We start from the raw sequence: 55,912 nt of genomic DNA on the forward strand, positions 1-55,912 counted from the left end.
CGGTGGACGGGCGGGGTGGCGGTGCTCACCCGGGCAGTGTGTCAGGCGGGCAGGTTACGGCCCCGGCCCCCCTGCCGGCGGCCCTGCGGCAGCCGGACCACCGCGCCCGTGTCGTGCAGGGCGGTCGCGAGGCTGCCCGCTCGTCCGCCGGCACCGCGTTGGAGCGCCGCGAGCAGCGTCCCGGCGGGTAGCGGGCGGGCGAAGAGGTGACCCTGACCGGCGGTGCAGCCCAGTTCCCAGAGTGCCCGGCGCTGTGCTTCCTGTTCGATTCCTTCGGCCACCACCGCGAGGTCGAGGCTGCGGCCGAGGTCCAGGGTGGAGCGGATGATCGCCGCAGCCTCGGTGGAGGACTCCATGGCGGTGACGAAGCTCCGATCGATCTTCAGCTCGTGCAGGGGGATCCGGGAGAGCAGCGAGAGCGAGGAGTAGCCGGTCCCGAAGTCGTCCAGGGCGAGCCGGACGCCGGAGTCGCGCAACCGGGTGAGTACCTGGTCGACCACGTCGAGCTGGCTGAGGGTGAGGGTCTCGGTCAGTTCCAGGACGAGCCGGTCGGCTGGCAGGTCGTGAGCGCGCAGGCGGGTCAGCACCGACCCGGCGAATCGGGCGTCGAGCAGGCTCCGGGGTGAGACGTTGACCGCCACCGGCACGTCGAAGCCGGCGTCGCGCCAGGTGACGGCGGCGATCAGCGCCTCGTCGAGGATCGCCTCGGCGAACGCCGGCAGCAGTCCGGAGCGCTCCACCGCCTCCAGGAAGCGCAACGGGTCGATCATGCCGTGGACGGGGTGGCGCCACCGTGCCAGTGTTTCGGCGGCGATGACCTCACCGGTGCCGAGGTCGACGATCGGCTGGAAGTTGACGGTGAACTCGTGGTCGGCGACGGCGCGGGGCAGTTCGCCGCCGAGGGCGAGGCGCCCGAGGTCGGCGGTGTCGCGGGCCGGTGCGTAGCTGGCGATCCGCTGCCCGGCCCGTTTGGCCTGGTACATCGCGACATCCGCGCGGCGCAGCAGTTCCACCATGCCACCGGTGGCGGGGGCGACGGCGATGCCGCCGCTGGCCTCGACGCTGATCCGCATGCCTTCCACGTCGAACGGCTCGTGCAGCGCCGTCAACAGCGTCTCGGCCCGGTGCGCGGCCACCGCAGGAGCGGGCAGGGCCCGCAGGAGTACCGCGAACTCGTCGCCACCGAGCCGGGCCACCAGGTCGTCGCCCCGGGCGGCGGTGCGCAGCCGCTCGGCGACCGCGGTCAGCATCTGGTCGCCAGCTGCGTGACCGAGGGTGTCGTTGACCTCTTTGAAGTGATTAAGGTCGATCAACACCAGGGCGGTCACCCCGTCGGCGTGCCGCTGGTGCAGTTGCTCGTTTCCCGCGTCGAGCAGGTGGCGCCGGTTCGCCAGACCGGTCAGCGCGTCGTGGGTGGCATCGTGCGCGTGTGCCTGCGCGACCCGGGCGAGTTCGGCGTACGCCTGGGCGTTGCGGATGGCGGTGCACAGCGCCGAGGCGAAGGTGTACAGGGTGTAGTGCTCACGCTCGGAGAGTTTCACCGGCCCGCGGAAGCGCAGCCGCAGCACGCCCACGTCCACCGCCTTGTCGTGCCCTTCGAGGCGGACGGGAACCACCGCGCCCTCCACGGTGGTGGACTCGTCGGCGGGCCCGTCGTAGCTGACTCCCTCGGCGCCGCCGCGGACGACCCGGTCGGCGTCGCGCAGTTCGACCTCCACCTCGTCGGCAGAGAAGAGCTCGGCCGCCCGGGTGACCGCGTTGGTGAGCACGTCGCCCAGTTCGACGACGTTGAGTGCGTCGGTGGTCTGCGCCAGCCGCTGCCATACCTGTTGCTCCGTGCGGGAGCGGATCCGTGCCGAGTAGAGCAGGTGGAGGCTGAGCATCAACGGGGGCACCGCGAGGAGCAGTCGGATGTCGATGTTGATGAGCAGCACCGTGCTGACGATGACGACGAGGCGGGCAAGGGCGGCGCTGATGCGAAGACCCCAGTCCTCGCGGAACAGGGTGCGTAACGAGGTCCTGGTCGCCATCGAGATGACCGGGAGGGTGACGAGTTCGTCGAGCAGCACCGCGGCGAAATAGGCGGTAGCCACGGGAATGCCCGTCTCAACCAAGTCTGAGTTGGCGCTCGGCCACTCGAACGCGTGGAGCACCAGGCCGGCGGCGGTGGCAACCAGCATGTTCTTGCCGATGCCGAACGCCCGCTTGATCGGCGAGCTGCCGGTCAGGGTGGCGGAGATCGCGATCCCGATGCCGGTGGCGAGGACGACCACGGGGACGGGTGCGACAGCGAGCCCGATCACGATGGCTGTCTCGGTCCAGGCTATGTCGTGGTTCGTGGAGCGGATGCGAACCCGGACCTTGACGATGAAGCCGACTGCGACGAGGGAGATCAGGGTTGCCCAGGTGACGGTCGCGGTCGTAGGACCGTAACTGGGCAGGTGCGCGACGGAGACCGCACCGACGAAGCCGGCCAGTACGACGACGAGACCGACGAGCAGCATGAGCCGCTGATCGGTCCCGGTCCGTCGGGCCTGCAGAGCCAAGCAAGATCCCCATTCGTCACCAGGGGGTTGCGCTCCGCAAGCGTACTCCCGCTACTTCTGCTCGGACAGGAGGATCAATTCCATTCGTGCGAGTTCATCTCGACCCCCAATTGAATCTGACGCCATCACCTTGCTGCCAGACCCTAGGGACACTTACGGGCGTTTAGCCACTATTCATGTCCTAATGCGCAGAATGGGCCAATATGGAAGAGTTGTATCACTTTCCGTCCTGTCTCCTTGACGCACTGTTCAAATGCGGCGGAGTTTCGCTGCCCGGTCTCCGAAATGTGGTCGACCAAGTGTGGCCAGGGTTCTCGGTTCAGTTCATCGCCGCTTCGGTTGAGCTTGCCGTGCAACCTACCGGCAGGTGGCCGCCAAGCTGCGTACAGTGATCCTTTAATGCAGTCAGAGGCCGGTGCAGATTCGAGTCCTCGACGGTCTAGCGGTGCACCGCAGCGTAGGGTGCCGTACTCCGGGACGCCGAAACAGCCGACCGTTCTCGCCATACCCGCCTGCGACGCGGGTTCGCTTATATCAGTCGACCAACTCCGCGACGAACTGTGGCTACGGCCCGATGCACTCGGCCGCGCCCAATGTCCGTACTGTTCCGAGCACGATGGAGGGCGTAGTCGTACCCGAGGGATAGGCTCGCGATTGTGACCGAACCGGCCCAGCTCACCCACGTCGACACCGCTGGTGCGGCCCGCATGGTCGACGTCTCCGCCAAACAGATCACCGGCCGGGTGGCGGTGGCCGCCGGGCGGCTGCTGACCACCCCCGAGGTCATCGACCTGCTGCGCCGCGACGGTCTGCCCAAGGGCGACGCGCTAGCGGTGGGCCGGCTGGCCGGGATCATGGGCGCCAAGCGCACCCCCGATCTGATCCCGCTTTGTCATCCCATCGCGCTGCACGGCGTGACAGTCGACCTGGTGCCGACCGTCGACACGATCGAGATCACCGTGACCGCCCGTACCGCTGACCGCACCGGCGTGGAGATGGAGGCGCTCACCGCTGTCGCGGTCGCCGGGCTGGCCCTGGTCGACATGGTCAAGGCGGTGGATCCGGCGGCGAGTGTCGACGCGGTTCGGGTGCTGCGCAAGGAGGGCGGGAAAACCGGTCTGTGGGAGCGTCCGGAGGACCGCCCGTGATCCGCGCCCGGGTGGTGGTGGCCTCCAACCGGGCTGCCGCTGGCGTCTACGCCGACACCAGCGGCCCGCTACTCGTCGACGGTCTGCGTGAGTTGGGCTGCACGGTGGACGATCCGATGGTGGTGCCCGACGGCGACCCGGTCGGCGCGGCCGTGTGGGCGGCCGTGGCGGAGGGCGTCGACGTGGTCCTGACCAGCGGTGGCACCGGGATCACTCCCACCGACCGGACCCCGGACGTGACCCGTGCCCTGCTCGACTACGAGATTCCCGGCATCGCCGAGGCGATCCGCGCGCACAGCCGTGCCAAGGTGCCGACTGCCGCGCTCTCCCGCGGCGTAGCGGGGGTGGCCGGTCGCACACTGGTGGTGAACCTGCCCGGCTCGACAGGCGGGGCCCGCGACGGTCTCGCCGTGCTGGGGCCGATTCTCGGGCACACCGTGGACCAGTTGCGCGGCGGCGACCACCAGGCAACCCGCTAGGCTCGGCCGGTGAGAACGGAAACCGCTTCCCCCGATAAGGTCACCGCGCCACCGCCGGCCGACTGGGCGCAGGCACGCACTAGGGTCCACGCGGTCGGCCTGACCGCCGCGCTTCCCGCCGTCGAGTGTCCCCTCGCCGAAGCCGATGGGTACACCCTCGCCGAAGCGCTCACGCCCAGGACCGACCTGCCGGCCTTCCCGACGTCGAGCGTGGACGGCTGGGCGGTGCGTGGTGCCGGCCCGTGGCGGTTGACCGGCCGGGTGCTGGCCGGTGGGCCCGCGGCCCCGTTGACCGAGGACGGGACGACGGTCGAGATCGCCACCGGCGCGATGGTGCCGGCGGGCACCTCGGCGGTGCTGCGGGTGGAGGAGTCCACGCGTACCGCCGACGGGCTGGTCGACGGCGTGCCGCGAGCCACGCCGGAGTGGCGGCGGCCCGGCGAGGAGGCCACCGCCGGTGAGGAACTGCTCCCGGTCGGCACTCCGGTCGACCCGGCGGTGATCGGTCTGGCCGCCTCCTGCGGCCACGACAACCTGCGGGTACGCCGGCAGCCCCGAGCGGCCCTGCTGGTCTTCGGCGACGAACTGCTCACCGAGGGGCCGCCCGGCGCCGGCCGGGTCCGGGATGCGTTGGGTCCGGCGGTGCCGGGCTGGCTGCGCCGGTACGGCTGCCAGGTGGGCACTGCCGACGTGGTCGGCCCGGTAGCCGACACGCTGACCGCCCATGTGGCCGCGCTGCGTGCCGCACTGGAGCGCGCCGACCTGGTCTGCACCACGGGCGGCACGATGAACGGTCCCGTCGATCACCTGCATCCCGCGCTGGCCGAGTTGGGCGCGGACTACGTGGTCAACACGGTCGCGGTGCGTCCGGGCTTCCCGATGCTGCTGGCCCAACTGGTCGGCGCCGACGGGCGGGCCCGGTTCGTCGCCGGGCTACCCGGAAATCCACAGTCCGCCATCGTCGCGCTGGTCTCGCTCGTCGCCCCGCTGCTGGCCGGTCTCACCGGCCGACCGATGCCGGCGCTGCCGCACGTCACCCTCGCCGAACCGGTCGCCGGCCGCGGTGCCCACACCCATCTGGCGCTGGTCCGGCTCGACCGGGTCGCTGGGACGGCCCGTCCGGTCCGGCACGTCGGCTCGGCGATGCTGCGTGGGCTCTCGACCGCGGACGGGTTCGCGGTGATCCGCCCGGGCACCACCGGTGCCGCCGGAGATCGGGTGCCGGTTGTACCGCTACCACTGCTGCCAGGGGAGCGCGCATGGTGACCGTTATCAGCACCGTCAGCGAAGTGCCGTTGGACATCGCCACGCATGAGGCGGCGGTCGCCGACCGACGGGCGGGCGCAGTGGTCTCGTTCGCCGGGGTGGTCCGCGACCACGACCACGGCCGCCCGGTGACCAACCTTGAGTACGAGGGCCACCCGAGCGCCGAGAAGCTACTGAGGGAGGTCGCCGACGAGATCGCCGACGATCCCGACGTGTACGCGGTGGCCGTGTCGCACCGGGTCGGACCGTTGGCCATTGGGGACATCGCCTTGGCCGCGGCGGTCAGCACCGCACACCGGGCCACCGCGTTCGCTGCCTGCGCCCGCCTGGTGGACGAGGTCAAGGCCCGGTTGCCGATCTGGAAGCGGCAGGTCTTCGCCGACGGCACCGACGAGTGGGTCAACTGCCCCTGACGGTGAGTCCACCTCGCCGCCGCACTTGCGGGCCAGCACCGCAGTGGCGAGGCTTGGACCTGGCCCCGGTGCCGGGAGATGCCGCCCTACCGCCGGCCGTAGAGCATCGCGGTGCGCGCCATCCGGTCGGTGTGGAAGGCGGGTTCCGCGCCGGGCCGCCAGGGCAGCGCGGCGACCAGCACGATCAGGGCCAGCGCCAGCGAGTTCTCCATCAGTGCGCCGAACAGGCCGTCCTCGTAGTGGGAGACCTCCGGCAACTGGTGCTCGAACGGCCAGATCGGCGAAACCAGGAAGAGCAGGTAGAGCCCGATCGCGGCGACGCCGTGCCGGAGTCCGGTCAGCGTCGGGTACCAGATCGGCGAGCGCAGGGTGGACAGTCCCGGCGGGCCGCCGTACGGACCCGTCGCCGGGCGCGGTACCGGTCTTCGGCTGGCGTCGCGGCGGCGTGCGGCGGCGTCGGCCAGCACGATGATCGCCGGGATCACCCAGACGAGGTGGTGAGTCCAGGAGATCGGACTGATCACGTTGGCAGTCAGGCCCACCAGCGTGAACGCGGTCAGTTCGTCGCCGTCGGCGTGGGCGTTCGAGGCCCGGGACAGGCCGAGCGCCAGCATCAACACGGAGAAGGCGAGCCAGAGCAGCCCAGGGGTCTCGATCGAGTCGTAGAGCCGGGCCAGCAGGCCGGCCAGGGACTGGTTGGGCGTCATGTCGGCGGCGCCCACCCGTTCGGTCTGCCACAGCACGCTGCCGAAGTACGCGCGGGACTCGGTGCCGACGACGCCGAAGCTGCCGATCGTCACGGCGACGGCGGTGCCGACGGCCGTCGCGGCCACTCGCCACTGACGGGTGATCATCAGGTAGAAGATGAACAGGGCCGGGGTCAGCTTCACGGCGGTGGCCAGGCCGATGCCCACGCCGGCCCACGTGCCACTGTAGACGAACCGCAGCAGCGCCCCGTCGGTCTCGGCCTGATGGGTTCCGCGGCGGGACCGCCAGCGCAGCGCGATCAGGTCGGCAATGATCAGGGCGAACAGCAGCAGGTTGACCTGTCCGTAGCCGAGCGTCTCCCGAGTGGGCTCGATGGCGACGGCGAGCGGCGTGGCGATGGCCACCGTGTACCAGAGCGGCCAACAGAGCCGGTCGACGATCGGGCGCAGCAGCGCCGCCAGTACGACGGCCAGTGCGGCGATGCTGACCGCGGCGTTCAGCAGGCCGGCCAGGGCCACCGGCAGTTGTGCCATCGGGAGCATGGCCAGCCCGGCGAAGGGTGGGTAGGTGAAGCCCAGGGTGGTGCCGGGCGCGACGAACTCGTACAGCTCGTGACCGCTCGCCCACCAGACCACCGCGCCGTGGTAGATCTTCATGTCGAAGAAGTTGTACGGACGCCCGAACTCGCCGATGGCGAGCCATGCGGCATAGGCGACGGCGGCCACGATGCCCGCCCGTACGACTGTCCTACGATCGATCCCACGCGTTGCGCGACGGACTGTAGCGAGGCGGTCCAGCCCTCTACCGACGTTCGTCGGCATGGCGTGGCCACCCCCGTACCAATGTCGTCCTACCCGTCCAGGTCCAGTACGGAGCCTAGAACGACGCATCCCGTCAGTGCCTCCCACGTTATGCGACCGTGTCCGATCCCACACATTCTCTTGATATTTCAACCGCGTTAACGCCTGGTGGGTGGTTCAGGTGATTCGTGGCCTTAGTCGGGCGTGAGGGCGGACAGCGGCAGCTCAGCCGGGTAGGCGTCGAGCGGCTGACGCGGACCGGACGGCGATCCTGGCCTCACGCCGGGCGGTCCGGACGGCGCGGCGCACCGAACGTCGCGAGTGGCCGATCCGGTGTCCGGCGCGCCAGCGTAGCCCCGGCCTACCCTCCGTGTCCGCCGCAGCGAGTATCAACCCACCGAAGAGACCGAGGTTCTTCAGGAAGTGGACCTGGTTGCTGTTCTTCGCCGTCGCGTCGTCGGTGCTCCAGAAGGGGTGTCCGGCGAGCGTCACCGGGATCAGCGTGCCTGCCAGCACCAGGGCCGCCGGCCGGGTGTGTCGGCCGGTGGCGAGCATCAGTCCGGCGCCGAACTGCACCGCCGCGTTGGCCCGGATCAGGGTCGCGGTGTCCGTGGGGATACCCGGGTGGGCCCCTTGCAGCAGCGGCGCCACCCGGTCGGTGATCGGTTTAGCCGTAGGCACCAGGCGTTCAGGACTGACGAAGTTGCGGGCGCCGCTGACCACGAAGATGCCGCTCAGCATGGCGCGGGCGAGGGATCGTACGGGCGTCATGGACCAGTCATACCCTGTTCCGGGCATCGCCACGCCCGGCAACGGCACATCTCGATCGATTGGGTGACTGCGCCACTGTGCCCAGTTCCCGAGACCGTCGTGGGTGGACCGGCCACAGGCGGTAATCTCGCCGCGTGACGACGCTGCGGCTACGCCCGGAGGAACCGGCCGACACCGGCGCGGTCCGGCGGGTGCTGGCCGCGGCCTTCGCACGGCCGGACGTGGCCGTCCCACCGGAGGTGCGGCTCGTCGACGAGCTACGCGGCAGCGACGCCTGGATTCCGAAGTTGGCGATGGTCGCCGAGTACGGCGGTGAGGTGGTCAGCTACGCCCTGCTCAGCCGGGTCGTGGTGAGTTCGGCGGGAGCGAGCCTGCCGGCGCTGGTGCTCGGACCGGTGGCGGTGGCACCCCACCGGCAGCGGATCGGGCTGGGCGCCTCGGTGGTGCAGGCGGCCCTGGAAGCGGCGACGGAGTTGGGCGAGCGGCTGGTGGTGGTGCTCGGCGATCCGGCCTACTACCGGCGTTTCGGCTTCACCCGCGCCGACCAGTTGGGCCTGACCAGCCCGTGGTCGGGGCTGGGCGAGCCGTGGCAGGCGCTCGTCCTGCCGTCGACGGTCAGTGGCGAGCCGGCTGCTCCCCAGGGCGAGGTGGTCTTCCCGCCGCCGTGGTCGAAGGTCTGACGCCTTCCGACCGACCGGCAGCGATGTGGCGGCCGACGACGCGGTTGGCTAGCATCTAACAACTTTCGGCTACCCCGCACCCCCCCCCGCACTCCGGAGGCTCCGACCCGATGACCCGTGTCCTGCTGCGCTCTGCCAAGGACCCCTTCACGCCGGTCAGCCCGGAGCTCTCCCTCGCGCTGTACAAGCAGGGCATATTCGGGCGGAACGTGGGAAATCTGGTCTTCACCGAGTCGGTGCACAAGCTGATCAGCGTGCCGGGGACGGAGGTGGTGTCCAACTCGTTCCTCAGCGAGCGTCCCGGCGTGGACCAGGCGTACGTGGACCGGATCAACGAGCAGTTCGACATGTTCGTGGTGCCCCTGGCAAATGCCTTCCGGCTGAGATTCCTGGACAATCTTGAGCGTCTCACGTGGGTGATTGAGCGGCTGCGGATCCCGGTCGTGGTGATCGGCGTCGGCGTCGCGGGCGGCACCGGGAGCCTCGACAACCCATTCCCACCACCCACGGACGAGCTGCGTGCGGCGGTGGGTCGGTTCGTACGCGCGGTTCTCGAAAAGTCGGCGACAATCGGCGTGCGCGGCGAATTCAGCCGCGCGTACCTCGCCGAGCTGGGCTTTGGTGACGACGTGGTCGACGTCGTGGGTTGTCCGTCGCTGTTCCGCGACGGCCCGGACCTGCAGGTCGCCAAACGGGTGGCCGAGCTCACGCCGGAGAGCCGCTTCACGGTCAACATCTCGCCTTACGTGCGGCTGATGGACGAGGTCGGGACCCGCCACGCCAAGCGCTACCCGAACATGGTCTACGTTCCGCAGGGCGACGAGGTACTCGAGCTGCTGCTGTGGGGGACCCACCCGCACAACGTCCGGCCGGGACTGCCGCACCACACCGGCCACCAGCTCTACCGGGAGGACCGCATCCGGTTCTTCGTCGATACCTGGACCTGGATGCGCTACCTCGCCGAGCGAGACTTCTCCTTCGGCACCCGGATCCACGGCAACATCGTGGCGCTGGCCGCCGGCACGCCCGCCTACGTCCTGGCACACGACAGCCGGACGTTGGAACTGGCCCAGTACCACGACATCCCGCACAGCCTGGTCCCCGACCTGAGCCCGGAGGTCGACGCCGCCGATCTCTACGCCCAGGCCGACTACACCGCCTTTAACGCCGGGCAGGCGCAGCGCTGGGACCGCTTCGCCGGCTTCCTTGAGCGCAACGGCATCGAGCACGTCTTCCAGCCGGGCAAGGCCAACCCCGATTACGACAGGCGGTTGGACGCCGTGGGTCTGCCGCCGGCGGTGACCACGCTGATGACCACCGACCCCGAGGCCCGAGAGCGGATCACCGCCCGGCTGGCGGAGCTGTACTCGCTGGGTGGCCTCCGAGCGCTGCGTCGGGCGCACAAGCCGCATATCCCGTTTCCGCACACCGCTGCGCCAACGGGGGTCGGGGCGACTGGCGAGCGACGGCACCTGCCGGCACCTGTGCGTTCCGCGTTGCGTCACAGTCGCGCGCTCACCCGTCGGCTCCGCCGTCAGCCCTGAGGGCACCGCGTGCGCTGGGTCAGGCGGGCTGGGTGCGCAGGTAGCGGCCGAAGTGCGGGACGGTGAAGGCCACCGTGCCGCGTTCGCCCGAGTAGATCAGGCCCTTCTTGATCAGGGCGTCGCGGGCCGGGGAGAGGCTGGCGGGCTTGCGGCCGAGTGCTCGGGCGATCTCCGCGGTCGGCACGGCGGCGTCCATGTCGTCCCGTCCGCCGCCGTCGGTCTCCCCCTCGACCAGTGACAGCATGGCCATCGCCCGCATGTACTCCCGCTCGGCGGGAGTGGCCCGCTCGAAGCGGGAACCGAAGAACCCGACCGCCAACTCCGCCTCGGCCTCCGGTGCGGCGACCCGCACGTCGGCGGCGGTGATCGGCGTCCGGGGCGCGTGGTCCCAGGTCGCCTTCCCGTACGCCTGCACGAAGTACGGGTAGCCGCCCGACTTCTCGTAGAGCAGGTCGAGGGCCTTCGCCTCGTACTCCACGTCCTCCCGCTCGGCGGGGGCGCAGAGTGCGTGGTCGGCGGCGATCCGGTCGAGCCGGTCGATGCGCTGGTAGCGGAACAGCCGCTCGGAGTACGACTTGGCCGCGCTGAGCACCGCCGGCAGGTGGGGCAGCCCCGCACCGACGACGATCAGCGGCGCGCCGAGCTGGGACAGCTCGTGGCAGGCGGCGCAGAGCGCGGAGACGTCCTCCGGGCCGAGATCCTGCATCTCGTCGATGAAGATGGCGATGCCGGTGCCGACGTCGCTGGCGACCGAGGCGGCGTCCGTGAGCAACTCCACCAGATCGATCTCTATGTCGCCCGAGTCGGCGCGCCCGCTGGCCGCCGGCACGTCGATGCCGGGCTGCCACCGGTCACGCAGCTTCGGGGCCGCGCCGCCGCGCCCGGTCGGTGCACCCCGTTGGGCGAAGGCTTTGAGCACCCCGAGGAACGCGTCGATCCGGTCCGGTGCCCGGTGTCGCGGCGCGAGTTCCCGGACGGCCATGTGCAGGGCGGCGGCGACCGGTCGGCGCAGCGACTGATCCGGTCGCGCCTCGATCTTGCCGCTGCCCCAGAGCCGGTTGATCGCCTGGGACCGCAGGGTGTTGAGCAGGACGGTCTTGCCGACTCCCCGCAGCCCGGTGAGCATCAGGCTGCGCTCGGGGCGGCCACGGGCGATGCGTTCCAGCACGATGTCGAAGACGTCCAGCTCCCGCCCCCGCCCGGCCAGTTCGGGCGGGCGCTGACCGGCGCCCGGGGCGTACGGGTTGCGGACCGGATCCACGAATCGCAGAGTATCGGGCTGTCTAGCCGAGAGGCTAGACATGCGTAGATGGGGCTACCGGCGTGTTGGCCATCGAGACAAAACTAGTGCTGTCTAGCATGGACGCTAGACAGCACTAGTTTTGCCGATCGATCAGCCGGGCGGGCCGGGTCAGCCGCGTTGCTTGAGGCAGAGCACGAAGTCGAGCGAGTCCAGCTCGCTGTCGTAGAAGTACCAGTTGGTGTAGCCGTCGACCTTGGCGCACTTCTCCTCGGCGTCCTTCTCACCACTGGTCTTGCCGTCGAAGCGCCGCAACACCTCGTACGACTTCGACCCGCATTCACCGATCAGCAGCTCGGGTTTCGCGCCGGCCGATGCCTCGTTGCTCACGCACTGGCCGGCCCGCACGAAGCGCGGGTCGGTGGACGAGATGGCAGCCGGCTCGCTGGGCGGTGTCTCGTCCTCGTCCTGTGCGTCGGAATCCGACGGCGCCACCTCTTCGGCCGGCGCGGACACCGGGGCAGGCGCCTCGCCGTCTTCCCCGAGCAGGAAGAACGCCGTCGTACCGGCCAGCGCCAGCGCCATCACCGCCGCCAGTGCCATGAACATCGGGCCTCGGCGGCGCCTACGCCCCGGCGGTGACGCGGGCGTCCCGGCGTACCCGGTGGCCGCCCCGCCATCGTCCCGGTAGGTGCGGTGAGCCTCGGTCTCCTGTGGGTTGGGGCCGTAACCCTGCTCGGCGGCGCCGTAGTGGGGACCGCCGTGATCCGGCCCCCCGTCGTAGGGCTGCCCGGCACCGTAACCCTGACCGGACCCATAGGGACGGTCGGACCCATGTGGCTGACCCGACCCATGTGGCTGCCCGGAGTCGTAGGGCCTCCCGCCCGGCCCGTAGGGCGGCTGCGGGTCGGTTGGCTTTCCCGAGCCGTACGCCTCACCGGGCCGTGGCTCGTGCCAAGGCTGCTGTGCGCCGCCCGGTGGTCCGTAGTTCGCCATACACGCCCTCCTAGGCCAGTCGGTGGAGCCGTCGAGTGTCCGACCCACTACGATGACCGCCGCCCACGTCACCGTAGTGTCTACGACAGGACCACCGAAGTGACGGACGGTCGGCTTTACGACCCAGGTCCGATCCCGCCGCGAGCGGCCTTGACCGTCAGATGAGCCTCAGCTGACGGTCCTTCGGTCGGCGCGGCCCGTCACTGTCGCCCAGGCGTTCGAACAGGCCCGGGTCGACCACGTCGAGGAACGGCGACGGGCGGCAGTCGCGCTCAGACCCGTGCCGGACCCGGCGGGCCGCGTGACTGACATAGAGCCGGTCCTGCGCGCGGGTCAACCCCACGAAGAAGAGCCGGCGTTCCTCGGCGACCGTATCGTCGTCGGGTGTGGTGCCGGGCCAGCGCAGCGGCAGCAGGCCGTCCTCGGCACCGACCAGGAAGACCACCGGGAACTCCAGCCCCTTCGCGGCGTGCAGGGTCAGCAGGGTGACCGCCTCGGCCCGGGGGTCGAGCGCATCCACCTCGGCCCCGGTGGCGAGTTGGGACAGGAACATCTCCATGTCCTCGCCACACCGGCGGGCCAGCGGCGTCAGCAGGTCGACCGCGGTCCGGACGTCCTCCGGGCGAACGCCACCCGAACCGTCGAGCGTGGGTGCGGCGAACCGCTCCGCGAGCACCTGGCCGGCGACGCGTACCCGGGCGGGCAGGGCACCGTCGAGACCCGATGCGTGCCGCAACTCGCGGGCGATCGCCACCACGCCGGGGCGGTCCCGCAGCCGGTCGTGCGAACGCTTCTGTACCGGAACGTTGGCCCGCGACAGGGCGTCCACGATGGGTGCGGCCTGCGAGTCGGTGCGGTACAGCACCGCGACGTCCGAGAAGGATAGCGTGGTCGACCGGCCGTCGATCCGGCCGGAGTCCAACGACCGGTGGGAGAGGCCACCGACCAGGTCGTCGACGGTGCGTACCACGAAGTCGGCCTCGTCGGCGACGGACGCCGCAGCGTACCGGCCGACCATCGGTGCCTCCGGGTCGAGCCGGGCCGGATCGAGCCGGCGGCCCCGGACCAGCGAGGACGGCGCGATGGCCTGCACCGCCGCGGCCAGGATCGGAGCGGAGGAACGGTAGTTGCGGTTCAACCGGACCAGTCGGGCATCGGTGAAGTCCTCCGAGAAGCGCAGGAAGTACCCGACGTCGGCACCCCGGAAGGAGTAGATCGCCTGGTCCGGGTCGCCGATCGCGCACAGGTTGCCGTCGGCGGGGCTGAGCAGGCGCAGCAACTCGTACTGCACCGCGTCGACGTCCTGGTACTCGTCCACGAATATCCACTGCCATCGCTGCCGGTATCGCTCGACCAGCGACCGGTCCTCCCGCAACAGCGCCACCGGCAGGGTGAGCAGCTCGTCCAGGTCGACCATGCCCAGCTTGCGCAGCAGGGCGGTGTAGCGGGTCAGGTCCGCGCCGGCGTCGGTGCGCGCCGCCGCCCGATCCGCGTCGTCGGCGACCCGGAAGCCATCCGGCAGGCCGGCGGCCTCGGCGTTCTCGTGCAGGATGGTCAGCCCCAGCGAGTGGAAGGTGCCGACGGTGACGTCCTCCGCGACCGGACCGAGCAGGCCGTCGAGACGGTGCTGCAACTCCTCGGCGGCTCGCCGGGTGAAAGTGATCGCCAGGCAATGCTCCGGGAACACGCTCAGCTCTGCGCAGAGGTAGGCGATCCGGTGGGTCAGCGTGCGCGTCTTGCCGGTGCCCGGACCGGCGACGATGAGCAGCGGACCGCCGGGTGCCGAAGCGGCGACCCGCTGCATCGCGTCGAGCCGGTCGAGTAGCCCGCTACCGACCTCCTCCATCCCGGCGAGCATCGGCTCGAACGGTTCGTGCGGCGAGGGCGGCGGTGCGATCGGCGGTGCCGGCGTGCGCCTCGGTTCGGGCCTGGCCGCCGGCCGTTTTGCCCTGGCGTCCGGCCTGACCGCCGGCTCCGTGGGCTGTCGCCGCGCCGGGACCGGCACGTCGAAAAGCGTCTCCTGCCCCGCCGACGTTCCGGCACCGCCCAACTCGGCGGGATCGAAAAGCGTGATCACGCCGTACTCGCCGTCGTACCCGGGTACCCGGCGTACCTCGCCACGGCGCAGCCGGCCGATTCCCTCGGCCAGCAACTCCCCGCCGACCCGGCTGATCTCGTCGACCGGCACGCGGGTCAGGATCTCCAGTTCCGAGCCGAGCGCGGCGACCAGCTCGGTGAGTTTCCCCTCTACCCTCTTGGAACGCGGGCCGACCTTGTTGAGCTCACCGAGGATCTCGGCGAGTTGGACCAGGTGGGTCACCTCGGGTGTGTGCTCCGGCCGGTACCCCTCGGGCCGGTCGGCCAGGTCCTCGACCCGGCTGAGCACCCCCACGGTCAGCGGCTTGCCGCACTCCGGGCAGCGTCCGCCGGTCTCCCGGGTCTGCTCGGGCGCCCAGTTCACCCCGCACAGCCGGTGGCCGTCCGCGTGGTACTTGCCCTCCTCAGGGAAGAACTCGATCGTGCCGGCCAGCCCGGCGCCGGTACGCAGCGCCTCGCGAACGCCGAAGTAGTCCCGGGTCGAGGCGAACACCGTCGCCTCGCGGGCCAGCGCGGGGGGTGAGTGCGCATCCGAGTTGGAGACCAACCGGTACCGGTCCAGGCTACCGACCCGCCAGTTCATCTCGGGGTCGGAGGAGAGCCCCGTCTCCACCGCGAAGATGTGATCGGCCAGGTCGGCGTAGCAGTCGGCGATCGCGTCGAAGCCGGACTTCGAGCCCAGCGCGGAAAACCACGGTGTCCAGATGTGCGCCGGGACGAGGTACCCGTCGTCGCTGGCCTCAAGAGTGATCTCCAACAGGTCCCGCGAGTCCAGGCCGAGGATCGGACGACCGTCCGAGCCCAGGTTGCCGATCCGGCCCAAGGCGGCGTTGAACCGGCCCACCGCGTCCAGGTCCGGCAGGTAGACCAGATGGTGGACCTTGCGGGTCCGGTCGTCACGCTTGTAGATGGTGGAGATCTCGACGCTGAGCATGAACCGGACCGGGTCGCTCTCCGCCTCGCTGGACAGCCGGGGCGGCAGCCGGCGGGCGATGTCCCGCTCCGCCTCCGGCGACAGCCGGTACAGGCCCGGCTCGGCGGGATGCAATGTCTCACGCAGGTGGTCGTACCAGGCGGGATGGGTGAAGTCGCCGGTGCCCAGGAGCGCAATGCCCTTGCGTCGCGCCCACCAGCCGAGGTTCGGCAACGTCAGGTCGCGGCTACACGCCCGCGAGTACTTCGAGTGGATGTGCAGGTCCGCGACGAACGGCGGAAGGCCACCGGGGGGTAGGGCGCTGAACGGGGGCACGCCGCATCCTGCCACGCCAGGCCGCGATCCCGCGCGTCGCCACGCTACAAAGGTGAGCTGCGCTATGCCGAGCGAAGCTCGACGAGGGTGATCTGAGGCTCTGCGCCGACCCGCACCGGCGGGCCCCAGAAGCCGGCGCCGTTGGTGACGTAGACCTTCGTCCCGTCCACCTCGCCCAGTCCGGAGACCACCGGTTGTTCGAGCTTGACCATCAGGTTGAAGGGGATCATCTGGCCGCCGTGCGTGTGGCCGGACAGTTGCAGGTCGACGCCGTACCGCGCGGCCTCCAGCGCGGCCACCGGCTGGTGGGCCAGCAGCACCACCGGTCGGGACGGGTCCCGGTCGGCGAGCGCCGCAGCGTAGTCCGGTGGTGCGGACACCCCACTGCCCACCGCGGAGACGTCGTTGACCCCGGCCAGGTCGAGGACGCCACCGCCGGCTGCGATCTCCAGCCGCTGGTTCTGGAGTACCCGCAGCCCGAGCCGGTCGACCTCGGCCACCCACTCCTCCACGCCCGAGTAGTACTCGTGGTTGCCGGTGACGAAGTAGCTGCCGTGTCGGGAACGCAGGCCCCGCAGCGGTGCCGCGGCCTCACCCAGCTCGGCCACCGTGCCGTCGACAAGGTCACCGACCACGGCGACGATGTCGGCGTCCAGCCGGTTGATCGCGGCCACGATCTGTTCGGTGTGCGCCCGGCCGCGCAGCGGCCCGATGTGGATGTCGGAGACGGTGGCGATGCGTAGGCCGTCCATGCTGCGCGGCAGCTTGGCCAGCGGGATCTGCACCCGGTCCAGCTGCGGCGGGCCCATCGCGGTGCGTACGCCGTAGCCGACCAGTCCGGCGGCGGTGAGGCCGGCGAAGATCGCGGCTCCCCGGGCGAGCAGCAGGCGACGGCCCGGATCGTGGTCCGGCCCGATCGCCCCGGCGGCCGGCGGCTCGGCGGGGACGTCGGTCGAGGGCGCCGCGGCGATCGGCGTCCGCCCGCCGGTCGCGGCCGGCCCATCGGCCGACGGTGCGGGTCCGAGCGCGTCGCCCGAGCCGACCAGTACCGGCTCGGGCGCGGCCACGACCCCCCGGCGGCGCAGCACCAGTCGCGTCACCAGCAGCGGAATCTCCATCGCGACGAGCAACACCAGCAGGTAGAACATCAGCGCCAGCCAGAGGTAGCCCGGCCAGGCGAGCCAGTACATTCCAGCCTGAGTGCCGACCATGGTCGCCGGTACGAGCAGCGCCAGCACCACCGCGGTGACCGTACCGGCCCGCCGCCGGCGCCCCATCGTGGTGGTGTCCCTTACCAGCCGCTTCCAGAGGTAGAGATGGATCAGCCCGGTGACCAGGGCAAGGGTGACCACGAAGCCGAGTACCGCGAACACGTCTGGTTCTCCCTCAGCCACCGGCGAAGGGAGGCAGGACGTCGATCGTCGCCCCGGCCGGCAGCGGCTTTTGCCGATCATGACAGGTCACGCCGTCGACCATAAAACTCGACACCGCCAGCACCGGCACCATCCGCCCGCCGTGCCGCTCGGCCAGCTCCGCCAGCAACTCCTCCAGCGACCTGCCGGCAGAGGTGGTCTCCTCGGCGCGACCGGCGGCGGCCCGCGCCCCGGCGAAGTAACGGACGGTGACGCTCGCCATCATCAGCCTCCGATTGCCGACATCGGCCGGGTCGGTTGCAGGAACGATGGGTCGTCGATGCCGTGTCCGGCCCGCTTGCCCAACGTCGCCGCCTGCCAGCGCCGGGCCAGCTCCTCGTCGTCGGCGCCGGCCCGCAACGCGCCGCGTAGATCCGACTCGTCCTTGGCGAACAGACAGTTACGGATCTGGCCGTCGGCGGTGAGCCGGGTCCGGTCGCAGTCGCCGCAGAACGGCCGAGTGACCGTGCCGATCACCCCTACCCGGGCCGGACCGCCATCGACCAGCCAGGTCTCGGCTGGTGCCGCGCCACGCTCGGTCGGGTCCCGGCTCAGGTCGTACGCCGTCCGAAGCGTGACCAGGATCTCCTCGGCGGTCACCATGGCCGCCCGGTCCCACCCGTGCTGGGCGTCCAGCGGCATCTGCTCGATGAACCGCAGCTCGTAGCCGTGGTCGAGAGCGAAGCGGAGCAGCGCCGGTGCCTCGTCGTCGTTGACGCCGCGCATCAGCACGGCGTTGATCTTGACTGGGGTGAGGCCGGCGTCGGCAGCGCCGGCCAGACCGGCCAGTACGTCGGGCAGCCGGTCCCGACGGGTGAGCTGGCTGAACCGCTCACGGTCCAGCGTGTCCAGCGAGACGTTGACCCGGTCAAGGCCGGCGGCGCGTAGCGCCGGTGCGAGACGTCCCAGGCCGATTCCGTTGGTGGTCAACGAGATCCTGGGACGCGGGTCCAACGCGGCGACGGCCGTGACGATGCCGATCAGGCCGGGCCGGATCAGCGGCTCACCCCCGGTGAACCGCACCTCGTTCACCCCGAGCAGGCACACCGCGACCCGGATTAACCGGATCACCTCGTCGTCGGTGAGCAGTTGCGGCCCGGCGAGCCAGGGCAACCCCTCGGCGGGCATGCAGTAGGTGCAGCGCAGGTTGCACTTGTCGGTCAGGGACACCCGCAGGTCCCGGGCGACACGGCCGAACCGGTCGACGAGGACGTCGCCGGTCGGCGGGGGCAGGCTCACCCGTCGACCGTAGCGCGCCCGACCCCGCTCAGGGCGTCCCGAGCGCTGCGGGTTGCCGAATCACGGTACGCCGCGCCGAAAACGGCGGTGTGCACGAGCAGCAGATGCAGCTGGTGCAGTGGCACCCGGGCCTGCCAGCCGTCCGCCAGCGGCCAGGTCTCCTGGTAGGCCGCCAGGATCCGCTCCCGATAAGGCGGACCGCCGAAGAGCGTGAGCTGTGAAAGGTCTGTCTCCCGGTGGCCGCCGTGCGCCGCCGGGTCGACCAGCCAGGCCCGGTCGTCGCTGCCCCAGAGCACATTGCCCGGCCAGAGGTCGCCGTGGATCCGGGCCGGCGGCTCGTCGCCGCCCAACTCGTCGACCCGGGCCACCACCTGCTCGACCAGCGCCGCATCCATGCCGTTGAGAGCTCCACCGTCGACCGAGCGCCGAAGGTACGGCAGCAGCCTGGTCCGGGCGAACCACTGCGGCCAGGAGCCCTCGTGCGGCGTGTTGTCCGCCGGTAGCGCACCGATGAACCCCGGCCACGGCGCGCCGAACGCCGGGGCGCCGGCCCGATGCAGTCCGGCCAGTTCCCGGCCGAACCGTTCGGCTGCCTCCGGGCTCGGCTCACCCGGTTCGACCCACTCCAGCGCCAGCAGGTCGGGTAGCGCCACCAGCACCTCCGGTACGGCCACCGCCCCGGCCTCGCCCAGCCAGCGCAGTCCGGCCGCCTCGGTGGCGAAGAAGCCCTCCGGCAGCGGCCGCCCCGCCTCCGATGGCCAGGTCTTCGCGAACACCGACTGGCCGTCGTCCAGAGTCAGCCGGGAAGCCGCGCAGATGTTGCCGCCGGACACCGGCGTCTCCCGGATCCGCTGGTGGGTCAGGAAGGTCGGCAGGTGCTCGGGATGCGCCCGCAGGTACGCCAGATCCATCCTGGCAACGTATCGCCTGAAGTGTAGGAGGGTCCCCGGTAAACGCCTGTCCAAGCGCAAGCCGATCCGCTGCGAACTGCGAAGATACTCTCCGTGTCTGTGGACAACCCGCGTGTCGTCCACAGGGGCGGCGGCGCTGGCCGCTCGGCTCGCAGGCTTCCTGCATGAACTCGACCGACCTGCCCCGGCTCACCGTCCGCTCTCCCGCCGACCTCATCGCCGCCGTGCCGTATCTGCTCGGCTTCCATCCCGCCGACAGCGTCGTGGTGGTGGCGATGTCCGGCCCGCGGATCGTCTTCGTCGCGCGCGGCGACCTGCCGGGCGAGGCAGATCCCTACGAGCCGGGTCAACACATCGCCGCCGTGACGGCCCGTCAGGGTGCCGAGTCGGCCACCGTGATCGGGTACGGTCCGGCTGCCCAGGTGACCCCGGCGGTCGACGCGGTACGGGCCGCGCTGGCCGCCGTCGGGCTCACCGTCCTCGACGCCCTGCGGGTCACCGACGGGCGGTGGTGGTCGTACGTCTGCGCTCAGCCGGAGTGCTGCCCGCCCGCAGGCACCCCGTACGACCCGCAGGCGAGCACCCTTCCAGCGGCGGCAGTGTTTGCCGGCCAGGTCGCGCTACCCGACCGGGCGGCGCTCGCCGCACAGGTCTCCCCGGTCAGCTCGGCGACCATGCGGGAGGCCACCGAACGGGCGGAACGACGAATCGCCGACCTGCTGGCATCGGCACCCCCTACCGACCTGCTCGGCGGGCGGGCTCTGCGGGCGGCCGGGGTTTCGGCGATGCGGGACCTTCGCCGGAAGCACCGCGACGGTGAGCGGCTGACCGACGACGAGTTGGCCTGGCTCTGCCTGCTCCTGACCCACCTCCCGGTACGTGACCAGGCATGGGAGCGCACCGACGGCCGAGACGAGGACCTCGCGTTCTGGGCGGAGGCGCTGCGCCGGGCCGACCCGGCGCTGACCGCCGCCCCGGGGGCGCTGCTCGCGTTCGCCGCGTGGCGCGCGGGTCAGGGCGCGCTGGCTGCCGTCGCGTTGGAACGGGTGCTGGCCGAGCATCCCGAATACTCGCTCGCGCTGCTGCTGGACGATCTGCTGCGCCAGGGCGTAAGCCCGTCCCGCCTGGACGGCTGGCCGGCAACCGGTAGACCGAGGGCGCCGCGTCGCGCCCGGCGCCGACCGCGATGAATAATCGACCTCTATGTTCGAGTTGATCGCCGGTACGGCATGAGCGTTGCGCTGCTGCTGTCCCTCGCCGGCCTGGCGCTGATCGACAGCACCAGCATCGGCACCCTGTTCATTCCCGTCTGGCTGTTGCTCGCCCCGGGGCCGGTGAGCGTTCGACGGGTGCTGACCTACCTCGGCACCATCACCGGCTTCTACTTCCTGGTCGGGTTGCTGCTCTACTTCGGCGGCAGCGGTCTGGCCGAGCGTCTCGGCGGTGCGCTCGACAACCGGCCGGCGCTCTGGTTGCAACTGGCCCTGGGAGTCGGGTTGTTCGTGCTCAGCTTCCGATACGACGGCAAGCGGGGCGCGGGTACCGGCCGGGTACTGCGCTGGCGGGAACGGGCGACCGCCGCCGACTCGTCACCGCGCTGGCTGGTCGGGCTGGCGTTGTTCGCCGCGCTCGCCGAGGTGGCCACCATGCTGCCGTACCTCGGCGCGCTGGGCCTGCTGACCACCTCGGGCCTCGCCGTGCCGACCGTGCTGGCCCTCCTCGGCGGGTACTGCCTGGTAATGGTGCTGCCGGCGACGCTGCTGCTCGGCGTGCGGATCGCCTGGCCGGGGCTGGTCGAGCCGGTGCTCAACCGGTTCAACGCCTGGATCGTCAGGTCGTCTGGGAGCATGCTCGGCTGGGTGGTGGGCATCGCCGGTTTCCTGATCGCCCGGGACGCCGCCGTCCGGCTGGAGCTGTTCGAGATGTTCGCCCGTCGCTGACAGCGGGACGGATCACCCGGTGACCCGGTGGGCGGCGGTGTAGACGTTCATCGTCCGGCCGCGTAGGAAGCCGACCAGGGTCAGCCCCGCCTCGTTGGCCACGTCGACCGCGAGCGTGCTGGGGGCGGAGACCGCGGCGAGTAGCGGCGCGCCGGCCATCCACGCCTTCTGGGTCAGCTCGAAGCTGGCCCGGCCGGACACCAGCAGCACGTGGCCCGAGAGCGGCAACCTGCGATCGCGTACCGCCCAGCCGACCACCTTGTCCACCGCGTTGTGCCGGCCCACGTCCTCGCGCAGCACCACCAGGTCACCGTCGGCGTTGAACAGACCCGCCGCGTGTAGGCCGCCGGTGCGGTCGAAGCCCCGCTGTCCGGCCCGCAACCGCTGCGGCAACTCGGCGAGCAGCTCCGCCGGCACGCTCAGTGGGTCGTCGCTGACGTCAAAGAGCGACCGGGCACGGATGGCGTCGATGTTCGCCTTGCCGCACACCCCGCAGGCGCTGGTGGTGTGGAAGTGTCGGGTGGCGTCGGTCACCGGATCTGGCACGCCGGCGGCCAGCGTCACGTCCACCACGTTGTAGGTGTTCGGGGTATCCGGGCCGGCACACAGCTGAGCCGTCGACACGTCGTCCGTCGACCGGACCAGCCCCTCGGTGAGTAGGAAACCGATGGCGAGATCGAGGTCGGCGCCGGGGGTGCGCATGGTGACGGTCAGCGGTGGGCGCCGACCCGGCCCGGCCGGACCGACCCGGATCTCCAGCGGTTCCTCGGCGGTCAGGGTGTCTGGCCGGCGTACCCGGGCACGCCCGGTCTCCGTAGCGTCCAGGTCCACCCGCAACACGTCACGTCGCTCACTCGCCCGTCCCACCCCGCCATCCTCTCCCGCCGCCCTCGTCCGGACCTCGCCACACCCGCCACTGCCCCTACCGACCTGGGGGAGCGCAGGCGCGCGGCGGGGGAGGATCCCGGGGTACGACGGGCGGCTACCGTGACGCCGTGAGGACGTACGCAGCGGTGGTGCTCGCGGGTGGCGCGGGGCGACGGATGGGCGGGCGGGACAAGTCTGCGCTGCCCGTCGGTGGTGTGCCGATGCGGGAGCGGGTGCTCGCGGCGGTCGGGGACGCCTCGCCCCGGATCCTGGTGGGGGCCGGGCCGGCGCCCGCCGGGGTACGGCTCACCCGGGAGGTGCCGCCCGGCGGCGGGCCGGTCGCCGCCATCGCCGCGGGAATCGCCCTGCTCGACGTCGACGTGCCGGCCGTGGCCCTGCTCGCGGCCGACCTGCCGCTGCTGACCCGGTCCGCCGTCCGCCGGTTGCTGCGCTACCTCGATCACGCTGATCTCGACCGTCGGGCCGGCTGTGGCGGAACGCCGACCGGCAGCGACGGGGCGTGTTTCGTGGACACCTCGGGCCGGTGGCAGACGTTGTGCGGGGTGTGGCGGCCGGACGCGCTGCGTACCGCCCTCGACCGGCTCGCTGGGCGGCGCGGTGAGCTGGCCGGCGCGTCGCTTCGGGAACTCCTCGCCGGACTGGCCGTACGCGAGGTGACGTGGACCTGCGACGGCCCGGAGCCCTGGTTCGACTGCGACACTGAGGGTGACGTACGCCGGGCAGAGGAGTGGACGCGATGACGGTGCTGGACGATTGGGTCACGGCGGTCTGCGCGGAGCTGGGTCTCGATCCGGCGCAGGTGCCGGTGCCGACGGTGCTGGACCTGGCCCGGGACGTGGCCCACCAGGTGCTGCGGCCGGGCGCCCCGGTCACCGCGTACCTGCTCGGGCTGGCTGTCGGGCGTGGTGCTGATCCCGCCGCGACCGCTGCCCGGCTCGCCGGGCTGGCCGGCGCCTGGCCGGTCGAGTCGGGCGGCGATCGGCAGCCTCATCCGGACCCGGCCGGGCCGGCTCCACGGGCCGACTGACCGCCGTTGTCCGATCACGGTCCGCGCTGATCCTTCCCACCGGCCGGCTGGGTAGGGTGACCGCAACGGACGGAGGCGATCATGACGGCAGACCACCCCTCGGCGCCGCCCGGTGCGCCGGCGCACCACGAGTCGATTCTGCTCGACGAGCCGAGCACGGCCGACCTCAGGGCGAAGGTGACCCAGGCGTGGCGGGAGTTCGCCCGAGCGTTGGCCGACCGGCTGGCCGCGCTGCCGGCGGGCGCGAATCTGGAGTTGACGCTCGACCCGACCGCCTCCGGCACCGACGACGCCGTCTACTCCGTCTACGTCGAGGTGGGCGCGGACGGACTGCTGGCCGCCCGGGCGGTGGGCAACGCGACCCTGCCGCAGGGCTACCGGCTGGATCGCGGGGCGGTCGCCGACATGATCGCGCTGGGCTGGTCGCCGCCGGGTGTGGTGAAGGGATCGGGAGACCAGTTCGGCGCGGACTACCCGACGGGCGAGGCCACCCGGCTGGCCGCCATGCTCTCGCGTACCCTGCGCGACGTCTACGGTGCGCCACATCCGGCCTTCCTGGTCTACCTGGTTTCCGATGCCGAGGGCGAGCCGCTGCCCGGGCCGCCGCTGGGAACCGCGCGCAGCGATGACGGGCTGGGCCGGGCGATCGGCACCGAGTTGGAGGAGGTGCTGGCCGCCGCCGGCGAGGCCGGCGCGGACACCGAGGTGCTGGAGTTGGCCGAGCGGGTCCGTACCGTCGTCTCGACCATGCTCAAGTCGGACTCCGATCGGGTCCAGGTCGACTCCGACGGCGACATCAACATCCGGGCCGGCTCGGCAATGGTCTTCGTCCGGGTCCGGGACAACCCACCGCTGGTCGACGTGTTCTCCCCGGTACTCACCGAGGTCGAGCCCACCGAGCGGCTCTACGTGAAGCTCTCCGAGCTGACCAACCGGATGCCGATCGGGCGCCTCTACTGCGCCGACGACACCGTGTGGGCGTCAATTCCGGTCTTCGGCCGCAACTTCCAGCCCACTCATCTGATGCTGGCGGTGCAGGTGATGACCGGGCTCGCCGACGAGTTGGACGACCGCCTGCACGGCGAGTTCGGTGGCAAGCGCTTCTTCGGCGAAGGCGACAAGCCTGGGCGCGGTGAGCACCGCACCGGCATGTACCTGTGAGGCGGGTGGGGCCCGGAAACCCCGAGAAACCGGACCCCACCCGCGCGGGAGGAAAGCTCAGGTCGTCGTGATCCAGCCCAGGCTCCGGGCGGTGACCGGGTCGCTGGCCCGCAGGCCCACGTCGGAGACGGTCCAGAGCACGTCGCCGATCACCAGCGACCGGCGTACCGCCGGCGACGACATCCACGGGCGACGGGCGGTCGGGTGCTCGACGCTGGGATGGGTCACCGCGCCGATCTCGCTGATCGTGTCGCCGGTGACACGCAGCAGCCGGATGCCGGTGTCGACCGGCAGCGCCACCAGCCCGGTGTCCGGCCGGTACAGGAAGGCGTGCGGGTCGTGCTCGGCCGCCGACCACCCGTTGGGCAGATGCCACTGGTCCAGACGGGTCGGCCGGGCGGGATCACGGACGTCGAAGAGGGACACCTGCACACCCTCGGCCCGGCCCTGGCCGTCGGCCTCCTGACCGACCCCGAGCAACCGCCCGTCGGGCAGCGGGTGCAGGTACGCCGAGTAGCCGGTGATCTTCAGCTCGCCGGTGACCACCGGCGCGGCCGGATCGGTCAGGTCCAGTGAGTAGAGCGGATCGGTCTGCCGGAAGGTGACCACGTAAGCGACCGGCCCGAGGTAGCGCACCGAGTAGATCCGTTCGCCCCGCCCCAGGCCTCCGACCACTCCGGTCGGCACCAGCGCCCCACCGTCGCGACGCAGGATGTGCACGGCGGATTCCGAGGCACTTCCGTCACCCCCGAGATCGCCGGTGGTGGTGGCGACCCGTAGGTGCCCCGCCCACTCCGACAGCGCGTACTGATTGATCAGCCAGCCGGGCACCGAGCCGGCGGCGAGAAACCGGGGCCGGCCCGGCGCGGCGGTGTCGAACTGGTAGATCTCGGTGACCTGATCGGCCGACGACGGCCGCCAGTGGGGCGTGGCGGGCATCGCCATCGGCCGCTGACCGGCCAGGTAGAGCCCGGTCGCCGTGCCGTAGACGGTATCGGCGTCGGCGGCCACCGCGACCGGGTCGCCGTCGCCGAGTCGATCGCTGGTGAGGTCGAAGCTGAGCACGGTGAGGGTGGACGAGGCGGTCATCCGCTTCGGGCGGCTGAGCCGGTCGCAGCCAACCCGCCCGGTGTGCCGCTCGGCGCCGGCCGTCCACTCGTACTCCGGCAGCCAGGCTTCGACATCGGCCCGCGCGATCACCCTGCGGTTGCGTTCGGTCCGGACCGGGTCGCTGCCGGCGGGCTCGAACGGAAACTCCAGGCGGGGCGTCGCGCGGACCACCACCCGGGCGGTGCCGTCGGTCAGCCGGGCGTCGACGGTGCTGCCCCGCATCCGGTACGTGCCGAGCAGTCGGGGCTGGCCGGCCAGGCCGATCAGCATCAGGCGGGTCGCGCCGGCCGGTCCCGCCGACCAGTGGTTGCCGGCCGGGCCCGGCGCGTCGGCGGCGAGCACCAGCGCGCGGTCACCGAGCAGCAGCAGCCGGTGCTCCGGCAAGCGCAACTCGTCCTGGCCGCCGGTCAGGTCGAGTTCTCCGACGACCCGGCGGCTGACCGGCTCGATCACCCGCAGCACACCGTGGGTGACCGTGACGATCCGGCGGCCGTCGGTCTTGACCAGGTCGGGTTCGTCCGCGCCGGCCTCGTGATTGTTGGTCGTGGAGTGACCGGCGCCGCCGGTCCGGGCCGCAGCGTCGCCAGGGGCGCCGGCGAAGGTCCGGGCCATCGACTCGGCGCCACCGGCCGTCGCCGCCCGATCCCTGAGCAGCACCGCCTCGCCGCCGAAGCCGTAGGGGCCGACCGACGCGGTCGCCGCGGCGCGAAGTTCGCTGAGGGCATCGGCGCAGGAGTCGAAGGAGACCAGTCCGACCGGCACCATCGGTGGCCCGACTGCCCAGGGTGCCGGTGGCGCCGGTTCCGGTACCGCCGCGCTGCCGGCGAGCAGCGCGAGCGTGACCAGCGTGCCGCCGGCGGCGGCGAGCTTGGTTCCCCGTCTCATGGCCGATTCGACGCGGCCGCTGCGCGTCCGGTTCCACTCGTCGGCGTGCGGTTACGGGGTCAGCGGGTCGAGGGGCCGACGCCGGGGGACTCGACCAGTCGGGAGAGGACGATGGTGCTGCGGCTGGAGGTCACGAACGATTCGGCCCGTAGTCGCTCCAACGCCTCCTCCAGGTGGGAGATGTCGGCGGCGCGCAGGTGCACCAGCGCGTCGGCCTCGCCGGAGACGGTGTATGCGCCGATCACTTCGGGGTGGCGTCGCACCGCTACACCGATCTGTGCCGGGGTGGTCCGCCCGGCGCAGAACAGCTCGACGAATGCCTCGGTGGTCCATCCGACCGAGGCGGGGTCGACGATGGCCGTGAATCCCCGGATCACCCCGGCGGCCCGTAGCCGGTCGACCCGTCGCTTGACTGCCGGAGCGGAGAGTGACACCCGGATGCCGATGTCCGCGTACGAGGCTCGGGCGTCAGCGACGAGCAAAGCAATGATTCGCTGGTCTACGGCGTCTATCTGCAATGTTCCGCCTCATGGAAGCAATGTTTGCGGCTGTTACCAAAGTTCTACCCTACCTACTGTTGGTGACCGTGAACCAGCAGCGAGTGCCGCGAAAGCGGATATATCTCATGTGCTCGCCTGAGCACTTCGCGGTCGAGTACGCGATCAACCCGTGGATGGACGTGACCGCTCCGGTCGACACGGAGCTGGCGGTCAAGCAGTGGGACCGCCTGCGGGAGACCCTCGTCGGTCTCGGCCACGAGGTGTGCCTGCTGGCTCCCGAGCCCGGCCTGCCCGACATGGTCTACGCCGCCAACGGGGCGTTCGTGGTGGACGGCACGGTCTACGGGGCGCGGTTCAAGCACCAGCAGCGGGCCGCAGAGGCAGCCGTGCACCGGGGCTTCTACGCCTCGCCGGACTGGCGGTTCATCGCGCCGAACGAAACCAACGAGGGCGAGGGTGACTTCGCGTACCTGCCGGAGGCGTACGGCGGCCTGATCCTGGCCGGGTACGGCTTCCGGACCGAGTTGCCCGCGCACGCCGAGGCGCAGGAGGCGCTGGGTCGGCCGGTGGTCTCACTTCGGCTGGTGGACCCGCGCTTCTACCACCTGGACGTGGCGCTCGCCTCGGTCGACGACGGGAACGTTGTCTACTACCCTGGCGCGTTTTCCGCGGCCACCCAGAAAGTGCTCGCCCAGCTCTTTCCCGACGCGATCATCGCGGACGACGACGATGCCCTCGCCTTCGGGTTGAACCTGGTCAGCGATGGCGCCAACGTGGTGCTCAACAGCGAGGCGACCCGACTGGCCGGCCGGCTCAGGGCGGGCGGGTACACGCCGGTGCCGGTGGAGTTGGCCGAACTCAAGAAGGGCGGCGGCAGCGTGAAGTGCTGCATCGCCGAGCTGCGGCCCTGAGCCCGGCTCCACTCAGCCGAGTGTGGCCAGCTCGCTGACCAGGACGTTCGACAGCACCTGACCGTCGCGCTGCACCTCGCGCAGGTACCACTTCTGCTGCGGGGTGCGCGGCTGGTTGAACTGCCACGCGCCGCGCGGGCTGTCGATCTGCCCGATCCGGCCCAGTGCGAGGTTGACCTGCTGCGAGGTGGCCGCCGGGCCGGCGAGGCGGATCGCCTGGTCGAGTACCTTCGCCGCGTCGTAGGAGGCCATCGCGTAGGTGGTGGGTGAGATGTTGTGCTTCTTGCGGTACGCAGAGGCGAACCGACGGTTGGCCGCGTTGTTCAGATCGGCGGAGTAATTCAGTGCCGTCCGGATACCGAGCGCGTCGTTGGCCGGCCGGATGTCGTCTAGCACGGTGCCCTCGGTCAGGAATCCGGGGGCGTAGATGCTGCCCCGGAAACCGGCGTCGCGCAGCTGCATGATGAATTCCGCCGCTGCGGGGCCGGCGTAGAAGCAGAAGACGACCGAGGGGTTGCCGCTCAACGCCCGGTTGATGTCGGAGACGTAGGCGGTCTTGCTGGGGCTGGCGGTGCCCGAGGTCCAGACCACCTGGCTGGCGATGCGCGGGTCGGACTCGCCGAACTCCTGCCGGAAGCCGCGCAGCACGTCCTCGACGCCGACGACGCCTTCCGGCAGGATCGTCGCGACTTGGTCGGCGGGGCGGAGTTCCTCCCGCATGTAGCGTCCGAGCGCCCGCGCCGCCTCGTCGAGGACGTAGGACGTGCGCCAGATGTAGACGACGCTCTGCAGGCTCGCGGGTGAGGCGTTGGAGCCGATCAGCGGGACCCGGGCCCGTTCGACGGCGTCCCGGATGCCGAACATGACCGAGGAACTGGCGACTCCGGTCATGGCGAGCACGCCCTGCTTGAGTAGCCCGTCGACGGCAGCCTGGCCGGACTTGACGGTGTCACCCTCGTCGGCCGTGATCAGGTTGACGGGGTGGCCACCGAGGCGTCCGTCGTTGAGGTCGAGGTACATCTCGAAACCGTTGCCGAGTTCGTCGCCGATCGCCTTGTTCGCGCCGGCCTGTGGCGCGATGAGTCCGATCTTGATCGGGCTCTGGGTGCTGGTGGCGTCCTGCTCGGCGTCGGAGCCGCACCCGGCGACGAGTCCGCTCGTACCGAGCGCGGCCAGCAGCTGGAGTGCCCGCCTGCGGTTCATCTGCGACACCGGGATCCCTTCGAGATGTGTTGCCGGGCGGCACCCGCCCCTCCGGCGTTCTACCTGCTCCCCGACGCTGCGTCAATGGCTAATGATCTTTGTGTAGAGACAGCAATGCGCCGGTGACCTGGGCCCAGGCCGCCGACTCGGGATCAATGAGTCCGAAATGTTCGCATTCTGGTAGCTCAATCAGGCGGATATCTTCGCCCGCAGCTCGTCCGGCGGTCACGTAGTCACGAGAGATGCCGACCGGGACCTGCTGATCCAACGTGCCGTGAATCACTACGGTGCGTGGTCGCAGTGGCACCGGCACCCGGGGATCGGCGGCGGCGTACCGCTCGGGCACCTCCGCCGGTCCGCCACCGAGCAACGCGACCACCGCCCCGCCGTCCAGGTCCAGCCGATGTGCCTCGGCCAGGTCCGCGACCGGGGCGAGAGCCAGCACCGCGCCGACGGCGCCCGGCGCGTGGGCAGCCGCGTACAGGGCGAGGTGCCCGCCCGCCGAGTGACCGACCAGCACCTGTCCCACCGGCGCGACCCGGCCGGGCAGTGCGGCGTCGGCCAACCGGGGCAGCGCGGACACCCCGGCGAGCACGTCGGTGAGGGTGCCGGGCCAACCACCGCCGCGCTGTCCGGTCCGCCGGTACTCCAGCTGGGCGACCGGGTACCCGATCGCGGCCAGCGCAGCCGCCAGGGGGTCGGTGTGCCGCCGGTCGTACTCCGCGCGCCAGAAGCCGCCGTGCACCACGACCACCAGCGGTCGGGGTGGGCCGTAGCCGGCCGGCCGGCGCAGGTCGGCGATCTGGTCGGGGTGCTCGCCGTAGGCGACGGTCACGTCCGGCACGGGCGTGGGGCGGGTCAGCACCGCGCGGGGATCGGAGGGCATCCGGCGACGGTAGCGCGGTCACCCGTCGGGCGGGAGCCGGATGACCGGCGGTTGGGTGATCGCCGGGCCGACGGGCGCCGAACCGGGGCACTGGGTAAAGATGGAGGGCATGACCGAAGCGCGCTCCGCTGGAGAGAACGACGAGCCCGGCCGGGACGGCACCGGGCACACCGGAACGGTGGTGGTGGTCGGGCCGGATGGTCGGCCCGTCGGCACCGTGCAGACCGACGATGGGGCCGGCGAGGATCCGTCACGCCTGGTCGAGCAGCCGGCCAAGGTGATGCGGATCGGCAGCATGATCAAGCAGCTGCTTGAGGAGGTCAAGGCGGCTCCGCTGGACGACGCCAGCCGGCACCGGATGCGTGAGATCCACGAAAGGTCGATCGTCGAGCTGAAGGAGGGGCTGGCTCCCGAGCTGCGCGAGGAGTTGGAGCGGCTGTCGCTGCCGTTCGCCGAGGACCAGGCGCCCAGTGAGGGCGAGCTGCGGATCGCCCACGCCCAGCTGGTCGGTTGGCTGGAAGGGCTCTTCCACGGCATCCAGGCAGCCCTGGTGGCCCAGCAGATGGCGGCCCGGGTGCAGCTTGAGCAGATGCGTTCTGGCCGGCAGGCGCTTCCCAGCGGGCCTGCCGGGGCGGTGCTGCCGGGCATGCCGGACATCGGCCAGCCGGGCGCGGAGGGGCACAGCACCGGCCAGTACCTCTGACCCCTCCGGCGTGCGGCCGGCGGGCTGCGTGCCGCACGCCGGACGGTCAGTCCGCGCCGAAGACCTTTTCCAGGTACGTCGCCACCCCGTCGACGGAGTTCGCCGAGGCGACCTCGTCGGCGATGGCCAGCACCGCCGGGTGACCGTTCGCCACCGCCACCGCCCGGCCAGCCCAGGTCAGCATCGGTACGTCGTTGGGCATGTCGCCGAAGGCCAGCACATCGGTGGCGTCAACACCGAGCCGGTGGCAGTACCAGGCCAGCCCGGCCGCCTTCGTCACGCCGGCCGCGGAAATCTCCACCAGCCCGGAGTGCGAGGAGTGGGTGGCCTCGGCCAGGCCCACGAGGGCAGCGGCAATCAACTGGGTGAACCGGTCCGGGTCCTGCTCTCCGGCTCGCGCCAGTAGCTTCACCGCCGGCGCCGACAGCAGCTCCTCGGCGGTCTCCACGGCCCGGATCGCCTCGTCGTCGGCGTCCCACCGCAGCGGGTAGTGCGCCTCGTGCCGCATCTGCCGGCTGTCGACCACCTCGACCGCCAGACTCACCTCGGGCACCTCGGCCCGCAGCCGGCGAACCACCTCGGCGAGCAGCTCCGGTGCCAGCGGGTCGGCGCGCAGCACCTCGTCGGCGACCGGGTCGTAGACCACCGCGCCGTTGGCGCAGACGGCGGGCAGCGGCGCGGCCAGCTGGTCGTACACCAGTTTCAGCCAGCGGATCGGCCGGCCGGTGACCAGCACGACCGGCGTGCCCCGGGCGGAGATCCGGGCCAGCACGGCGGCCGTGCGGGCGCTGAGCGTGTGGTCGTCGCGGAGCAGCGTCCCGTCGATGTCGCTGGCGATCAGGCGTGGTGTCCCATCCATCACCGGGACAGTAGCCGGTCGAGGTAGACCGCCACCCCGTCGTCGTCGTTGCGCAGCGTCACGTCGTCGGCCAAGGCGCGCAGACTCGGGTGGGCGTTGGCGACGGCCACCCGGCCCCAGCCCGCCCACTCGAACATTGGCAGATCGTTCGGCATGTCACCGAAGACCAGTACGTCGGCCGGGTCCACGCCGAGGCTCTGCGCGACCACGCTGAGGCCGGTCGCCTTGTCCACCCCTGGCGGACAGATCTCGACGAAGCCGAGCCCGGCCTGGGTGAGGGTGGCCAGGTGCGGCGGGATGATCTCCCGGGCGGTGGCCAGCAACTCGTCCACGTGGTGGTCGGCGGTCCGCGCGAACGCCTTGATCACGTCGCCGGCCAGGCATTCGGCGCGGGTACGCACCTCGAAGCGGTCCTGGTAGGGCCAGGCCGGGTGGTAGTCGCCCCAGAGCGGGGCTTCGTGCTCGTCGGACGCCTCGACCATCACCGTCAGCGGGCCGACCGCGGCTTCCAGGTCGGCCAGCAGGACGGTCAGCACCTGGCTGGAGAGGCGTTCGTCGCGAAGCACCACCGGCCCGGTAGGGTCGCTCTGGTCGACCACCCGGCCACCGCCGGCGAGCACCAGGAAGTCCGCGGCGCGGATGTCGTTGCGGGTCAGTTCGGTCAGCCGGGGACCGCGACCGGTGGCACCCACCACCGGTATGCCGGCGGCGCGCACCCGGTCGAGAACCTCGTGGGTGTACGCCGATACGGTGTCGTCGCTGCGGACGAGCGTCCCGTCTAGGTCGGTGGCGATCAGCTTGGGCAGGCCCGGGCGCGTCATCGTTCCTCCTTCGCCCGCCGCCGTCGCGACCAGCCGGAGCGCCGGTTGGAAGCCCCAGCGTGACGGCGGGCAGCAACCGTACCTCGCAGAACCGGTCGCAACCATGGCTTCCAGGCGAATCGGATGCCAACGGGCGACGCATCGGAGGTGACTCTCACCCGGCCGACAGTAGACCGGACAGGTGGCGCGTCGAGGCCGCCGGGGGTCAGCTCAGTCGGTCGGTGCCTCGCGGGCGAAAGGCACCGTCGGTGCGACGGTGATGTCGGCCGGCGGACGCCTCTCGTCCAACTCCTCGTCCTGGGATCGGCGGCGGTCCCGCCGGCGGCGCCATCCGCCCGCCTCGTCCGGCTCGGTGGCTGGTTCGGGCTGCGGACCGGCCGGCTCGGACGCGACCCGGATGAGCGCGGCGGCGAACAGCCCGACGGCGACGAAGGCGACGAGCAGGCCCCGGCCCTGCTCGACCGCAAAGCCCGGATCGTTGGAATAGAAGACACCCCGCCGGGCCGCGTCGTCGATCGAGGACAGCGTCGCCACCAGCAGGGCGAGCATGCCTGCGGCCAGTGCCAGGCCCGCCACCCGCGCGTTGGTGCGTATCGTGGCGGTGCCCTGCAGCGCCAGTGCCACCGCGCCGCCGAGCGCGAGGAGCCCGACCAGGTACCCGGTGCCCAGGCCACCGATGTCGGACACGCCGCTGGTCACCACGAGCGGTGTGGCCGGCTCGGGGCCGGCGTTCGGAATGGTGATCGTCGACCATTCGCCCAGCAGCGACGCGAGGGCCGCCACCGCTCCGAGGCCCGCCAGCAGCACCGGTACCCGGCGATCACGTCCGAGACCGGAGAACGCCCGGCTGAGCCGGCCGGTCGTGGTCGACCCGTCCGCCGCGCCCCACTCGACGACGGTGGCGCCTTCGGAGCGGTCGTCCTGACGGGGGATGGGGAGGTCGTGGGTCAACTCGCTCACCCTTTCTTGGTGGCCCGGACGCCGCGCCCGCCGCGCCGTGCGGGTCCGTGTCGCATCATGACACAGCCGGTAGGCCGTGCCGAGGAACTGCGGATGCCTCAGCCGAGGCGGTCGGTCGCCTGGCGACGCCCGGTGGGCTAGCGTCAGGCACATGCCTATCCGTACCGCTTCCGCACGTTGGCAGGGCAACCTCACCGAGGGGGCCGGCTCGATCCGCACCGGCAAGGGCGGGATGGAGGGGAACTACTCCTTCAGGTCCCGGTTCGAGGAGGGGGAGGGCACCAACCCCGAAGAGTTGATCGGCGCCGCGCACGCGGGCTGCTTCTCGATGGCCTTCTCCAAGGCGCTCGCCGACGCCGGCACGACGCCGACCTCCGTGGAGACAACCGCGAAGGTGCACCTCGACAAGACCGACGCGGGGATGACCGTGACCCGGATCGAGCTGGAGACCGTCGGCGCGGTGCCCGGCATCGACGAGGCGCAGTTTGCCAAGATCGCCGGCACCGCGAAGCAGAACTGCCCGATCTCCCGCCTGCTGTCGCCCGGTGCCGAGATCACCCTCACCGCCCGCCTCACCTCCTGATCCCCCAAGTCGACCTGCCGTCGATCTTGCACTTGTGGCTTCCGTTATGTGTCTTTCGTGGCTACTTACCGGAACCGGTAGTGCAAGATCGCGGGTTGGCTGGGGGAGAATGGCGGCGTGGCGGTCGAGATGGAGCGGGAGCGTTTCGAAGAACTGGTGGGGGAGGCGCTCGACGAGGTTCCGGAAGAGCTGCTGGCCCTCATGAACAACGTGGTGATCCTGGTGGAGGACGACCCGCCTCCCGGTGAGGATCTTCTCGGCCTCTACGAGGGACACGCGTTGACCGACCGGGGATGGGACTACGCCGGTGTCCTGCCCGACCGCATCCTGATCTACCGGAATCCGATCCTGCGCATCTGCGACACGGACGACGACGTCGTCGACGAGGTGGCCGTGACAGTGGTGCACGAGATCGCCCACCACTTCGGCATCGACGATGCCCGCCTGCACGAACTGGGCTGGGGCTGACGACTCCGCCCGACGTCACTCTTGCGGCCCGGTTCTACCGTCTCGACCAGGAACGGCGAGTACGGAGGAACCCATTGCGCAGCGAATTGTTCTCGGCGGCGAATCTGGAGCGAGAGTCGGGACAGCCCGGCATGCGGCTACAGAACTCCAAGATGTTGAAAATCGAGCTGAACGGCGAGGCGATGGCCCGGGTCGGGTCGATGGTGGCGTACCAGGGGGAGGTGCAGTTCCAGGCGCTCGGCTCCGGCGGGCTGGGTAACTTCCTCAAGCAGAAGTTGACCGGCGAGGGTGTGCCGTTGATGAAGCTCACCGGTCGCGGGGACGTCTTCCTCGCCGACTTCGCCAAGGACGTACACGTCATCGACCTGGAGCCGGGCGATGCGCTTTCCATCAACGGCTCCAGCGTGTTGGCCTTCGACTCCACCCTGCGTTACGACATCAAGATGGCCGGTGGGGCGGGCATGGCCTCGTCCGGCCTGTTCAACTGCGTCTTCACCGGACACGGCAGGATCGCCGTCACCACCCGTGGCACCCCGGTCGTGCTCAATGTGGACGCGCCCACCTACGTCGACCCGCAGTCGGCCGTCTGCTGGTCGGCTGCCCTCCAGACCGGCTACCACCGGGCGGACCAGCTCGGCCTCGGCACACTGCTCGGCCGCACCACCGGTGAGGCGTACACGATGAGCTTCGCCGGGCACGGTTTCGTGGTCGTGCAGCCCTCCGAGGAACCGCCGATCATGGGCAGCGGACAGCAGGACCAGGGCGGCATGCTCGGCGGCCTGTTCCGGTGAGTCCGACCCCGGCCATGGCCGGTCAGGTCAGTTCGCCCACCCGAAGCCGGGCGAGCCAGGCGGCGGCGTCGGTGTAGTCGGTGTCGGCGAGGCCGGCCGGGGCGGCCACCGGGCGTTCGCCCGTCATGCCGCCCCACCGGTGCCGGGGATACGAGCCCAGGAACCGCACGCCGGCGCAGACCCGGTGCAACCCCTGCAACGCCTCACCGAGCCGGACATCGGCGACATGGCCGGTGCAGTCGAGGAAGAACACGTACCGGCCGAGCGCCTCGCCTGTAGGCCGGGACTCGATCCGGGTCAGGTTTACGCCCCGGACCGCGAGTTCCATCAGCACGGACAGCAGCGCGCCCACCCGGTCGTGCGCGATGTAGACGGCGAGCGACGTCACGTCGTCGCTGGTCGGTGGCGGCGGCGGCCCGGGCCGGGACAGCAGGGCGAATCGGGTCACCGCGTCGGGGTGATCGGCGATCTTGTCGGCCAGCACGGCCAGCCGGTGCCGGGCCGCGCCGATCGGGGCGCAGATCGCCGCGTCGTACTCGCTGTTGGCGGCGCCGGCCGCCGCCGCTCCGTTGGAGAGCACATCCACCACGACCGCGTCGGGCAGGTGGGCCCGCAACCAGCCGCGGCACTGGGTGGATGCCTGCGGGTGGGCGGCGATGCTGCCGATCGCAGGCAGGAGGGTTCCCGACCGCGTGCCGAGCACGAACTCCACCGGCAGGATCACCTCTCGGGTGATCACCAGTGGTTCACCCTCGGCCAGTTCGTCGAGGGTGACACCGACGGCACCGCCGATCGAGTTCTCCAGCGGGACCAGGGCGGCATCGGCATCCCCGGCACGTACGGCCTCCAGCGCCTCGCCCACGCTGCGGGCCGGCGTACGGCTGCCCCGCTCGGCGGCGGGCACGGTGCGTAGCGCCTGCTCGGCGAAGGTGCCCTCGGGCCCGAGGTACACGAAACGGGTGGGCGGCGTTCCCGGCATGCGTCCAGCCTACGCACTCGACGTCGGCGACGAGCCGGCCGGCGTGGGCGACGGTGCCGCCTCAGCAGGCGATGGCATCGCTACTGCGGTACCGGCAGGGCGCCGTCGCTTCCACAGGCCAGGGTCTGGATGCCGGCGGGGCCGGCCACCCGAACCTCGGCCGTGCAGACGTCGGTGCCGGCGGTGACCAGGCGCAGGGTACCAGCCCGATCACGGGTGACCACCTGGAGTGGTTCGTATCCGGCCACGTCGAGGATTGTGAACTGCCATCCTGCGGCGCAGAGCGGGCCGGTGCGGGCGGTGACCTTCGTGTTCTGGGAGAGTAGTCCGCCACGGCCACGAACCAGATTGATGATCTGCTGCGCCGAAGGGTCGCCCGCGCAGGCGACCGCTACCAGACCCGGGTCGGCCGTCGGGCTGTTGGGACCGGGCAGCCCGACGACCGGCGGAGCCGTCGGAGTGGCCGACACGCTCGGCGTAGTGGTGGGCGCCCGCGTGGGCAGGCCCGGGGAGCCGTCGCGTACCTCCGGAGGCTCGCCGCAGCCCGACAGAAGTGCGGCCAGTGCCACGACGGCGACCAGCCGCCGAGCTCCGGCAGCAGCATCGGGCGGCGGTCGGGCCTCGGCACGGCGGGGCGGGATGGGTGTCAGGTCAGACCTCGGAGAAGAAGGTGAGCGAGCCGGCTACGTTGCCGTTGACGAGCACCGGTGTGGAGATGGCGTCGACGGTGGCGTCCGGGGAGCCCTCCTCAGCCGCCTCGATCCGCAGCAGTCCACGCGCCAAGCGGCCGGAGGTCAGCGCCAACAGCGGTGGGATCTTGTCGATCTCGGGCACCGCCAACTCGCCCCGGTAGGCGGTGAAGTCCAGCAGCCGTAGCCTGCCGTCGAGCAGCGGGAGCCCGATCACGTCCTCCGGTACGCCCAGCCGGAGCAGTTCGCAACCGGTGGCAGAGACGGCTAATACCAGAGTCTGGGAGTCGATGAGGAGACAGGGCTCGTCCGCGCTGGACACGGTGGCCGACCACCGCTCGATGTTGTCGTACTCCTGCTCTGTTGGTGTCCCCCCGGAGGGCACGAACACTTCAGAGAGCGAGAGTTCGACGTGGGCCACCGAGCCTCCTATGCACACCGACGGTACGTCCACGCTAGCCGGTCGCGGCAGCGACCGCCGACCGTGCTGGACGTCTGGGGCCGTCGGTGCGGATCAGTGCCCGGTCGGCGACGGTGCGGGGACGGCGGAGCTGAGCCGTCGTCCGGCCGCGAGCCGTCGCCGCAGACGTTACCGCCGGCCGGCCGGCTTGTCAGCGGCCGTTCGGCCGTCCTCGTACCACCGGTAGTCCGCCGCCGGCGGGTGGCCGCCACTCGCCCAGGTGCCCGGGTGCTGCGCCACCCGGGACAGCTTCTCGGCGGTGGTCGGGCTGATCCGGTTGCCAGCCGCCACAAGCAGCCGGTCGAGCTCCCGGTGGGTCGCCATGAGGCAGTCCTTGGGCAGCCCGTAGACGCTGATCACCCCCGAACCCACGAAGGTGAGCACCGGCGTCACCGGGATCGGATGGCCGACCGCGGCGGTCAGCGCCTTGCTGGCGCGCCGGGCGTCGCGGCGGGCCTCGGCCACGTAGGGCGGGCGCTTTCCGTTGATCTGCACCACGTCACCGGCGACCAGGACGCGGGCCCGGCCGTGGTCGGCAATGGTGACAGCGAACAGTCCGCTCGGGCCGATGGCGAGGAAACCGGCGCGGTTGTCCTCGTCGTCGAGCATGGCGTCGGCGGCGTCGGTGCGGGGCCAGTCGATCACGTGCCATGCCGGCCCGAGGTGGTCGAGTTGGCCGAGCGCGCGCGCCCCTGCCGCCTCCAGGCGTCGGGCACCCCGCTCGGCCCGGCGGCGCCGGGCCCACTCAAGCGGGGACGGGCGTGGGGCCGCGACCACCTCTGGCGCCTCGACCCGGGGGTGCGGCACCGCCACGGGCGGCAGCGCCCGGGCAGACGGTACGGCTCGACGAGCGGGGAAGACAGTCATCGCGACCTCCGGCAAAAGGTCCCTCGAAGTTACGTTCTCACTACCCTACGTTGCCGGACCCGGTGGTCGGCAAGCCGGAGCGCCGGAATGACTGTGGATGAATGCCATATTCATCCACGGTTCTTTTACCGGATACCGCCAAACTCTGCCCTACGCTGCGGGAATGAGCCACTACGTGGACAGTGAGGTCGGCCGGCTCGGAACGGTGCTGCTGCACCGGCCGGGGCCGGAACTCGCCCGGCTCACCCCACGCAACAACGACTCGCTGCTCTTCGACGCCATCCCCTGGGTAGGTCGAGCGCAGGAGGAGCACGACGCCTTCGCCGAAGCGCTTCGTGGGCGCGGCGTCGAGGTGCTCTACCTGACCGACCTGCTCACCGAGGTTCTGGCCGTGGTGGACGCCCGGGCCGAACTCACCGGACAGGTGCTCGACTCGCCCCGGCTCGGCGACACCCTGCGCGGCCGGGTCGCCACGCACCTGACGTACCTCGACCCGGCCGCGCTCGCCGGTGTCCTCGTCGCCGGCCTGGCCCACGAGGAGTTGCGGTTGCACCGGGACCACCGTGGCGGTCTCGTCTACACCCTGATGGACCGCCACGACTTCATCGTCGATCCGCTGCCAAACCTGTTGTTCACCCGCGACTCGTCACTGTGGATCGGGAATCGGGTGGGCGTGACGAGCCTGGCGATGCCCGCCCGCCGCCGGGAAACCACGCTGACCGACGCGATCTACCGGTACCACCCACGGTTCGCCGGCACAGAGTTCGTGTACCGGCCGGGCCTGGAGCACCTGGAGGGCGGCGACGTGTTGCTGCTGGCCCCCGGGGTGCTTGCTGTGGGGGTGGGTGAGCGGACCACGCCCGCCGGCGCCGAACGGCTCGCCCGCCAGGTCTTCGCGGCCGGACTGGCCCACACCATCCTGGTCGTCCCTATCGCGCAGGAGCGGGCGACCATGCACCTGGACACGATCTGCACCATGGTCGACGCCGATGCGGTGCTGATGTACCCGAATGTCGCCAGCACGCTGTCGGCCTACACCGTCATCGCCGGAACGGACGGCGACGACCCGCGGGTGGACGGTCCGGCACCGTTCCTGCGGGCGGCCGCCGACGCGATGGACCTGGATCAGCTACGGGTGATCGACACCGGTCTCGACCCGGTGACCGCCGAGCGGGAACAGTGGGACGACGGCAACAACACGCTGGCGCTGGCGCCCCGACTCTGCGTCGGCTACGAGCGCAACGTCGAAACCAACGCGCAGTTGGAGCGGGCTGGCATCGAACTCATCCCGATCGCCGGCTCCGAGCTGGGCTCTGGCCGGGGCGGACCGCGCTGCATGTCCTGCCCACTGCTGCGGGAGTGAGGAAGGGCCCCTTCCTGACGCCTGAGGTAGAGCAGGGGTCCCTTGTTGACACCACCGGCGGGCGGAGATCAGCGCAGGGTCAGCTGGCGACCGAGCAACCCCTGCCGGGATCGCCGGGCTGCGGCATCGAGCGGACGACCCGTCTCCGTCAGGGCCTCGTCGTAGCGGGTGGCGAAGTCAGCCACCTGGTGCTCCCAGTCGCCGGCCGGGGCCTCGTCGGGCAGATCCCAGACCGGCACCAGCCGACCGTGTGCGCGGAACATCCCGGCGAACTTCGTGCCCTCACCGAGGGCCAGCGAGCCGGCCGCGCTGAGCCGGGCCAGAGCGTCCAGCGCGGCCTCCTCGGCCTCCGGCAGCACCCAGCGGACATGCGCCTTCTCCGGTACCCGGCACCAGTACGCTGCCCGTCCGGCGGCCAGCCGCTCGGTGGGATAGATGGCCGCGTTGGCCCGCTCCAGGGACGCCTGCACGTTCGGGTCCCCGGCGGCGGCCGGAGCGAGCCAAAACCCGAAATCCTCGTGCAGGGTGATCTCCAGCGGACCGTCGACCAGGATGTCCTGCAGCCGGGGCCCTGGGCCCGGTAGCGGTGGCACGGCCACCGGCGAGCCGGCGGCGGTCCGCAGCGCGCAGAGCAGCGACTCGGCCAGGTCACGGGATACGTCACCAGACTGTTGGTGGCGCTGGAGTCCGACCAGGACGTGACCGTCCTCTCGGCTCATCGCGGAGGCCGCCATCGGCAGCACGGTCGTCAGCGTGATCGGCCGGTCGCCGTACTCGTCGACCAGCGCCGGAGTGAGCCGCAGCGGCGCGGAGGCCGCGGGCACCAGCTCCCGCAGCGCGATCCACTCGGGCTCGTCGGCCAACCCTTCGAAGGGACGCGGGACGAAGACGTCCCGGACCTTCTCCCGCTTGACCGTCGGTACGGTGGCCCGCTGATTCTTTCGACGCTTGCTCACGGCGAGACAGCCTAGAGGCCCCGGCCCGGGCGGTGGGGCAGGACCCGCCCCTGCCGACGCAACGAGCAGGCAGTCGGCGTCGACTCAGCCGGTGGTCACCAGGCCCGGCCGGTCGGGGACCGGGTCGAAGTCCGCCCACACGCTCTGGCCGAGGCCGTCCCGGTCCACGCCCCAGCGGCTGGCCAGGCCGGAGACGATGTGCAGGCCACGACCGTCGGCCGCGTCCGCGTTGGTCGGGCGGAGCCGTGGGCCGCCGGCCGCGCCTCCATCGGTGACCTGAAGCCGGATCTGCGCCCCGTCGGGCGTCGTCCGCAGTCGCCAGGCGACCCGGACCACCCCACCCGGCAGCGGCTCGGCATGTCGGACGGCGTTGCCGACCAGTTCGGCCAGGACCGCCACCAGATCCGCCAGCGCCGCCGGGGTGACGGCGTCGGCCAGTTCGGCGGCGAGCCGGCGTCGGGCCGCCCGCGTACCGCTGGCGTGATGCGGAACCACCACGCACCACGCGCGTTCGACTGCTCCCGTCGCCACTTCCGCCCCTCTTCCGCCCCGGTGATCCGCACCGTCACCAGCGGGGCAGCCGTACCTCAGCGACCGTACCGCCACCTGTCCTCGGCCGAAGGAATACCCAGCCATTCTGCTGTTCAACGATCCGGCGGACGAGATAGAGACCGAGACCGGTGCCGGGATAGCGACGCCGGTCTCCGGAGTCGCCCTGCCAGAACTGGTCGAAGGCCCGTTCGACGTGCTCCGGGCGGACCCCGATGCCACGGTCGCTGACCCTGAAGCAGACGGTCTGGCCGTCTGCGCCCGTGCTGATGTCGATCTTTGAGCCGGGTTGGGAGTACTTGCCGGCATTGGTGACCAGTTCGGTCAGCACGGTGGCCAGGCTCTGCCGGTGTCCCACCGCCCTGGGTAGTTCGGCCGGCAGGTGGAGGGTGGTTCGGCGGCGCAACTCCGTAGGCAGTTCGGAGACCGCCGCCCGCAGCGTCCCGGTCAGGTCGAACGGAACGGGCGGCCCGTCGCCCGGCCACTGTTCGGCCGCCGAGGAGAGCAGCCGGTCGAGCAGCCGGGCCAGTTCGTTGGCCCGTTGGCCGATGACCCGGGCCGCCTGTCGCCGTTCGGGCTCGCTGAGCGACTCCCAGTGGTCGGTGAGGGTGTCGGCGTACCCCTTGATGACGGTCACCGGGGTGCGTAGTTCGTGGCTGGTGACCGCGACGAACAGGTCCCGTTCGTGGTCGTGGCGTTGCTGGTCGCTGATGTCCCGGAAGGTGACCACCCGGAGACCGCCGGGGCTGGGCAACTCGCCCGAGGTGATCCGCAGCCAGCGCCCGTCCGGTAGTCGGTGATCGAGGACCTGCCCGGACGGTGGAAGCGGAAACGGCAGCGGCTGGTTGATCGCCTCGGCGAACGGGCGCCCGGTCACCTCGGCGGCGGCCGGGTTCCAGAGTCGGACGTGGGCGTCCCGGTCGACCACGGCCAGTCCGTCGGCGAGGGCCGCCACCACCGGGCCGTCGCCGTGCACCGGCAGGCCGCTCTGGTCGCCGTACATGTGGGCGATGCATGACCCGAGGTAGTTGACCACCTCGCGTTGCTCGGGGCTGGGCTCTTCGTCACCGGCTCGATACAGGGCGTGCAGGCTGCCGACGGCGTGACCGCCGATCTCGGCCCGGCAGACGACCATTCGCCGCAGACCACGATCGGACAACTCGGTGGCGAGCTGGTTGGTGAACTTGTCGGTCCGTACACACTGCACCCGGGGACCGGCCAGCAGGCAGACGGTGACCGGGTCGTTTGCCGGCAGTGGCCGGCCGACGGTCCATTCGGCGGCCCCGGTGGCGGCGATCACCCGGCCGCCGCTGGGTGCGAACTCCACGAACGCCATCCCTGCCGCCCCGAGCGCCGGTTGGGCCATCCGGAGCAGCTGGTTAAGGATCGGCAGACCCGCCTCACCGGAGTTGATCAAGTCGATGACAGTGGTCTGTCCGGCGATGAGAGCCGAGTAGTCGGTACGGTCCGGCATGACCCGAGTGTGCACCGCCGTCCACGTCCCGGGCACCCCCGGGCGGTCTCACCGACCCAACCGGTTCAGGGCCTGCGCCGGACGGTCGGTGATCACGCCGTCCACCCCGGCGGCCAGCACGAGGTCGAGGTCGGCCGGCTCGTTCACGGTCCAGACGTATACCTGGATGCCGGCCGCCCGCAGTGCCGGCACCAGCGTGGGGCGGGCCCGCACCAGCGCGATGCCCGGCCCGGCGATGACGGCGCCGAACGGCAACCGACCCAGCCGCATCCAGCGGGGCAGCAGCTCCAGCAGCAGTACCGTCGGCAGCGCGGGTGCCAGCGTCCGCATCCGGCGTACGGCCAGCGCGGAAAAGGACATCACGGTGACCCGTACCCGGGCGCCGGGGCGTGGTTCGGCCAGGTCGTACCGGCGCAGCAGGGCGACCAGCTTGCGCTCCACATCACCGGCGTACCGGGACGGGTGTTTCGTCTCCACCAGCAACCGGACGGACCGGCCGGCGGCGAGTACGGCCTGCAGCAGGCGTTCGAAGGTGAGCAGGCGGGTGTGCGAGTCGTCGAGCACCTCGTCGCCCTCGGCCGGTGTGCCGCCCGGGTGCCAGGAGCCGAAGTCCAGCTGTTCCAGTTCGGCCAGGCTTCGGGCACTGACCAGCCCGCGGCCGTTGCTGGTCCGGTCGAGCCGTCGGTCGTGTACGCAGACGAGGTGCCCGTCGCGGGTCAGCCGGACATCGCACTCCAGCCCGTCGGCGCCCTCGTCGAGGGCGCGCAGGTACGCGGCGAGGGTGTGTTCCGGCAGGTCGTACGACGCGCCCCGGTGCGCGAAGACGAGGGGTCCGTCCATCGCCGTCGGTCCTACAGGACCCGGCCGGGTCGCCCGTCGGAGCCGGTCACCGGCCGCCCGGCGGCGTCCCAGTCACCCATCCCGCCCGCCACGTTGTGCACCTGCTCCCAGCCGTTGCGCAGGAGGTACGCGACCACCTGGGCGGAGCGCCCGCCGGATCGGCAGATGACGGCCACGTCCCGGTCGGTCGGTACCTCGGCCAGACGGGCCGGCAGTTCCATCATCGGCAGGTGGTGTGCGCCGGGCGCGTGTCCGGCGGCCCACTCGTCGTCTTCCCGGATGTCGAGCAGGTAGGTCTCATCGGTGATCTCGGAAATGGTCACGGTGGGTATCTGAGGTCCGAACACGGGTACCAAGCCTAGGACCTCGTCGCGGTGCTCCCGGCGACCGGATGGCGGCGTCGCGGGAGAGTCCCTTGCGGGCGGGTCAGATTCTGGTGACCCAGCGGGGATGGGCGCCGGCCCACTGCGACATGTGCGTGCCGCGTACCGCCTCGAACAGGCCATCTCCCCCGTTGTCCAGGCGGACGTAGGAAACCTCGTCGATGGTCTGCGGGTAGGACGGCACCTGCACACCGCGCAACCCGTCGGTGGCGAGACCGTGCAGTGCGAGCAGCAGATCCTTTACCGGTACCCCGTTGGTGTCCATGGTCAGTGACTTCCCGACGGCCTGGATCAGCCGGTGGACCTGTACGGGGTCGGTGCGCAACCGGGTCTCGCTGGCGCGTTCGAGCATTGCCCCCAGCAACTGCTGCTGATGGGTCTGCCGGTCGTAGTCGCCACCGGGCAGGTCGTAGCGTTGGCGTACGTAGTCCAGCGCCTGTGCGCCGCCCATCCGCTGGCAGCCAGGGTGGAAGATGCGGTCGGTGTGGATCGAGCGCACCTCGTCCCGTACGCACATGTTCACCCCGCCGAGCAGGTCGATCACGCTGCGGAGGCCGGCGAAGTCGACCAGGGCGGCACCGTCGAAGCGGATTCCGGTGAGTCGGTTCAGGGTGGCCGAGAGCAGGTGCGCGCCGGCCTGACCGCCGCCGCCGTACTCGTAGGCGGTGTTGATCCTGTCCTCGCCGCCCGGGTAGCCGCCGCCGGGTGGAATGGCGACCAGCAGGTCGCGCGGCACGGAGATCAGGTAGCCCTCGCGCAGGCCCTTCGGTACGTGCACGATCAGGATGGTGTCGGTGCGCTGCTCTGCGCTGCTGTCACCGGGTCGCCGATCCGAGCCGACGAGTAGATAGTTGAGGGGACCGTCGAGGTCGGTGCGGTCGGCGCGGGCGCTCGGGTCGAGCAGGTGCTCCCGGGCCATCGTGCGCTCGTACCGGTCTGCGAGCATCCGCAGGCCGACCACGGCGGCGGCGGCGAGCAGTACCACCGCCAGCCCGATGCCGAGCAGCACGCGGGGCCAGCGCGGACGCCCGGGTCCACCGTCCGGTGTCCGCTTCGCGTCCTCGCGCGCCCTCCTGGCCGTGACGTCCCCCCGTCGCAGATATGAAACCTGCTCATTTCAGGCTACGGAAAGCTCACCGAGGGTGACGACGTTTCTTTGACATCCGCTGGCCGTGACGGGTCACTTCCGGGAGGAGATGACCTCGGGGTTGTAGAAGACGAACTCCGCCAGCTTGTCCTGCCTGACCGCGCGGAACATGTCCAGGGTCTGCTCGCTGAGCGCCTCGGTGCCGTTGTCGTTGCCGTTGTACGTGCCGCTGTTGGTCTTCAGCATGATCAACTCGTTGCCGGTGACCCCGCGCATGGTGAAGACGAAGTCCGCCACCGGCACACTGCCGGTGTCCAGGATGAACGCCTTTCCGGCGGCCTTGATGAGCCCGTTCAGCTTGCCCAGGTTGGTCAGGGTGCCCTCCTGGGTGGCCTTCTTCGCCATCGCCTTGATCAGCTGCTGCTGGTTCTGCTGGCGGTCGTAGTCGCTGTTCTTCAGACCGTACCGCTGGCGGGAGAAGTCGAGCGCGGCCCAGCCCTCCATCTCCTGGCAGCCCTTCTTGTGCACCACCGGGGTCCTGGTCTTGCCGGTCTTCTTGGCGTCGGCGTTCCACATCGGCTCGCCGTCGACGTACGACATGTGGATCGACTTGACCTCCTGCTTCGGGCAGATGCGCACCGAGCCGAGAGCGTCGATGACGTTCTTGAAGCCGCCGAAGTTGATGATCGCCGCGCCGTCGAAGCTGACGCCGGTCATGCCCTTGATGGTCTGCGCCATCAACTGGGCGCCGCCCTCCCAGCCGCCGCCATTCTGGGCACCCGCCTGGAAGGCTGCGTTGATCTTCTCTACGCCGCCCCGGTAGCCGGTCTCGGAGAAGGCCGGTATCCGTGCCTCGGTGTCACGGGGGATCGAGATCAGGTACGCCTGGTCGTGAGTGGCCGGGATGTGCAGCACGATGATGCTGTCGGCCCGTACGTCGTCGGCGGCCCACCGCTCCCGGGCGTCCACGCCCAGCAGCAGCATGTCGATCGGGCCCTTGAGGTCCGCGCCGCCCTCCGCGCTCGTCTTGCCCGCGCCGCCGAGCAGGTTGCGCTGGGAGATGTTGCCGGTCGCCTGACTGATCACCGCCTTACTGCCGACGATGGCCAGGCCGCTGCTCATCATCAAGGCAGCACCGAAGATCACGGTGAGCCGGGCCCAGAGTGGGTCCTTGCGTCGGGTGCGCCCCTTCTTCCCCGGCTTGGCGGAGGCATTGCCGCTGGGAGGAACAGTGGCGGCCACGCGGGGCGGTTCGAGCAGGGGGGGGCTTTGAACCGGCGGCATTCGTGCTCCAGCTCGTGTTCGCATTGAGGGGGCGGCAACACTTTACGTACGCATTCCCGTGGTGGCGAGTTCGTGTGGCGGCCAGCTCGCGTACTTCGCCGCGTCATCCTGCTGGAATGGCCGAACGTACAGTTCATGGTGGACGGTCGGCGGTTGGCTCACAGGAGACCTTCAGCTGGAACGGCGGCGGCCCGCAGTCTCGGGAACCGCCGCCGGTCAACCTCGGTACTCAGCCGTTGCCGGTGCCCGACTGCCTGTTTGCCTTCACCCACTCGGTCATCGTGTCCCCGGACATGGCCCGGTACATGGCAAGCGCGTTCTCCCGGTCGGAGACGACCACCGACTCGCCGCCGATGGTCCGGCTGCCCAGGTGCGGACTGGTGACGAAGGTCAGGTTCTCGCCGCGCAGATTGCGGAACTGCACGGCCATGTCGGTCAACGAGAAGCCCTGATCCACCGTGACGGCGTCGGTGACCGACCGGAGAAAGTCATTGAGCTTCTTCGGGTTGGTCAACGTGCCGGTGCTGGCACCCTTGTCCATCAGCGCCCGCAGGAACTCCTGCTGGTGGCGCATCCGCGCGAAGTCGCCGTCCGGGAACTGCTTGCGCTGGCGGATCCAGTCCAGCGCCTCGGCGCCGTTCATGTGATTGGTGCCCTTTACGAACTCCCGGTACGGCTTGTGTATCGAGGTGATCGTCCGCTCCACCTCAAGGTCGACCCCGCCGAGCGCGTCGGTGACCTGCCTGAACCCGGCGAAGTCGATCGCCATCACGTGGTCGATGTGCACGTCGGTGAAGCACTCGACAGTGCGTACCGCCAGCGGGAGACCGCCGAACGCGAACGCAGCGTTGATCTTGCGACGCTGGCCGGTCTCACACCCGGCGCCGGCACTCTCGGGGATCGGCACGTGCAGGTCCCGGGGGATGGAGACGAGGTACGCCCGAGAGTGGTCGGCGGGAATGTGCATGACGATGATCGTGTCGGCGCGCCACTCGCCCGGCCGGTCCATCGGAGCGTCCGGATCCCGCGAGTCGGTGCCAACCATCAGGATGTTCAGCGCGCCGTCCGCAGCCCTGGCCGGCCGGCCATCGGTGATCTCCGAGAACGGGTCGGTCCGGGCCATGTTGTTGTCGAGACTGCGGGCGTAGAACCAGGCGCCGGTGCCGAAGATCAGCGCCAGCGCCAGCACGGCGACGCCGGCGACCAGGGCGATGCGACGCCAGCGCGGGCGTGGCCCCCGCAGCGGTGAACCGTCACCGGGTCGGCCCGGTCCCACCGGCCCGCGCGGGCCGCCAGAGCCGCGCGGCGGGGTTGGCTCGTCGTGATACCCGGGCTGCCGCCGTGTCTCGCTCGGCTGGACGGCCCGGCCACCGCCCCGCCCGGAACCGGGCACCGCCGCGCGCCCGGCGTTGCGGCGCAGGTGGATGGCCGGCAGTGCGGCGGAGATACTCGCTGACATGTAACTCAGGGTACGCAGCCTCGGCCAGTGTCGCCCTGAGCGGCAAACACACCATGTCGCCGGCCGCTACCCCATCCGGCCCCGGAAGTGTTCGATCGTGCGTTGCAGGCCCACCTCCGGCGTGACGGCGGGCTCATATCCGAGCGCTGCGCGGGCCAGGGTGAGATCGGGTCGGCGCATCTCCGGATCGTCCGCAGCGCGGGTGACATAGGTCACCTCGGACTTGCTTTCGCAGAGCGAGATGATCGTCTCCGCCAGTTCCCGCATGCTCATCTCGTGCTCGGTGCCGCAGTTCACCGGCCCGCTCTCGGTCGAGTCCAGCAGCAGCAGGATGCCCCGGACGAGATCCGCCACGTAGCAGATCGAGCGGGTCTGGTCGCCGGTGCCGTGCACGGTGATCGGCTCCCCGCGCAGCGCCTGGGAGACGAAGGTCGGAATCGCGCGGCCGTCATCCGGGCGCATCCGCGGCCCGTAGGTATTGAAGATGCGCACGATCGCGGTGTCGACACCCCGACTGCGGCGGTACGCCATCGTCGCGGCCTCCGAGAAACGCTTGGCCTCGTCGTACACGCTGCGAATGCCGACCGGGTTGACGTTGCCCCAGTACGTCTCCCGTTGCGGGTGCTCCTTCGGGTCGCCGTACGCCTCGGAGGTGGAGGCCAGCAGGAATCGGGCGCCGTCGACGGTCGCCCGCTCCAGCAGGTGCAGCGTCGCCACCGAGCCCACCCGCAGAATCTCCACCGGCAGCTTCTCGAAGTCGGTCGGGCTCGCCGGGGAGGCCATGTGCAGAATCGCGTCGAACCGCTCGGCCAGGGCCGGATGGGCGGGCAGCCCGTCGGAGACATCGGCCTCCACCAGGGTGAAGGTCGGTATGTCGAGCAGGTGGGCGATGTTCTCCTTCGCCCCGGTGACGAAGTTGTCGAGCACGACGACCGTGCAGCCGCGTCCGATCAGGGAGTCCACCAGATGCGATGGGACAAAGCCGGCACCGCCGGTGACCAGGATGCGGTGACCGGGACCGAAACGCTGCTCAACCTTCATACCGGTCACCTTATAAGGACAGATTGCCTTGATCTCTCAGCGGCGCTCCGGTCAGTTCGCGGTAGCGGCCCCGGTGGTGCAGCAGCGGCCCGGCCTCCGTACCCAGCTCCACCCGTTCGATGGTGGCCTCGACGAGTAGGCCCCAGCCGTACTCCCGCGCGCCGTCGAGCCGGCAGCCGGCCCAGCCGCCGCCGTCTTCGGGTACCGGCCCGTACGGGGTGTCGGTCCAGGTGCCGGTGGCGAACAGACCGCCGGGCGACGGGAAGAGACCGGCGAACCGGTCGGCGAGTTGCCGGTGCGGCGGGCCGAGCGGCGTCACGGCGAACCGGTCAGCCTCCTCCACCGCCGCCCACAGCTCCGACTCCGCGTCGATCAGGCCGAGCAGCCGGCCCGGCTCCCCGTCGGCCACCAGGGTCGAGGACACGGTCAGCCCGGCCGGGCCGGGCGCCGTCCAGAGCGTCACCGGCGCGGCGAGCCGACCCCGGAACCGGCGTACGGGCGATCGTTGGCCCGCCGGCACTGCGAACGGGTCGCTGTGGTGGATCTGGGCACCCGACTCATGATTCACGTGAAACATTGTGACCCGCTCGGCCGACTCCGGGCCACAGACCGGCTCGTGGAACGGCGAGTCGGGCCGCCGGAACGAGCGGTCGACCAGGAGAAGTGGGCGCCCGATCGGCACCACACGCTTCGGTGTCAGCGGCGGGGGGTGACCGTCGCCAGGAGTTCGGGTAGTCGGCGATCCAGCACGTCGCCAGCCAGATACGCGCCGAGCAGCGCAGCGCCGACACCGTACGCGGCGCCCAGCGGCGGGCCCAGCCACAGCCAGGCGTCGCCAAGAAGCGCGGCGGCCACCCCCACCGGCACGGCGATCGCGGCGGTGGCGAGCATGGCCACCAGGGTCAGCAGCCCCTTGACCATGCCGGCGCCGCTGTTCATCGCGAACGGATTGCTCGTTTCCGGCAGCGCGTACCCGCCGAGCACCGACACGAACGAGTTGACCGCCAGCCCGGCGCCGTAGGTGGCGAGCAGCGTGCCCATCATGAACCCGATCCAGGCCGGTTCGCCGAGCACCAGCGCGATCACCACTGCGACCACCGCCAGCATGGGCAACACGTACAGGGAGAAAGCGACCATCCGGGCGCGCAGCTCCACGCGGCCGGGCACACCGGCCACCACGTTCGCGGCGTACGCGCTGCCGTCGAAGCCGAACTGGTTGGCCAGCGTCACCGCGGCGAGCAGCCCGACGAAGAGCATGGAGAGGCTGACCAGCACCGGCGACGAACCGCCGGCGGAGGTGAAGCCCTGCTCGCTGTCGATCGTGAAGCCCTGGCCACCCAGGTTGACCATCACCGGTACGAAGAGTCCGACTACCGCAATGGTGATCAGGTTCGCGCGTCGTCTAGCGTCCCGCCACCAATAGCGGGCCTCCCGGGCGACCAGCGCCCCGAACCGGTCCCGACGCAGCCAGCCGGCTGCCCGGGGGAAGAGTTGGGTCACCACCCCTCCGGTCGGCTCGGGCCTGGCCCGAGCCGACCCGGAGTTTGCCGCGCCGACCATCGCCGACTCCAGTGAACGCGACCACCAGAGCAGCAGCGCGACGATCGTCACCGCGGTGATCAGTAGCTTGAGCGGCGCGGCCCATACCCGGCCCTGGGCCACGTCGATGCCGGCGGTCCACGGAGCGCCGAAAGGGGTCCAGCCGATCACCGTCGCCACCCCGGCCAGCCGGTCCCAGTCGGCGTCCAGGATCGCGGCCAGGCCGAAAATCTGCAGAGGCCCGAGCAGTGCGGCGGCCACCGCGAGCAGGACGGCGGCCAGGTCGCGTACCCGACGGGATCGGAGCATCGTGGCGAAGGCGCTGGTCACCGCCCGCGCCGCAGCGACACACAGGAGCAGGCCGAGAATCACCCCGATGGTGGCGACGGCGGCGGCGGACCAGCCGCCGAAGATCCCGGCGGTGACGACAAGCCCGGAGAGCGCCAGCAGCATCACGACCGTGGGCACGCTCACCAACGCCGCCGCGAACAGCCCGGTGACGAGGGCGCGCCGGGACAGCGGCAGCAGCGCGAAGCGGGCCGGGTCGAGCGTCTCGTCGACGCCGAAGAAGACCAGGGGCAGCAGCAGCCAGCCGAGTACGGTCAGCCCGCCGGCGAACGCGGCGACCAGCAACGCGTACCGGTCCTCGCCAGCCAGTCCGGGTGCGGCCAGACCGAAGAAGGCACCGACCGCGAACCACAGCCCGACGAGGGAACCGACCAGGTACAGCGCGACCCGCCAGCTCTGCCCGCGGAAGTTGTTGCCCGTCACCCGCAGCTTGAGCCGGACGAAGTGCCGCGTCAAGACGGGCCGCACCGGGTTCGCCGGGGCGTTCACCGGGACAGCCACGCCAACTCCTCGCCGGTCGCGGTGCGCCCGCCGACCACCTCGACGAAGACGTCCTCCAAGAGGCGGTCGCCGCGTACCTCCTCCAGCGTGCCGACCCGCTTGATGGTGCCGTCGGCGAGGATGGCCACGTGCGAGCAGAGGCGTTGCACGACCTCCATGACGTGACTGGAGAAGACCACCGTTCCGCCGCCGCCGACGTACCGTTGCAGAATGTCCCGGATCAGCGCCGCCGAGACCGGGTCGACCGCCTCGAACGGTTCGTCCAGCACCAGCAGCCGGGGGCCGTGCAGCAGCGCGCAGGCGAGCCCGATCTTCTTCCTCATGCCCGCCGAGTAGTCGACCACCAGGGTGCGGCCGGCGTCGGCGAGTGCGAGCACGTCGAGAAGTTCCGCCGCCCGCTGGTCGACCACCGTCGGCTCCATGCCGCGCAGCAGACCGTGGTACGCGAGCAGTTCGCCCCCGGTGAGCCGGTCGAAGAGACGTACCCCGTCCGGCATGACGCCGAGCAGTTGCTTGGCGGCGACAGGGTCGGCCCACACGTCGTGCCCGAGCACCCAGGCGGTCCCGGTGTCCGGTCGCAGCAGCCCGACCGCCATCGACAGGGTGGTGGTCTTGCCCGCACCGTTCGGACCGAGCAGCCCGTAGAAGGAGCCGGCCGGCACGTCCAGGTCCAACCCGGCTACCGCGATCCTGCCGTCGAAGTTCTTGGACAGACCGCGCAGCGTCAGCGCCGGGTGTTCACCAGTCATGGGCCCGACCGTATCCGGTCGCGCCCAGCATGCCGCCCCACCAGCGGACGATCCGCAGGTCATCCCCGAGGCGGATGCCCACGATCGGGCCGGCTTACCGTCGTGTATGCCGGCTCCCGTCGTGTTGACCGGGGGCCCCTTCTACTACCTCAGGCGTCAATAGGGGCCTCCCTACAGGCGGAGGGCGTCGGGGGCGTGTAGGCGGAGCATGGTGCGGCCGACGTCGGCGGGGGAACGGCGGCGGGTGGCCAGGGAGACCGCGAACATCACCGTGAAGGCCAGCGGTACCGTCCAGGCGGCAGGTTGGGCGGTGAGCGTGGCTGGCCAGCCGGTCAGTGGCGGGCCGAGCACGGTGATCAGCACCGAGGTGACGGCGGCCCCGCCGCCGACCAGGATCCCGGCGGCGGCGCCGGCGTCGGTGAGTCCTCGCCACCAGATGCCGAGCACCAGTAGCGGGCAGAAGCTGGACGCGGCGACGGCGAACGCCAGCCCGACGACCTGGGAGACGTCCAAGCCTGAAACGTTCAGCGCGAGCACCGTCGGCACCACGCCGGCGATCACCGTGGCCAGCCGGAAGCCGCGTACCGATCCGCGGCCGAGCACATCCGTGGAGATCACCCCGGCGACGCTGGTGAGCAGCCCGGACGAGGTGGACAGGAAAGCCGCGAACGCCCCGGCGGCGACCAGGGCGGCCAGCAGGCGGCCGGTGGTTCCGGCGCCGAGCGCCGCCTCGGGCAGCAGCACCACCACCGCGTCGGTCTGGCCGCTGACCAACAGTTGGGGGGTGTAGATCCGGCCCAGCACGCCGTAGATCGTGGGCAGCAGGTAGAAGACGCCGACCAGCGCCAGCACCACCAGAGTGGTGCGGCGGGCCGCCGCGCCGTCGGGATTGGTATAGAACCGGACCAGTACGTGCGGCAGCCCCATGGTGCCCAGGAAGGTGGCCAGGATCAGGGAGTACGTGGCGAACAGTCCCCGGTCGTCGGAGCCTGCGGCGCTGGGCAGCAGCCAGTCGGTGGCGCCCGTTGCCACCCCGGACACCTCCGGCACCGGTTCACCCTCGGCGAAGCTCAGCTCGTCGCCGGGGCGTACCGCCAGGGTCTGCCCGTCGGGCAGGGTGAGGACCGCGCGGTGCTCGACCACGACGGTGGTCGCCGTGCGGAACGTCGGCCCGTCGGGCGGGGTCACCGGCGGTCGCCCGTCGGACTGCCACTGCAGGGCGAGGAAGATCGCGGGTACGGCGAGTGCGGTCAGTTTCAGCCAGTACTGGAACGCCTGGACGAAGGTGACCGCCCGCATCCCGCCCAGCGCCACGTTGGCGGTCACCACCGCGGCCACCACCAGAGCACCCACCGGGTACGGCGCGCCGGCCAGGGTGGCCAGCGTCAGGCCGGCGCCCTGCAACTGCGGTACCAGGTAGAGCCAGCCGATGAAGATCACGAAGATGGTGGCCAGCGTTCGCAGCCGGCGCGAGCCCAGCCGCAGCTCGCAGAAGTCGGGCAGCGTGAACGCGCCGGACCGGCGCAGCGGCGCGGCCACGAACAGCAGCAGGGCCAGGTAGCCGGCGGCGAAGCCGACCGGGTACCAGAGCACGTCGACGCCGTACTTGAGGATCAGCCCGGCGACACCGAGGAAGCTCGCCGCCGAGAGGTATTCGCCACCGATCGCGGCGGCGTTCCAGGTCGGGCTGACCACTCGGGAGGCGACCAGGAAATCGGAGGTGGTGCGGGCCAGCCGTAGTCCGTAGAAGCCGATCGCGAGGGTGACGAGGGTGACCGTCACGATCGCCGGTACGACTAGGTCGTTGCCCACTCAGTGCTCCGGCCGCTGGACCAGGTCGGTGAAGTCCTGCTCGTTGCGTTCGGCCAGCCGCACGTACGTCCAGCCGACGGCGACCAGGAACGGAAAGGAGAGCGCCCCGAGCAGCAGCCACGGCAGGTTGACCCCGAGCACGGTCATCCGGCCCACTGCGGGGGCGATGGCGAACAGCCAGGGCAGGCCGCCCAACCCGACCATCACCACCGCCGACAGTTGCAGGGCCAGGGCAAGTTGGGCGCGGACCAGGCCACGCACGAGCGCTTCGCCCACCCGGGTCTGCTGGGTCAGCTCGGTGTGTGCCTCTGCGGCCCGGTGCTGCCGGCGGGACGCCTCTGCCAGCACCACCCGGGTACGTGCGTGCGGTGCTGGCCGGTCGGGTTCGTCGGCGGCCCGGGTCGGTTCGGGTCGGCGGGGTGCCGGCGGTACATCCTCGGCGGCCATCCCGGCAGTCTTGTCCGCCCGACGCGAATGTCAAGAGGGCTGTGGACAACTTGTGGACAACGCGTCGGGGCTGTGGAAAGCCGGTGGACGAGTCTGTCCGATCAGCGGCTCCACTCCTGCTTCGCGGCCCGGACCAGCTTGTCCTTGAGCTCCCGGGTGTGCCGGCGACTCACCGGCAACTCGGTGCCGTCGACCACGACCACGTACCCGGAGTTGACCAGCCGCAGCTCGGCGATCAACCTCAGCTGCACCAGGTAGGACCGGTGGATCCGGGCGAACCCCGCGTCGGCCCACCGTTCGGCGAGCGTCGCCAGGGAGACCCGCACGAGGTGCGAGCCCTCGGCGGTGTGCAGCCGCGCGTAGTCGCCCTGCGCCTCCACCCAGCGCACGGCCGAGCGGGGCAGCATCCGGGTGGTGCCGGCGAGTTCGACCGGGATCGTCGGATCCTCCTCGGCCCGGGCCAGCGCGGCCGGGTGGGTCGGTACGACCCGCGAGCCGACCACCCGGCGCAGCGCCTCGGCCAGCCGCTCCGGGCGTACCGGCTTGCGAACGTAGTCGGTGGCGCCCAGGTCGAAGGCGTCCGCGGCGCCGTCGTCGTACGCGGTGACGAACACGATCGCCGGCGGCCGGGCGAAGCGGCGCAGCACCCGGGCCAACTCCATACCGTCCAGGCCCGGCATCCGGATGTCCAGGAAGACCACGTCCACGTCGGCGTCGCGGAGCAGCCGCAGCGCCTCGGTGGCGTCGCCGGCCGTGTGCAGCCGGGCCACCCGGGGGTCGGCGCGCAGGTGGTACGCCAGCTCGTCCAGCGCGGGTGGCTCGTCGTCGACCGCCAGCACCCGCAGGAAGCCGGGCGCCGCCGGGCCGCCGTTGCCGGTCATGAACCCGCCCGTACGCCGGGGTGGAACTTCGGCACCCGCATGCTCACTTTCGTACCCGAACCGAGGTCGGTCTCGACGACCAGGCCGAAGCCGTCACCGAAGACCGACCGGAGCCGCTCGTCGACGTTCGAGAGACCGACGTGCTGGCCCGGGTCGTCACCCGGGTCGCCGGCCGACCCGGCCAGCTCGGCGATCCCGGCGGTCAACGTGGCCGGATCCATCCCCACTCCGTCGTCCTCCACCGTTATGTGGCATTCAGCGCCCGCGTCCCGGGCCTCGATGCTCACCATGCCTGTGCCGGGCTTGCGCGACAACCCGTGGCGGACGGCGTTCTCGACGAGCGGCTGGAGGCAGAGGAACGGCAGGGTCACCGGCAGGACCTCGGGGGCGATCTGTAGCCGTACCTGGAGCCGGTCGCCGAATCGGGCCCTTTCGATGGTCAGGTAGCGGTCGATCGACCGCAGCTCCTCGGCCAGCGTGGTGAACTCGCCGTGCGCCCGGAACGAGTACCGGGTGAACTCGGCGAACTCCAGGATCAGCTCGCGTGCCCGTTCCGGGTCGGTCCGGACGAACGAGCCGATCGCGGTCAGCGCGTTGTAGATGAAGTGCGGGCTGATCTGGGCCCGCAGCGCGCGAACCTCTGCCCGGGCCAGCCGCTCCCGGGACGAGTCCAGCTCCGCCAGGGCTAGTTGGCTGCCCGCCCAGTGCGCGGTCTCCAGGGTGGCCTGCACCAGGCCCGGCGCCGGTGCGCCGTCGGTGACGGCGACCAGCGCGCCGACGATCCGGCCCTCCGCGCCGCCCAGCGGGGCGACCACCGCGCCCCGGACCGGGCAGTCGATCCGGTCGCAGGGCAACTCCGACTCGCCGAGCACGGTGGAACGCTCCGAGGCGATCACCCGGCGGGCCGCGGCCCGGAGTTGTTCCCCGTGGTGCGCACCGCGTCCGTCGAGGGCGAGCAGATCGTCGGCGTCGGTCAACGCCAGCCCGTCCGCGCCGACGAGGGTGCGCA

At 71.1% G+C, this 55,912-nt stretch carries 55 protein-coding genes and 1 pseudogene (2 of these 56 only partly in view); 17 read left to right on the top strand and 39 right to left on the bottom strand.

Annotated elements, in window-relative coordinates; translation table 11 throughout:
* Positions 1–29, bottom strand: the start of a protein-coding gene (locus tag ACFHWY_RS14345) for a glycosyltransferase 87 family protein (RefSeq protein ID WP_416580678.1). It extends 1,297 nt beyond the left edge of the window; the window shows 29 of its 1,326 coding nt (coding positions 1–29); its start codon is at positions 27–29; its stop codon lies off the left edge, out of view.
* A 12-nt stretch (positions 30–41) separates the two neighbouring features.
* A complete protein-coding gene (locus ACFHWY_RS14350; RefSeq protein ID WP_416580767.1) occupies positions 42–2,504 on the bottom strand; it encodes a putative bifunctional diguanylate cyclase/phosphodiesterase in 2,463 nt (820 codons plus the stop codon).
* 698 nt (positions 2,505–3,202) lie between these two features.
* Here ACFHWY_RS14350 and moaC point away from each other — a divergent pair.
* The 4 genes from moaC to ACFHWY_RS14370 are packed head-to-tail and all read left to right on the top strand — an operon-like array spanning position 3,203 to position 5,852.
* Positions 3,203–3,694 carry a cyclic pyranopterin monophosphate synthase MoaC gene (gene moaC / locus ACFHWY_RS14355; RefSeq protein ID WP_416580679.1) on the top strand — a complete coding sequence of 164 codons (492 nt, stop codon included), beginning with the start codon at positions 3,203–3,205 and terminating at the stop codon, positions 3,692–3,694.
* Positions 3,691–4,173, top strand: a complete 483-nt coding sequence (locus ACFHWY_RS14360) for a MogA/MoaB family molybdenum cofactor biosynthesis protein (protein ID WP_416580680.1) — start codon at positions 3,691–3,693, stop codon at positions 4,171–4,173. Before moaC ends, ACFHWY_RS14360 begins: the two co-directional genes overlap by 4 nt.
* 9 nt (positions 4,174–4,182) lie before the next feature.
* Positions 4,183–5,439 (top strand): molybdopterin molybdotransferase MoeA, encoded by a 1,257-nt coding sequence (locus ACFHWY_RS14365; protein WP_416580681.1) that lies wholly within the window; start codon positions 4,183–4,185, stop codon positions 5,437–5,439.
* Entirely contained in the window at positions 5,433–5,852 is a 420-nt protein-coding gene (locus ACFHWY_RS14370) for a molybdenum cofactor biosynthesis protein MoaE (protein ID WP_416580682.1), read from the top strand. The genes ACFHWY_RS14365 and ACFHWY_RS14370 overlap by 7 nt, the downstream gene beginning before the upstream one ends.
* Before the next feature lie 86 nt (positions 5,853–5,938).
* Here the strand turns inward: ACFHWY_RS14370 and ACFHWY_RS14375 are convergent, their stop codons facing one another.
* Positions 5,939–7,381, bottom strand: a complete 1,443-nt coding sequence (locus tag ACFHWY_RS14375) for a glycosyltransferase 87 family protein (protein ID WP_416580683.1) — start codon at positions 7,379–7,381, stop codon at positions 5,939–5,941.
* 204 nt (positions 7,382–7,585) lie between these two features.
* Positions 7,586–8,131 (bottom strand): DoxX family protein, encoded by a 546-nt coding sequence (locus tag ACFHWY_RS14380; protein WP_416580684.1) that lies wholly within the window; start codon positions 8,129–8,131, stop codon positions 7,586–7,588.
* A 134-nt stretch (positions 8,132–8,265) separates the two neighbouring features.
* Between ACFHWY_RS14380 and ACFHWY_RS14385 the strand changes: the two genes are divergently transcribed.
* Complete coding sequence (locus ACFHWY_RS14385; protein WP_416580685.1) at positions 8,266–8,811, top strand: GNAT family N-acetyltransferase; 546 nt, start codon at positions 8,266–8,268, stop codon at positions 8,809–8,811.
* A gap of 110 nt (positions 8,812–8,921) precedes the next feature.
* The gene (locus ACFHWY_RS14390) at positions 8,922–10,355 is read left to right on the top strand and encodes a polysaccharide pyruvyl transferase family protein (protein WP_416580686.1); all 1,434 of its coding nucleotides are present in this window, start codon (positions 8,922–8,924) and stop codon (positions 10,353–10,355) included.
* A 19-nt stretch (positions 10,356–10,374) separates the two neighbouring features.
* Here the strand turns inward: ACFHWY_RS14390 and ACFHWY_RS14395 are convergent, their stop codons facing one another.
* The 7 genes from ACFHWY_RS14395 to ACFHWY_RS14425 form a co-directional block, all read right to left on the bottom strand.
* The gene (locus ACFHWY_RS14395) at positions 10,375–11,616 is read right to left on the bottom strand and encodes an AAA family ATPase (RefSeq protein ID WP_416580687.1); all 1,242 of its coding nucleotides are present in this window, start codon (positions 11,614–11,616) and stop codon (positions 10,375–10,377) included.
* 150 nt (positions 11,617–11,766) lie between these two features.
* A complete protein-coding gene (locus ACFHWY_RS14400; protein WP_416580688.1) occupies positions 11,767–12,204 on the bottom strand; it encodes an LppU/SCO3897 family protein in 438 nt (145 codons plus the stop codon).
* Between the two features lie 544 nt (positions 12,205–12,748).
* The gene (locus tag ACFHWY_RS14405; RefSeq protein WP_416580689.1) at positions 12,749–15,937 is read right to left on the bottom strand and encodes a UvrD-helicase domain-containing protein; all 3,189 of its coding nucleotides are present in this window, start codon (positions 15,935–15,937) and stop codon (positions 12,749–12,751) included.
* 62 nt (positions 15,938–15,999) lie between these two features.
* Positions 16,000–17,310: a metallophosphoesterase gene (locus ACFHWY_RS14410; protein WP_416580690.1), complete on the bottom strand. Its 1,311-nt coding sequence runs from the start codon at positions 17,308–17,310 to the stop codon at positions 16,000–16,002.
* A 13-nt stretch (positions 17,311–17,323) separates the two neighbouring features.
* Complete coding sequence (locus ACFHWY_RS14415; RefSeq protein WP_416580691.1) at positions 17,324–17,572, bottom strand: MoaD/ThiS family protein; 249 nt, start codon at positions 17,570–17,572, stop codon at positions 17,324–17,326.
* A gap of 2 nt (positions 17,573–17,574) precedes the next feature.
* A complete protein-coding gene (gene moaA, locus ACFHWY_RS14420) occupies positions 17,575–18,588 on the bottom strand; it encodes a GTP 3',8-cyclase MoaA (protein ID WP_416580692.1) in 1,014 nt (337 codons plus the stop codon).
* A complete protein-coding gene (locus ACFHWY_RS14425) occupies positions 18,585–19,499 on the bottom strand; it encodes a fructosamine kinase family protein (protein ID WP_416580693.1) in 915 nt (304 codons plus the stop codon). Before ACFHWY_RS14425 ends, moaA begins: the two co-directional genes overlap by 4 nt.
* A 164-nt stretch (positions 19,500–19,663) precedes the next feature.
* Between ACFHWY_RS14425 and ACFHWY_RS14430 the strand changes: the two genes are divergently transcribed.
* Both ACFHWY_RS14430 and ACFHWY_RS14435 read left to right on the top strand, forming a co-directional pair.
* The gene (locus tag ACFHWY_RS14430; protein ID WP_416580694.1) at positions 19,664–20,689 is read left to right on the top strand and encodes a DUF4192 domain-containing protein; all 1,026 of its coding nucleotides are present in this window, start codon (positions 19,664–19,666) and stop codon (positions 20,687–20,689) included.
* A gap of 39 nt (positions 20,690–20,728) precedes the next feature.
* Entirely contained in the window at positions 20,729–21,439 is a 711-nt protein-coding gene (locus tag ACFHWY_RS14435) for a GAP family protein (protein ID WP_416580695.1), read from the top strand.
* Positions 21,440–21,451: 12 nt separating this feature from the next.
* On the opposite strand, the gene fdhD is transcribed toward ACFHWY_RS14435, so the two are convergent.
* Positions 21,452–22,306 carry a formate dehydrogenase accessory sulfurtransferase FdhD gene (gene fdhD, locus ACFHWY_RS14440; RefSeq protein WP_416580696.1) on the bottom strand — a complete coding sequence of 285 codons (855 nt, stop codon included), beginning with the start codon at positions 22,304–22,306 and terminating at the stop codon, positions 21,452–21,454.
* 128 nt (positions 22,307–22,434) lie between these two features.
* Between fdhD and mobA the strand changes: the two genes are divergently transcribed.
* From mobA to ACFHWY_RS14455, 3 genes are all read left to right on the top strand, one after another.
* Complete coding sequence (mobA, locus tag ACFHWY_RS14445) at positions 22,435–23,067, top strand: molybdenum cofactor guanylyltransferase (protein ID WP_416580697.1); 633 nt, start codon at positions 22,435–22,437, stop codon at positions 23,065–23,067.
* Positions 23,064–23,354, top strand: a complete 291-nt coding sequence (locus tag ACFHWY_RS14450) for a DUF6457 domain-containing protein (protein WP_416580698.1) — start codon at positions 23,064–23,066, stop codon at positions 23,352–23,354. Before mobA ends, ACFHWY_RS14450 begins: the two co-directional genes overlap by 4 nt.
* A gap of 81 nt (positions 23,355–23,435) precedes the next feature.
* Positions 23,436–24,515: a T3SS (YopN, CesT) and YbjN peptide-binding chaperone 1 gene (locus ACFHWY_RS14455; protein ID WP_416580699.1), complete on the top strand. Its 1,080-nt coding sequence runs from the start codon at positions 23,436–23,438 to the stop codon at positions 24,513–24,515.
* A gap of 57 nt (positions 24,516–24,572) precedes the next feature.
* Here the strand turns inward: ACFHWY_RS14455 and ACFHWY_RS14460 are convergent, their stop codons facing one another.
* Positions 24,573–26,510, bottom strand: coding sequence for a beta-propeller domain-containing protein (locus ACFHWY_RS14460; RefSeq protein ID WP_416580700.1), 1,938 nt, complete (start codon positions 26,508–26,510; stop codon positions 24,573–24,575).
* 59 nt (positions 26,511–26,569) lie between these two features.
* Positions 26,570–27,028 carry an Lrp/AsnC family transcriptional regulator gene (locus tag ACFHWY_RS14465; RefSeq protein WP_416580701.1) on the bottom strand — a complete coding sequence of 153 codons (459 nt, stop codon included), beginning with the start codon at positions 27,026–27,028 and terminating at the stop codon, positions 26,570–26,572.
* A 59-nt stretch (positions 27,029–27,087) separates the two neighbouring features.
* Here ACFHWY_RS14465 and ddaH point away from each other — a divergent pair, with 59 nt between their 5' ends.
* Complete coding sequence (ddaH, locus tag ACFHWY_RS14470) at positions 27,088–27,921, top strand: dimethylargininase (protein ID WP_416580702.1); 834 nt, start codon at positions 27,088–27,090, stop codon at positions 27,919–27,921.
* 12 nt (positions 27,922–27,933) lie between these two features.
* Here the strand turns inward: ddaH and ACFHWY_RS14475 are convergent, their stop codons facing one another.
* Complete coding sequence (locus ACFHWY_RS14475) at positions 27,934–29,133, bottom strand: ABC transporter substrate-binding protein (protein ID WP_416580703.1); 1,200 nt, start codon at positions 29,131–29,133, stop codon at positions 27,934–27,936.
* A gap of 79 nt (positions 29,134–29,212) precedes the next feature.
* Positions 29,213–30,010 (bottom strand): alpha/beta hydrolase family protein, encoded by a 798-nt coding sequence (locus tag ACFHWY_RS14480; protein ID WP_416580704.1) that lies wholly within the window; start codon positions 30,008–30,010, stop codon positions 29,213–29,215.
* 100 nt (positions 30,011–30,110) lie between these two features.
* Here ACFHWY_RS14480 and ACFHWY_RS14485 point away from each other — a divergent pair, with 100 nt between their 5' ends.
* A complete protein-coding gene (locus tag ACFHWY_RS14485) occupies positions 30,111–30,713 on the top strand; it encodes a bacterial proteasome activator family protein (RefSeq protein WP_416580768.1) in 603 nt (200 codons plus the stop codon).
* A gap of 46 nt (positions 30,714–30,759) precedes the next feature.
* Here ACFHWY_RS14485 and ACFHWY_RS14490 read toward each other — a convergent pair whose 3' ends face one another.
* The 3 genes from ACFHWY_RS14490 to ACFHWY_RS14500 form a co-directional block, all read right to left on the bottom strand.
* Complete coding sequence (locus ACFHWY_RS14490; RefSeq protein ID WP_416580705.1) at positions 30,760–31,572, bottom strand: HAD family hydrolase; 813 nt, start codon at positions 31,570–31,572, stop codon at positions 30,760–30,762.
* Positions 31,572–32,393 (bottom strand): HAD family hydrolase, encoded by an 822-nt coding sequence (locus ACFHWY_RS14495; RefSeq protein ID WP_416580706.1) that lies wholly within the window; start codon positions 32,391–32,393, stop codon positions 31,572–31,574. Before ACFHWY_RS14495 ends, ACFHWY_RS14490 begins: the two co-directional genes overlap by 1 nt.
* Positions 32,394–32,603: 210 nt before the next feature.
* Positions 32,604–33,353, bottom strand: coding sequence for a hypothetical protein (locus tag ACFHWY_RS14500; protein WP_416580707.1), 750 nt, complete (start codon positions 33,351–33,353; stop codon positions 32,604–32,606).
* A 151-nt stretch (positions 33,354–33,504) separates the two neighbouring features.
* Between ACFHWY_RS14500 and ACFHWY_RS14505 the strand changes: the two genes are divergently transcribed.
* The 3 genes from ACFHWY_RS14505 to ACFHWY_RS14515 all read left to right on the top strand — a co-directional run bounded on the left by ACFHWY_RS14505 (position 33,505) and on the right by ACFHWY_RS14515 (position 35,195).
* Complete coding sequence (locus tag ACFHWY_RS14505) at positions 33,505–33,936, top strand: OsmC family protein (protein ID WP_416580708.1); 432 nt, start codon at positions 33,505–33,507, stop codon at positions 33,934–33,936.
* Between the two features lie 129 nt (positions 33,937–34,065).
* Positions 34,066–34,404, top strand: a complete 339-nt coding sequence (locus tag ACFHWY_RS14510) for a metallopeptidase family protein (RefSeq protein WP_416580769.1) — start codon at positions 34,066–34,068, stop codon at positions 34,402–34,404.
* 74 nt (positions 34,405–34,478) lie between these two features.
* Positions 34,479–35,195 (top strand): AIM24 family protein, encoded by a 717-nt coding sequence (locus ACFHWY_RS14515; RefSeq protein WP_416580709.1) that lies wholly within the window; start codon positions 34,479–34,481, stop codon positions 35,193–35,195.
* A gap of 22 nt (positions 35,196–35,217) precedes the next feature.
* On the opposite strand, the gene pheA is transcribed toward ACFHWY_RS14515, so the two are convergent.
* The 4 genes from pheA to ACFHWY_RS14535 all read right to left on the bottom strand — a co-directional run bounded on the left by pheA (position 35,218) and on the right by ACFHWY_RS14535 (position 38,190).
* On the bottom strand, positions 35,218–36,174 hold the full coding sequence (pheA, locus tag ACFHWY_RS14520; RefSeq protein WP_416580710.1) for a prephenate dehydratase: 957 nt from the start codon (positions 36,172–36,174) through the stop codon (positions 35,218–35,220).
* 80 nt (positions 36,175–36,254) lie between these two features.
* The gene (locus tag ACFHWY_RS14525; protein WP_416580711.1) at positions 36,255–36,743 is read right to left on the bottom strand and encodes a hypothetical protein; all 489 of its coding nucleotides are present in this window, start codon (positions 36,741–36,743) and stop codon (positions 36,255–36,257) included.
* An 82-nt stretch (positions 36,744–36,825) separates the two neighbouring features.
* Positions 36,826–37,284, bottom strand: coding sequence for a hypothetical protein (locus tag ACFHWY_RS14530; RefSeq protein WP_416580712.1), 459 nt, complete (start codon positions 37,282–37,284; stop codon positions 36,826–36,828).
* A gap of 168 nt (positions 37,285–37,452) precedes the next feature.
* Positions 37,453–38,190: a hypothetical protein gene (locus ACFHWY_RS14535; protein WP_416580713.1), complete on the bottom strand. Its 738-nt coding sequence runs from the start codon at positions 38,188–38,190 to the stop codon at positions 37,453–37,455.
* A gap of 163 nt (positions 38,191–38,353) precedes the next feature.
* Here ACFHWY_RS14535 and ACFHWY_RS14540 point away from each other — a divergent pair, with 163 nt between their 5' ends.
* Complete coding sequence (locus tag ACFHWY_RS14540; RefSeq protein WP_416580714.1) at positions 38,354–39,553, top strand: arginine deiminase; 1,200 nt, start codon at positions 38,354–38,356, stop codon at positions 39,551–39,553.
* Between the two features lie 68 nt (positions 39,554–39,621).
* Here ACFHWY_RS14540 and ACFHWY_RS14545 read toward each other — a convergent pair whose 3' ends face one another.
* The 16 genes and pseudogenes from ACFHWY_RS14545 to ACFHWY_RS14620 all read right to left on the bottom strand — a co-directional run.
* Positions 39,622–40,509, bottom strand: coding sequence for a DUF5926 family protein (locus ACFHWY_RS14545; RefSeq protein ID WP_416580715.1), 888 nt, complete (start codon positions 40,507–40,509; stop codon positions 39,622–39,624).
* Between the two features lie 84 nt (positions 40,510–40,593).
* A complete protein-coding gene (locus ACFHWY_RS14550) occupies positions 40,594–41,007 on the bottom strand; it encodes an ATP-binding protein (protein ID WP_416580770.1) in 414 nt (137 codons plus the stop codon).
* A gap of 67 nt (positions 41,008–41,074) precedes the next feature.
* Positions 41,075–42,532 (bottom strand): ATP-binding protein, encoded by a 1,458-nt coding sequence (locus ACFHWY_RS14555; protein ID WP_416580716.1) that lies wholly within the window; start codon positions 42,530–42,532, stop codon positions 41,075–41,077.
* A 48-nt stretch (positions 42,533–42,580) separates the two neighbouring features.
* Complete coding sequence (locus tag ACFHWY_RS14560) at positions 42,581–43,372, bottom strand: glycerophosphodiester phosphodiesterase (RefSeq protein ID WP_416580717.1); 792 nt, start codon at positions 43,370–43,372, stop codon at positions 42,581–42,583.
* An 11-nt stretch (positions 43,373–43,383) separates the two neighbouring features.
* Entirely contained in the window at positions 43,384–43,719 is a 336-nt protein-coding gene (locus ACFHWY_RS14565) for a rhodanese-like domain-containing protein (RefSeq protein WP_416580718.1), read from the bottom strand.
* A 79-nt stretch (positions 43,720–43,798) separates the two neighbouring features.
* Complete coding sequence (locus ACFHWY_RS14570) at positions 43,799–44,701, bottom strand: LCP family protein (protein ID WP_416580771.1); 903 nt, start codon at positions 44,699–44,701, stop codon at positions 43,799–43,801.
* 234 nt (positions 44,702–44,935) lie between these two features.
* On the bottom strand, positions 44,936–46,150 hold the full coding sequence (locus tag ACFHWY_RS14575) for an LCP family protein (protein WP_416580719.1): 1,215 nt from the start codon (positions 46,148–46,150) through the stop codon (positions 44,936–44,938).
* 205 nt (positions 46,151–46,355) lie between these two features.
* The gene (locus ACFHWY_RS14580; RefSeq protein ID WP_416580720.1) at positions 46,356–47,585 is read right to left on the bottom strand and encodes an LCP family protein; all 1,230 of its coding nucleotides are present in this window, start codon (positions 47,583–47,585) and stop codon (positions 46,356–46,358) included.
* Positions 47,586–47,651: 66 nt separating this feature from the next.
* Positions 47,652–48,626 (bottom strand): NAD-dependent epimerase/dehydratase family protein, encoded by a 975-nt coding sequence (locus ACFHWY_RS14585; protein ID WP_416580721.1) that lies wholly within the window; start codon positions 48,624–48,626, stop codon positions 47,652–47,654.
* A gap of 10 nt (positions 48,627–48,636) precedes the next feature.
* Positions 48,637–49,203, bottom strand: a pseudogene (locus tag ACFHWY_RS14590) (flavin reductase family protein); the annotation flags it as partial.
* 119 nt (positions 49,204–49,322) lie between these two features.
* Complete coding sequence (locus ACFHWY_RS14595; RefSeq protein WP_416580722.1) at positions 49,323–51,014, bottom strand: ABC transporter permease; 1,692 nt, start codon at positions 51,012–51,014, stop codon at positions 49,323–49,325.
* The gene (locus tag ACFHWY_RS14600; RefSeq protein ID WP_416580723.1) at positions 50,999–51,763 is read right to left on the bottom strand and encodes an ABC transporter ATP-binding protein; all 765 of its coding nucleotides are present in this window, start codon (positions 51,761–51,763) and stop codon (positions 50,999–51,001) included. Before ACFHWY_RS14600 ends, ACFHWY_RS14595 begins: the two co-directional genes overlap by 16 nt.
* A 171-nt stretch (positions 51,764–51,934) precedes the next feature.
* Positions 51,935–53,575 carry a cation acetate symporter gene (locus tag ACFHWY_RS14605; protein WP_416580724.1) on the bottom strand — a complete coding sequence of 547 codons (1,641 nt, stop codon included), beginning with the start codon at positions 53,573–53,575 and terminating at the stop codon, positions 51,935–51,937.
* The gene (locus ACFHWY_RS14610) at positions 53,576–54,022 is read right to left on the bottom strand and encodes a hypothetical protein (RefSeq protein WP_416580725.1); all 447 of its coding nucleotides are present in this window, start codon (positions 54,020–54,022) and stop codon (positions 53,576–53,578) included.
* Between the two features lie 101 nt (positions 54,023–54,123).
* Positions 54,124–54,903 carry a LytR/AlgR family response regulator transcription factor gene (locus tag ACFHWY_RS14615; protein WP_416580726.1) on the bottom strand — a complete coding sequence of 260 codons (780 nt, stop codon included), beginning with the start codon at positions 54,901–54,903 and terminating at the stop codon, positions 54,124–54,126.
* Positions 54,900–55,912, bottom strand: partial view of a sensor histidine kinase gene (locus tag ACFHWY_RS14620; RefSeq protein WP_416580727.1) — the 3' portion only. 214 nt of this gene lie beyond the right edge of the window; only the last 1,013 of its 1,227 coding nucleotides appear in the window; the start codon falls outside the window, past its right edge; its stop codon occupies positions 54,900–54,902. The genes ACFHWY_RS14615 and ACFHWY_RS14620 overlap by 4 nt, the downstream gene beginning before the upstream one ends.

This window comes from Micromonospora sp. LOL_024, assembly GCF_048060415.1.
Taxonomy (GTDB): domain Bacteria; phylum Actinomycetota; class Actinomycetes; order Mycobacteriales; family Micromonosporaceae; genus Micromonospora.

Bases quoted from the DNA above. Each gene is read 5' to 3' on its own strand.
- ACFHWY_RS14370 (WP_416580682.1), top strand. From the start codon at position 5,433: ATGGTGACCGTTATCAGCACCGTCAGCGAAGTGCCGTTGGACATCGCC.
- ACFHWY_RS14480 (WP_416580704.1), bottom strand. From the start codon at position 30,010: ATGCCCTCCGATCCCCGCGCGGTGCTGACCCGCCCCACGCCCGTGCCG.
- ACFHWY_RS14460 (WP_416580700.1), bottom strand. From the start codon at position 26,510: ATGAGACGGGGAACCAAGCTCGCCGCCGCCGGCGGCACGCTGGTCACG.
- ACFHWY_RS14570 (WP_416580771.1), bottom strand. From the start codon at position 44,701: ATGCTCGCAGACCGGTACGAGCGCACGATGGCCCGGGAGCACCTGCTC.
- ACFHWY_RS14535 (WP_416580713.1), bottom strand. From the start codon at position 38,190: ATGACTGTCTTCCCCGCTCGTCGAGCCGTACCGTCTGCCCGGGCGCTG.
- ACFHWY_RS14580 (WP_416580720.1), bottom strand. From the start codon at position 47,585: ATGTCAGCGAGTATCTCCGCCGCACTGCCGGCCATCCACCTGCGCCGC.
- ACFHWY_RS14615 (WP_416580726.1), bottom strand. From the start codon at position 54,903: ATGACCGGCAACGGCGGCCCGGCGGCGCCCGGCTTCCTGCGGGTGCTG.
- ACFHWY_RS14455 (WP_416580699.1), top strand. From the start codon at position 23,436: ATGACGGCAGACCACCCCTCGGCGCCGCCCGGTGCGCCGGCGCACCAC.
- ACFHWY_RS14350 (WP_416580767.1), bottom strand. From the start codon at position 2,504: ATGCTGCTCGTCGGTCTCGTCGTCGTACTGGCCGGCTTCGTCGGTGCG.
- ACFHWY_RS14555 (WP_416580716.1), bottom strand. From the start codon at position 42,532: ATGCCGGACCGTACCGACTACTCGGCTCTCATCGCCGGACAGACCACT.
- ACFHWY_RS14490 (WP_416580705.1), bottom strand. From the start codon at position 31,572: ATGGATGGGACACCACGCCTGATCGCCAGCGACATCGACGGGACGCTG.
- ACFHWY_RS14485 (WP_416580768.1), top strand. From the start codon at position 30,111: ATGGAGGGCATGACCGAAGCGCGCTCCGCTGGAGAGAACGACGAGCCC.
- ACFHWY_RS14400 (WP_416580688.1), bottom strand. From the start codon at position 12,204: ATGTTCATGGCACTGGCGGCGGTGATGGCGCTGGCGCTGGCCGGTACG.
- ACFHWY_RS14575 (WP_416580719.1), bottom strand. From the start codon at position 46,150: ATGCGAACACGAGCTGGAGCACGAATGCCGCCGGTTCAAAGCCCCCCC.
- ACFHWY_RS14505 (WP_416580708.1), top strand. From the start codon at position 33,505: ATGCCTATCCGTACCGCTTCCGCACGTTGGCAGGGCAACCTCACCGAG.
- ACFHWY_RS14380 (WP_416580684.1), bottom strand. From the start codon at position 8,131: ATGACGCCCGTACGATCCCTCGCCCGCGCCATGCTGAGCGGCATCTTC.
- ACFHWY_RS14390 (WP_416580686.1), top strand. From the start codon at position 8,922: ATGACCCGTGTCCTGCTGCGCTCTGCCAAGGACCCCTTCACGCCGGTC.
- ACFHWY_RS14425 (WP_416580693.1), bottom strand. From the start codon at position 19,499: ATGGATCTGGCGTACCTGCGGGCGCATCCCGAGCACCTGCCGACCTTC.
- ACFHWY_RS14560 (WP_416580717.1), bottom strand. From the start codon at position 43,372: ATGGACGGACCCCTCGTCTTCGCGCACCGGGGCGCGTCGTACGACCTG.
- ACFHWY_RS14435 (WP_416580695.1), top strand. From the start codon at position 20,729: ATGAGCGTTGCGCTGCTGCTGTCCCTCGCCGGCCTGGCGCTGATCGAC.
- ACFHWY_RS14495 (WP_416580706.1), bottom strand. From the start codon at position 32,393: ATGACGCGCCCGGGCCTGCCCAAGCTGATCGCCACCGACCTAGACGGG.
- ACFHWY_RS14375 (WP_416580683.1), bottom strand. From the start codon at position 7,381: ATGCCGACGAACGTCGGTAGAGGGCTGGACCGCCTCGCTACAGTCCGT.
- ACFHWY_RS14600 (WP_416580723.1), bottom strand. From the start codon at position 51,763: ATGACTGGTGAACACCCGGCGCTGACGCTGCGCGGTCTGTCCAAGAAC.
- ACFHWY_RS14540 (WP_416580714.1), top strand. From the start codon at position 38,354: ATGAGCCACTACGTGGACAGTGAGGTCGGCCGGCTCGGAACGGTGCTG.
- ACFHWY_RS14585 (WP_416580721.1), bottom strand. From the start codon at position 48,626: ATGAAGGTTGAGCAGCGTTTCGGTCCCGGTCACCGCATCCTGGTCACC.
- ACFHWY_RS14610 (WP_416580725.1), bottom strand. From the start codon at position 54,022: ATGGCCGCCGAGGATGTACCGCCGGCACCCCGCCGACCCGAACCGACC.
- ACFHWY_RS14415 (WP_416580691.1), bottom strand. From the start codon at position 17,572: ATGGCGAGCGTCACCGTCCGTTACTTCGCCGGGGCGCGGGCCGCCGCC.
- ACFHWY_RS14430 (WP_416580694.1), top strand. From the start codon at position 19,664: ATGAACTCGACCGACCTGCCCCGGCTCACCGTCCGCTCTCCCGCCGAC.
- pheA (WP_416580710.1), bottom strand. From the start codon at position 36,174: ATGCCGGGAACGCCGCCCACCCGTTTCGTGTACCTCGGGCCCGAGGGC.
- ACFHWY_RS14510 (WP_416580769.1), top strand. From the start codon at position 34,066: ATGGAGCGGGAGCGTTTCGAAGAACTGGTGGGGGAGGCGCTCGACGAG.
- ACFHWY_RS14450 (WP_416580698.1), top strand. From the start codon at position 23,064: ATGACGGTGCTGGACGATTGGGTCACGGCGGTCTGCGCGGAGCTGGGT.